The 57,671-nt window shown below is 54.6% G+C and carries 49 protein-coding genes; 36 read left to right on the forward strand and 13 right to left on the reverse strand.

Annotation, left to right across the window (positions count from 1 at the left end; all coding sequences use genetic code 11):
- Positions 1–237: 237 nt before the first annotated feature.
- The 16 genes from KJ869_02775 to KJ869_02850 all read left to right on the forward strand — a co-directional run bounded on the left by KJ869_02775 (position 238) and on the right by KJ869_02850 (position 19,286).
- On the forward strand, positions 238–1,008 hold the full coding sequence (locus KJ869_02775; protein ID MBU1576113.1) for an AAA family ATPase: 771 nt from the start codon (positions 238–240) through the stop codon (positions 1,006–1,008).
- 22 nt (positions 1,009–1,030) lie between these two features.
- Positions 1,031–1,666: a hypothetical protein gene (locus KJ869_02780; GenBank protein MBU1576114.1), complete on the forward strand. Its 636-nt coding sequence runs from the start codon at positions 1,031–1,033 to the stop codon at positions 1,664–1,666.
- 371 nt (positions 1,667–2,037) lie between these two features.
- Entirely contained in the window at positions 2,038–2,241 is a 204-nt protein-coding gene (locus KJ869_02785; GenBank protein ID MBU1576115.1) for a hypothetical protein, read from the forward strand.
- A gap of 29 nt (positions 2,242–2,270) precedes the next feature.
- On the forward strand, positions 2,271–3,155 hold the full coding sequence (locus KJ869_02790; GenBank protein MBU1576116.1) for a ParB/RepB/Spo0J family partition protein: 885 nt from the start codon (positions 2,271–2,273) through the stop codon (positions 3,153–3,155).
- 52 nt (positions 3,156–3,207) lie between these two features.
- A complete protein-coding gene (locus KJ869_02795; protein MBU1576117.1) occupies positions 3,208–5,655 on the forward strand; it encodes a DUF2339 domain-containing protein in 2,448 nt (815 codons plus the stop codon).
- Positions 5,652–7,025 (forward strand): DUF3999 family protein, encoded by a 1,374-nt coding sequence (locus KJ869_02800; GenBank protein MBU1576118.1) that lies wholly within the window; start codon positions 5,652–5,654, stop codon positions 7,023–7,025. The genes KJ869_02795 and KJ869_02800 overlap by 4 nt, the downstream gene beginning before the upstream one ends.
- A 39-nt stretch (positions 7,026–7,064) precedes the next feature.
- Positions 7,065–7,547, forward strand: a complete 483-nt coding sequence (locus KJ869_02805; GenBank protein MBU1576119.1) for an adenosine-specific kinase — start codon at positions 7,065–7,067, stop codon at positions 7,545–7,547.
- 32 nt (positions 7,548–7,579) lie between these two features.
- The gene (locus tag KJ869_02810; GenBank protein MBU1576120.1) at positions 7,580–9,340 is read left to right on the forward strand and encodes a S8 family serine peptidase; all 1,761 of its coding nucleotides are present in this window, start codon (positions 7,580–7,582) and stop codon (positions 9,338–9,340) included.
- Between the two features lie 53 nt (positions 9,341–9,393).
- Positions 9,394–11,847 carry an AMP-binding protein gene (locus KJ869_02815; GenBank protein ID MBU1576121.1) on the forward strand — a complete coding sequence of 818 codons (2,454 nt, stop codon included), beginning with the start codon at positions 9,394–9,396 and terminating at the stop codon, positions 11,845–11,847.
- A gap of 148 nt (positions 11,848–11,995) precedes the next feature.
- The gene (locus KJ869_02820) at positions 11,996–14,653 is read left to right on the forward strand and encodes a cation-translocating P-type ATPase (GenBank protein ID MBU1576122.1); all 2,658 of its coding nucleotides are present in this window, start codon (positions 11,996–11,998) and stop codon (positions 14,651–14,653) included.
- Between the two features lie 205 nt (positions 14,654–14,858).
- Positions 14,859–15,419 (forward strand): GNAT family N-acetyltransferase, encoded by a 561-nt coding sequence (locus KJ869_02825; protein ID MBU1576123.1) that lies wholly within the window; start codon positions 14,859–14,861, stop codon positions 15,417–15,419.
- Between the two features lie 156 nt (positions 15,420–15,575).
- Positions 15,576–16,412 (forward strand): EFR1 family ferrodoxin, encoded by an 837-nt coding sequence (locus KJ869_02830; GenBank protein MBU1576124.1) that lies wholly within the window; start codon positions 15,576–15,578, stop codon positions 16,410–16,412.
- Between the two features lie 25 nt (positions 16,413–16,437).
- Positions 16,438–17,565: a M42 family metallopeptidase gene (locus tag KJ869_02835; protein ID MBU1576125.1), complete on the forward strand. Its 1,128-nt coding sequence runs from the start codon at positions 16,438–16,440 to the stop codon at positions 17,563–17,565.
- 51 nt (positions 17,566–17,616) lie between these two features.
- Positions 17,617–17,760, forward strand: coding sequence for a hypothetical protein (locus tag KJ869_02840; GenBank protein MBU1576126.1), 144 nt, complete (start codon positions 17,617–17,619; stop codon positions 17,758–17,760).
- Between the two features lie 35 nt (positions 17,761–17,795).
- The gene (locus KJ869_02845; protein ID MBU1576127.1) at positions 17,796–18,128 is read left to right on the forward strand and encodes a hypothetical protein; all 333 of its coding nucleotides are present in this window, start codon (positions 17,796–17,798) and stop codon (positions 18,126–18,128) included.
- A gap of 108 nt (positions 18,129–18,236) precedes the next feature.
- The gene (locus KJ869_02850) at positions 18,237–19,286 is read left to right on the forward strand and encodes a M42 family metallopeptidase (GenBank protein MBU1576128.1); all 1,050 of its coding nucleotides are present in this window, start codon (positions 18,237–18,239) and stop codon (positions 19,284–19,286) included.
- 61 nt (positions 19,287–19,347) lie between these two features.
- On the opposite strand, the gene KJ869_02855 is transcribed toward KJ869_02850, so the two are convergent.
- A complete protein-coding gene (locus KJ869_02855; protein MBU1576129.1) occupies positions 19,348–19,704 on the reverse strand; it encodes a response regulator in 357 nt (118 codons plus the stop codon).
- A gap of 255 nt (positions 19,705–19,959) precedes the next feature.
- Between KJ869_02855 and KJ869_02860 the strand changes: the two genes are divergently transcribed.
- From KJ869_02860 to KJ869_02925, 14 genes are all read left to right on the forward strand, one after another.
- Positions 19,960–20,964: a M42 family metallopeptidase gene (locus KJ869_02860; GenBank protein ID MBU1576130.1), complete on the forward strand. Its 1,005-nt coding sequence runs from the start codon at positions 19,960–19,962 to the stop codon at positions 20,962–20,964.
- A gap of 40 nt (positions 20,965–21,004) precedes the next feature.
- Positions 21,005–21,796, forward strand: coding sequence for a M23 family metallopeptidase (locus KJ869_02865; protein ID MBU1576131.1), 792 nt, complete (start codon positions 21,005–21,007; stop codon positions 21,794–21,796).
- Positions 21,797–22,198: 402 nt separating this feature from the next.
- A complete protein-coding gene (gene dnaA, locus KJ869_02870) occupies positions 22,199–23,539 on the forward strand; it encodes a chromosomal replication initiator protein DnaA (GenBank protein ID MBU1576132.1) in 1,341 nt (446 codons plus the stop codon).
- Between the two features lie 244 nt (positions 23,540–23,783).
- Entirely contained in the window at positions 23,784–24,893 is a 1,110-nt protein-coding gene (dnaN, locus tag KJ869_02875; protein MBU1576133.1) for a DNA polymerase III subunit beta, read from the forward strand.
- Between the two features lie 104 nt (positions 24,894–24,997).
- Positions 24,998–27,256: a polysaccharide biosynthesis tyrosine autokinase gene (locus tag KJ869_02880; protein ID MBU1576134.1), complete on the forward strand. Its 2,259-nt coding sequence runs from the start codon at positions 24,998–25,000 to the stop codon at positions 27,254–27,256.
- Between the two features lie 195 nt (positions 27,257–27,451).
- Positions 27,452–28,459, forward strand: a complete 1,008-nt coding sequence (locus KJ869_02885) for a Gfo/Idh/MocA family oxidoreductase (GenBank protein ID MBU1576135.1) — start codon at positions 27,452–27,454, stop codon at positions 28,457–28,459.
- 554 nt (positions 28,460–29,013) lie between these two features.
- Entirely contained in the window at positions 29,014–30,678 is a 1,665-nt protein-coding gene (locus KJ869_02890; protein ID MBU1576136.1) for a GAF domain-containing protein, read from the forward strand.
- On the forward strand, positions 30,675–32,951 hold the full coding sequence (locus tag KJ869_02895) for a CHASE2 domain-containing protein (GenBank protein ID MBU1576137.1): 2,277 nt from the start codon (positions 30,675–30,677) through the stop codon (positions 32,949–32,951). Before KJ869_02890 ends, KJ869_02895 begins: the two co-directional genes overlap by 4 nt.
- Before the next feature lie 173 nt (positions 32,952–33,124).
- A complete protein-coding gene (locus tag KJ869_02900; GenBank protein ID MBU1576138.1) occupies positions 33,125–33,481 on the forward strand; it encodes an endonuclease domain-containing protein in 357 nt (118 codons plus the stop codon).
- A gap of 64 nt (positions 33,482–33,545) precedes the next feature.
- On the forward strand, positions 33,546–34,028 hold the full coding sequence (locus tag KJ869_02905) for a hypothetical protein (GenBank protein MBU1576139.1): 483 nt from the start codon (positions 33,546–33,548) through the stop codon (positions 34,026–34,028).
- An 87-nt stretch (positions 34,029–34,115) separates the two neighbouring features.
- A complete protein-coding gene (locus KJ869_02910) occupies positions 34,116–34,379 on the forward strand; it encodes a hypothetical protein (GenBank protein MBU1576140.1) in 264 nt (87 codons plus the stop codon).
- Positions 34,380–34,445: 66 nt separating this feature from the next.
- Entirely contained in the window at positions 34,446–35,018 is a 573-nt protein-coding gene (locus KJ869_02915) for a carboxypeptidase-like regulatory domain-containing protein (protein MBU1576141.1), read from the forward strand.
- A 191-nt stretch (positions 35,019–35,209) separates the two neighbouring features.
- Entirely contained in the window at positions 35,210–35,962 is a 753-nt protein-coding gene (locus KJ869_02920) for a segregation/condensation protein A (GenBank protein ID MBU1576142.1), read from the forward strand.
- Between the two features lie 8 nt (positions 35,963–35,970).
- Positions 35,971–37,143 (forward strand): peptidoglycan DD-metalloendopeptidase family protein, encoded by a 1,173-nt coding sequence (locus tag KJ869_02925; protein ID MBU1576143.1) that lies wholly within the window; start codon positions 35,971–35,973, stop codon positions 37,141–37,143.
- A gap of 100 nt (positions 37,144–37,243) precedes the next feature.
- On the opposite strand, the gene leuD is transcribed toward KJ869_02925, so the two are convergent.
- The 11 genes from leuD to KJ869_02980 all read right to left on the reverse strand — a co-directional run bounded on the left by leuD (position 37,244) and on the right by KJ869_02980 (position 49,561).
- The gene (gene leuD, locus KJ869_02930; GenBank protein MBU1576144.1) at positions 37,244–37,738 is read right to left on the reverse strand and encodes a 3-isopropylmalate dehydratase small subunit; all 495 of its coding nucleotides are present in this window, start codon (positions 37,736–37,738) and stop codon (positions 37,244–37,246) included.
- Positions 37,739–37,740: 2 nt separating this feature from the next.
- Positions 37,741–39,180, reverse strand: a complete 1,440-nt coding sequence (locus KJ869_02935) for a 3-isopropylmalate dehydratase large subunit (protein ID MBU1576145.1) — start codon at positions 39,178–39,180, stop codon at positions 37,741–37,743.
- Between the two features lie 48 nt (positions 39,181–39,228).
- Positions 39,229–39,918 carry a hypothetical protein gene (locus KJ869_02940; protein MBU1576146.1) on the reverse strand — a complete coding sequence of 230 codons (690 nt, stop codon included), beginning with the start codon at positions 39,916–39,918 and terminating at the stop codon, positions 39,229–39,231.
- A gap of 56 nt (positions 39,919–39,974) precedes the next feature.
- Complete coding sequence (locus KJ869_02945; GenBank protein ID MBU1576147.1) at positions 39,975–42,080, reverse strand: hydroxymethylglutaryl-CoA lyase; 2,106 nt, start codon at positions 42,078–42,080, stop codon at positions 39,975–39,977.
- Positions 42,081–42,235: 155 nt separating this feature from the next.
- Entirely contained in the window at positions 42,236–43,354 is a 1,119-nt protein-coding gene (locus KJ869_02950; protein MBU1576148.1) for an isocitrate/isopropylmalate dehydrogenase family protein, read from the reverse strand.
- Positions 43,355–43,619: 265 nt separating this feature from the next.
- Positions 43,620–44,822 carry a 3-oxoadipyl-CoA thiolase gene (gene pcaF / locus KJ869_02955; protein MBU1576149.1) on the reverse strand — a complete coding sequence of 401 codons (1,203 nt, stop codon included), beginning with the start codon at positions 44,820–44,822 and terminating at the stop codon, positions 43,620–43,622.
- Positions 44,823–44,828: 6 nt separating this feature from the next.
- Positions 44,829–46,169, reverse strand: a complete 1,341-nt coding sequence (locus tag KJ869_02960; protein ID MBU1576150.1) for an aspartate aminotransferase family protein — start codon at positions 46,167–46,169, stop codon at positions 44,829–44,831.
- A gap of 19 nt (positions 46,170–46,188) precedes the next feature.
- Positions 46,189–46,842 (reverse strand): 3-oxoacid CoA-transferase subunit B, encoded by a 654-nt coding sequence (locus tag KJ869_02965; GenBank protein ID MBU1576151.1) that lies wholly within the window; start codon positions 46,840–46,842, stop codon positions 46,189–46,191.
- The gene (locus tag KJ869_02970) at positions 46,839–47,549 is read right to left on the reverse strand and encodes a 3-oxoacid CoA-transferase subunit A (GenBank protein ID MBU1576152.1); all 711 of its coding nucleotides are present in this window, start codon (positions 47,547–47,549) and stop codon (positions 46,839–46,841) included. Before KJ869_02970 ends, KJ869_02965 begins: the two co-directional genes overlap by 4 nt.
- Complete coding sequence (locus tag KJ869_02975; GenBank protein MBU1576153.1) at positions 47,539–49,101, reverse strand: hypothetical protein; 1,563 nt, start codon at positions 49,099–49,101, stop codon at positions 47,539–47,541. Before KJ869_02975 ends, KJ869_02970 begins: the two co-directional genes overlap by 11 nt.
- A gap of 94 nt (positions 49,102–49,195) precedes the next feature.
- Positions 49,196–49,561 (reverse strand): metalloregulator ArsR/SmtB family transcription factor, encoded by a 366-nt coding sequence (locus KJ869_02980; protein ID MBU1576154.1) that lies wholly within the window; start codon positions 49,559–49,561, stop codon positions 49,196–49,198.
- A 433-nt stretch (positions 49,562–49,994) separates the two neighbouring features.
- On the opposite strand from KJ869_02980, the gene KJ869_02985 reads away from it, so the two are divergent.
- The 6 genes from KJ869_02985 to KJ869_03010 all read left to right on the forward strand — a co-directional run bounded on the left by KJ869_02985 (position 49,995) and on the right by KJ869_03010 (position 56,579).
- Entirely contained in the window at positions 49,995–50,732 is a 738-nt protein-coding gene (locus KJ869_02985; protein MBU1576155.1) for a gamma-glutamyl-gamma-aminobutyrate hydrolase family protein, read from the forward strand.
- Between the two features lie 29 nt (positions 50,733–50,761).
- Positions 50,762–51,829, forward strand: a complete 1,068-nt coding sequence (locus tag KJ869_02990; GenBank protein MBU1576156.1) for a hypothetical protein — start codon at positions 50,762–50,764, stop codon at positions 51,827–51,829.
- Between the two features lie 82 nt (positions 51,830–51,911).
- The gene (lepA, locus tag KJ869_02995) at positions 51,912–53,711 is read left to right on the forward strand and encodes a translation elongation factor 4 (GenBank protein MBU1576157.1); all 1,800 of its coding nucleotides are present in this window, start codon (positions 51,912–51,914) and stop codon (positions 53,709–53,711) included.
- A 128-nt stretch (positions 53,712–53,839) separates the two neighbouring features.
- Positions 53,840–54,544, forward strand: coding sequence for a signal peptidase I (gene lepB, locus KJ869_03000; protein MBU1576158.1), 705 nt, complete (start codon positions 53,840–53,842; stop codon positions 54,542–54,544).
- A 34-nt stretch (positions 54,545–54,578) separates the two neighbouring features.
- A complete protein-coding gene (gene lepB, locus KJ869_03005; GenBank protein MBU1576159.1) occupies positions 54,579–55,298 on the forward strand; it encodes a signal peptidase I in 720 nt (239 codons plus the stop codon).
- Between the two features lie 159 nt (positions 55,299–55,457).
- On the forward strand, positions 55,458–56,579 hold the full coding sequence (locus KJ869_03010) for an N-acetyltransferase (protein ID MBU1576160.1): 1,122 nt from the start codon (positions 55,458–55,460) through the stop codon (positions 56,577–56,579).
- Positions 56,580–56,681: 102 nt separating this feature from the next.
- Here KJ869_03010 and KJ869_03015 read toward each other — a convergent pair whose 3' ends face one another.
- Positions 56,682–57,572 carry a phosphatase PAP2 family protein gene (locus KJ869_03015; GenBank protein MBU1576161.1) on the reverse strand — a complete coding sequence of 297 codons (891 nt, stop codon included), beginning with the start codon at positions 57,570–57,572 and terminating at the stop codon, positions 56,682–56,684.
- Positions 57,573–57,671 lie beyond the last annotated feature (99 nt).

Raw genomic sequence — 57,671 nt, forward strand, 5'->3', positions numbered from 1 at the left:
AATCAGCTTTGTCTTTTTCATTGTTATTCCTTTCCTTTTATTTACTTTGGGCTTATTATTGTATATATGCTATAATAACTGTGATCATAAGTCAATACTTTATTTGAAGTTTAACGATTTTATCAAACCTTGCGGCTTTTCGGTTTTCCTTGACAAAGGCCGGCAGGCTATATTATCATATCAGTTTGCCAACCAACTTATCGGCACCCCCAATCAGGCTATTTTAGGAGCGTTTCAATGTCGCGCATCATCGCTTTGGTTAATCAGAAAGGCGGCGTGGGAAAGACCACCTCGTCCATCAACCTGGCGGCTTCGCTGGCCGTGCTGGAGAAGCCCACTTTATTGGTGGACATCGACCCCCAGGCCAACGCCACCAGCGGACTGGGCATAGACAAAAGTTCGGTGGAGACCGGCATCTACGATGTGTTGTTGAACGAAGTGCCTATCAACGACATAATAATCCAGACCCAGTTGGACAAACTGCATCTGGCGCCCTCCCAGATAGACCTGGCCGGGGCCGAGGTGGAGATGGTGGGAATAGAGGGCCGGGAGAATCTCTTGAAGCCCCATCTGGAGAGCCTGCGCGACAGGTATAAATATATCCTGATAGACTGCCCGCCGTCGCTGGGGCTGCTGACCGTCAACGCTTTGACCGCGGCCGACTCGGTGCTGATACCCATCCAGGCCGAATACTATGCCCTGGAAGGCCTGGGCCAGCTGCTTAACACCATAGACCTGGTGAAGAACGGCCTCAATCCGGAGCTGGACATTGAGGGCATCCTGCTGACCATGTACGACTCCCGCCTTAACCTGGCCCAGCAGGTGGCCGGGGAGATAAAAAAGCATTTCCCTGAAAAGGTTTATGAGAACTTCATCGCCCGCAGCGTCCGGATAGCCGAGGCCCCGTCCCACGGCAAGCCGATCATATTATATGACGTCAATTCCAGCGGCGCCCAGAGCTACCTGGCCCTGGCTAAAGAGGTGGCGGCCCGGAGAGGCGCGAAATAATCATTTTACAGAGGAAGCCCCGATGAATAAAAGACCCTTTTCCATCCTGCGGGTAGTGGCCGCCCTTACCGCCCTGGTCGTCGTCATCCCGGGCTGCGCCACATTGACCGAGATGGCCGGAGCGCTGTCCAACCTGCAGCGCTTAAAGTTCAAAGTGGCCGGGGTGGCCGGTTTTACCGTGGCAAACATCAGCCTCTCCGGAAAACAGCAGATAACCGACTTTGGCCTGATGGACGGAATAAATCTGCTGGCCAGCTATAACCGCAAAAAACTTCCGGCCGGGTTCACCCTCAACATCGAGGCGCTTAATCCCAACGACGGCACCGGCGGCTCGCCCCAGACCAGCTCCACCCTGACCAGCTTTGAGTGGCGGCTGTTGATAGACGACAAGCCCACCGTCTCCGGCAATATCCTGGAGCCGATAGAAATCCCCGGCACCGGCCAGTCGGCCGTCATTCCGCTGCAAATAAGCCTGGACCTGGTGGAATTCTTCGGAGAGAAGGGCTATAACGACCTGATGAACCTGGCTCTGGCGTTGGGCGGGGCCCAAAGCGACATCAGCCGGCTGGCCATAGATGCCCAGCCACGGGTCAGCACCCCGCTGGGGGAGATCACCTATCCCGGCCGGATCATCATAGTATCCAAAGAGTACCGATAAAGGAGCACCAGTGAACGTAAAGGGAACCGCCCTGGCGGTGCTGCCGATATTCATCGAAAGCAAATTCGGTCAGGAGGGGCTGAATAAGTGGCTGGAATCGCTGAACTCCGAGGCGGTAGCGCTGTACAAGGATTCCAATACCATCAAGGTAAACCAGTGGTATCCCTTAAAGGAAAGCTACTTGGAGCCGACCGCCGCCCTGTGCGAGCTTTTTTATAACAACGATCCCAAAGGAGCGTGGGAGGTCGGGCGGTTCAGTGCTGACTATGCCTTAAAGGGGGTTTACAAGGCCTTCGTTAAGATGACCTCTGTCAGTTTCTTCATCAAGCGGGCCAGCCTGCTGATGACCACCTCTCTACCAGCCCAGCAAAATGGAGCTCAAATCGTCCACCTACAGCCAGGCAGTCCTCCACATGACCGAATTCCCCGAGGCCCACCGCCTGATAGAATCGCGCATCGGCGGCTGGATCCAGCGCTCATTGGAGATCCACGGTTGCAAAGAGGTGGCGGTGGAGACCACCAAGTCCCTGGCCAACGGCGATCCCCTCACCGAGCTTATCTTGAAGTGGAAATAATTACGACACATTAGAATATTGGAGACCCCATGACCGCACAGAAAAGAGGCCTGGGAAAGGGCCTGTCGGCCCTGATCCCGGCCAAAAAGACCGCCGCTGTAACGATCACCCCGCACCCTGAGGGCATTGAGCGCTTCCTGAAGCTGTCCGAGATAAAGCCCAACCGCTTTCAACCCCGCCGATCTTTCCGGGAAGCCGAGCTGGCCGAACTGATGGATTCCATCAAAGAGAAGGGGGTTATCGAGCCGGTGATCGTCCGTCGCAGCGGGTCCGGATATGAATTGGTAGCCGGGGAGCGACGCTTGCGGGCCTGCCAGAAGCTGGGCCAGGAAAAGATCCCGGCCATCATCCGCCAGGCCACCGACCAGGAGGCCCTGGAGATCGCTTTGATTGAGAACATCCAGCGGGAGAACCTCAACCCCATCGAGGAATCGCGGGGCTACGAACGGCTGGTCAGGGAATTCAGCCTGACCCAGGAGGCATTGGCCAAAAAGGTGGGTAAGGAGCGCTCAACCGTGGCCAACAGCCTGCGGTTGCTGGCCCTGCCGGAAGAGATACAAAAAATGCTGGAGGATGATAAGCTGACCGCCGGGCACGCCCGGGCCCTGTTGACTGTAAGCGACAAGAGGAAACAGCTATCGCTGGCTCATTCCATATTATCAAAGGGCCTGTCGGTAAGGGAGGCCGAAGCCCTAGCCAAGGGGGAGCCGGCAAAGACTTCCGCCCCAGCTTCGGCAAAAACGCCCAGACAATTGGACCAGCACTTGACAAATATCCAGAACGAGATCCAGCGGGCCCTGGGCACCAAGGTCCGGATAGTATCCCAGGGGAAGAACAAGGGTAAGATCGAGGTGGAATATTATTCGGCCAATGATTTTGAGAGAATACTGCAGAAGCTCAATATCAAGTTATAAAATTTTTGGCACGGCAAAGAACCGTGCCATATTTTTATCCAAAGGAGAGTATATGGAGGGATTGATCGTATTGTTAGCTTTGGCAATAATCGCCCTTCCGGTAGTAGCGATAATCGTTAATTTCAAGACCCACAAGAGCATCAGGCAGCACCTATTCGATATGCGGTCAGATCTCGCCAGAATCAGCTCCGCCATAGAAGACCTAAAAAAGACACTCCGTTCACAGGGCGTCACAGATCAACCCGCCACAGTTCCACTGGAATCATTAGCGCCAACGGATGCTACTGTTGAAACCAACGCGCCCTCGTCGGCTCCAGCCTTCTCGGAAAAAGAAATCCCACCTGCCGGAGTTTCGGCTGCAATAATAAAAACCGGGGCTGCGGTTTCGCCACTCCCTTCTTCGCCAGCCGCGCCAAAATCGCACGCCATAGAGAACGTCGAGGGCGCCTTGGCCAAAATCTGGAACTGGCTGATAGTGGGAGAGGAGTACCGCAATCCCAATGTTTCGATGGAATTCGCCGTGGCCAGCACCTGGTTGCTGAGGGTGGGGATCGTGGCCCTGGTGGTCTGCGTGGGGTATTTCCTCCGCTGGTCCATCGACAAGGGCCTGCTGGGCCCGGCCGGGAGGGTAGCCCTGTCGGTCCTGGCCGGGCTGGTGATGTTGGTGGCCGGAGTCCGTAATGTCGGCAAAAAGTACCATTTGCTGGGCCAGGGTTTTCTAGGCGGCGGGATAGCCTGCCTCTATTTTGCCATGTATGCGGCCGGACCGATGTACGCGCTGGTGCCGACCCCGGCGGCCTTCGGGTTGATGTGCCTGGTGACGTTGACGGCAGGCGGCCTGGCAGTCATGACCCGGTCGCAACTGGTGGCCATTTTGGGCATCGTCGGCGGTTACGTCACACCGGTGATGCTGCGGACAAACCAGCCCAACCTGCCGGTGCTGTACCTGTATCTGCTGCTGCTGGGCCTGGGGGTGCTGGGGATAGCTCACCGCCAGCAGTGGCGACCGCTCAACTATCTGGCCTTTCTGTTCAGCTGGGGAATATTTTTGGGCAGCCTAGGCAACTACCGGCCAGAGGATCATTTTACCTTAGCCATTGTGTTCCTCTCCCTGCTGTTCGTGCTGCAGTCAGTCATCGTATATTTCTATAATCTGGTCCGCAGAAGGCCGTCGACAGCACTGGAAGTCATTCACCTGCTGCTGAACGGGCTGCTGTTCGCCTCCATTTCATACCACTTGATCCTGGAGGCCCTGGGCCGGCCCTGGCCGGCCGTTATGTGTGTGGCCCTGGCTGCGTTCTATGCGGCCCACATCGCCGTCTTTCTGAGGAACCGGATCAATGACCGGCCGCTGTTGATAGCCCTGCTGGGACTGGCGGGTTTTTTCACGGCCCTGGCCATACCGATCATAACCGAACGGGAGTCGATGACCATCTGCTGGTCGCTGCTGGCGTTTTTCTTTTTATGGGCCGGCCAGAAACTGCAGAGCAACGTCCTTAAGGCTATGTCTTCGATCCTGTATCTGCTGGTAATCGGACGGCTATATTTTCTTGATATCCCCCGAATTTTCTCACATCTCGATTGGATAACCCGGCCGTCGGCTATCTATTGGAAAAGCTTTTTTGGTAGGTTCTGGACATTCGGCATCACTATCGTTTCATTCTTCGCTTCAGCCATACTGTACCGACGCAAGCCAGAGGGAACATATCCTGCCGGTCCCGGAATCGATATCAAGCCGGTGGGACAGGACGGCGCCATGGGCCATGCGGCCTTCTGGATCGGGGTGGCGGCCATTTTCACTGTTGCCTCTCTGGAGCTGGCGCAGATGTTCAGTTATCTGCCGCCTTTCCGGACGCCGGTCCTCACCTGCCTGTGGGCGCTGCTGGGCCTATATCTTTTACGATATTTTCTGGCGGAACATAAATCGGTTTACCGGACCGTTGCCATTTGCATTCTAATAGTAACGGTCGTTAAACTTTTGTTTATCGATGTCCCCGGATGGCACTATGGGTCGATTGCGATGGCATCCGGCGGCCAACTGACCGGCATGCTGGTCAGGGCGCTCGACTGGGGGGCGGTGCTGGTCATGGTCTATCTGTTTGCCCGTTCCGTCCGCGGGAGCGAGGGACCAGCAAACCTTTATTCCATATTCAAGGTGGCCGGCACGGCCCTGCTGTTCCTGTACGCCAGTTTCGAGACCGACGTCTTTTTCCACTGGCAAGTGCCGGACTTCCGCACCGGCTCGATATCGGTGCTGTGGGCGCTTTTCGCCATCAGCTTCATCGCCATCGGCATCCGGAACGCCGGAAAGGGGTGGCGCTATGCCGGGTTGATCCTTTTCGTGGTGGTGGTGGGGAAGGTGTTCTTTTCGGACCTGGCCGGCATGGAGACCATCTACCGCGTTTTAGCCTTCATGCTGGTGGGACTGCTCCTCATCGCCGGGGCCTTCGCCTACATCAAGGCCAGCAAGAATTTCACCGCCAAAGAGGCCAAACAATGAAAATATTAACAGCAACACTCCTGCTCTGCGCCTGCGCAGTATGTCAGGGCTCTGTAAATCCAAATGACTTCAGATACCGCAAGGAGCTTGCCGTCCTGGACAGCCTGCAATCGGATGTCGGCGTCTTTAGGCTCGACGGCGACATCTACCGCGGCACCAAAGTTGACCTTACGGACATCCGCTTGGCTGGGCACGACTACCGCGAGGTGCCCTATCTCATCCGGTTGGCCACCCGCACCGATACGGTGACGGTCCGTTATCCGATCGGTCTGGGAACCATTGAGTTCAAGGAACAACCGGATAACAGCATCACCATCATCCTGAACCGGAAAGAGACCGATTCGATCCCGGACGAGCTGGAGATCAGGACGCCGGCTGTCAATTTCGAAAAAAGCATCTCGGTATACGGCAGCGACGACAGGGCGGCCTGGCAGGCCCTGGCCGTCAGCCAGCCGATATTCGACTATTCGCGGCACATCGACGTCCGCAACACCAGTGTTACCCTTAAAGGTCCGGCCTTCTCTTATTACAAGGTGGTGATTGGAAACGCGATCGAGGTCAAACGATCGCCCTTTAGCCAGATCGTTACCGAGGCCGGGACTCGGCCGGGGGTGCGTTACGAATCTTTTATACAGAACACCGAACCGTTCCGCATTGAGCGGGCCGCGTTCTTCGGAGTCAAATCCGAGGTCCGGGCCGCCAATCCACTGCAGGTTGCCTATCCCCTTCCGGTGACGTTCTCGGCTTCCGACACCGTGAAAAAGGCGACGCTGATCTATTGCCGGTCCGACCGGCAGCCCGTTAATGAGATCCGCCTGGCAACCGCCAGCCGGATATTCAGGAGGCAGGTTTTGGTGGAGGGAACAAACGATACATCCAAAACCGCAGATTGGACTACCTTGGCTACAGGCATCGTGCAACGGCTGACGATGGGAGCCTTTCACCGGGAGAACCTGAGCATCCTGCTGGGAGGATGGCAACGGTATCCGCGATACCGTCTGAGGATCGCTAATGAGGACAATCCTCCCATCGAGGTGACCGAAGTCACGGCAATGGGCGGAATCCACCAGATATATTTTTTCCATAATCAGGCTGAAACGCTGACGGTGTATTATGGCGGGGAGGATGTCAAACCGCCGCGGTATGACGTGGCGGCCATGCTGGCCGACATTCCCCGGGTTGAAGGCGCTCAGTGGCGTCTGGGGGCGCAGCTGACGGCAGACAAAAAGGGGCCGGGCCGTTACCGGGTGTGGCTCAGTCCCAAAAACATCCTGATATTCTCGCTGGTGGTTATGGTTGGTGTGCTGGCCGTGGTGCTGTTTCTGATAGTTAAAAAAGTTGAGCAGGGCACTGACCAGAAAAATGAATAATGGTTCCCATGATTTGGTAATTTGAATTAGGAGTGTGTTATGGACATTAAGACGGTTTCCATACAGAAACCAGAGGACATCAACTTCATCCTGGGGCAGTCCCATTTTATCAAAACAGTAGAGGATCTCTACGAGATATTGGTCTCCTCTGTCCCCGGGATAAAATTCGGGCTGGCCTTCTGCGAGGCCTCGGGTGTCTGTCTGATCAGAGCCGAGGGAACGGATAAAGAGATGATCGCGTTGGCAGTTGAGAACGCCGGGAACATCGGGGCCGGGCACAGCTTCATAATATTTTTAAGGGACGCCTATCCCATCAACGTCCTCAACGCTGTAAAGAACTGCCCAGAAGTATGCCGCATTTTCTGCGCCACCGCCAATCCCTGTCAGGTGATAGTGGCTGAAAGCGAACAGGGGCGGGGCATACTGGGGGTGATAGACGGCTTCGCCCCCAAGGGCGTGGAGGATGAGGAAGGCGTTAAGTGGCGAAAAGAGCTTCTGCGCAAGATCGGATATAAACAATAGTTAAAAAATTTGAACTTCATGGGATTAAAAAGATGAATGCTTTTTTTAAAATTGTTTTTTGGGCTGGCGCGACGTTTTGGCTTTTTCTTTCATCCGTCACCGCCCAGCCGCCGATAACCGGCCGCCTGGCGTCAGCATTAGAAAAAACCAAGGCCGATACGACGATAGTGGTGTTGGTATTCTTTTACGACAAGGGATTTTCCACCAAGGACGAATTAAGAAGCGCTTTGGATCGGCGCGGCCTGCAGTTGTCTCCGCGGGCTCTCAAGCGCAGGGCCAAGATGGGCCGCCAGGAGATGACTTTTGAGGACCTTCCGGTAAATACCGATTACGTCCATCGGATCGAGTCCCTGGGCGCAAAACACCGACAGTCATTAACCTGGTTCAACGCCGCCAGCTTCGAGATGACCGGATCGCAGGTTAAGACCTGCCAAAACCTAAGCTTTGTAAAAACCATCGATCTGCTTCCGGCCCGCAGAAAAAGGATCATGCCGGAATTAGAAACCATCAGCCCTAAGATGCCGGATACCGAAAGCCCCAAGGCCCATCTGCTGAACTATGGCCCGTCATTTACCCAGGACAGCCTGATCAACGCCGTGATCTGCCACGACTCCGGCTATTCCGGGGCCGGGGTGCTGGTGGCCATGCTCGACAACGGCTTCCGCAAGGGCCATCAGGCTTTCGATTCGATCCGTAGTTCCGGGCGGCTGGTGGACGAATGGGACTTCTGCAGCAGCGCCGATACTGTCGATTGGGACGCGCACGGTACAGCCATCTGGTCGGCGGCCGGCGGCTACGTGCCAGGACAGCTGATCGGCCCGGCCTATAAATCCCTGTGGGCCATCTATCACACCGAGGACATGAGCCAGGAGATGCCGGTGGAGGAGGACCACTGGGTGGCCGCCCTGCAACGGGCCGACTCGGTCGGCGCGGAGGTGGTCTCCAGTTCGCTGGCCTACCGCGATTTCGACTTGCCCCAATATTCGTATTCCTACGAAGACCTGGACGGCAACACCGCCATTTCATCCCTGGCCGCCCGCCATGCCGCATCGCTGGGCATCATCGTCTGCAACGCCATGGCCAACTCCGGCCCGTCGCTGGGAACCCTGGCCGCCCCGGCCGACGCCGATTCCATCATCTCGGTGGGCGCCACCGATTCCTTCGGGATCATCGCCAGCTACAGCTCCCGCGGCCCGACCTACGACGGAAGGCCGAAGCCGGAGGTCTGCGCCCAGGGAACCCAGGTCTATCTGGCCTCCTGGACCACCACCACCAGCTACGGCCGGGGATCCGGCACCTCCTGCTCCACCCCCTTGGTGGCCGGGGCCTGCGCCCTGATCCTGGAGGCCCACCCCGACTGGACGCCGATGCAGGTGCGGGAGGCCTTGATGATGACCGCCAGCCGAAGCACCAGTCCTGATAGCAATACCTACGGCTGGGGAATTATCGATACCTGGGCGGCCATACATTATTCAGCCAGCGGCGCAACCGGGGAAAACCCGCAGCCAAGGGTCGGGCCGGGGCTGGCGCTTTCCTGCCGGCCGAATCCGATGCGGTCAGAAGCTGTCATAAGTTTTACCATGCCCAGACCGGGCAGCGCTAAGCTGTCGGTCTATGACATAACTGGCCGGCTGGTATATCAATCACCGACCATCAATGCCGCCCCGGGAAACAACCAATTCTCCTGGTACGGTCGTGATTATTCTGGCCGATTGTTGGGTAACGGGGTTTATTTCTGCCGGGTAAACGGCGGAGGCCAGGCCGGAATAATAAAGATCACCATTATCCGCTGAACCTGTTTTTTCCCCAGTAAAACTTTACCGATAATTTACTAAGAGGATCGATTTTGCTGATCAAAGATTTTAAAAAGGCCGCCCTGATCTACCGGGGCCGGGAGATATCCTACGCCGAGACCATCTCCCTGGTGAACCGCTTCGCCTCCTGCTATCAATTAAAGAAAGGAGACCGGGCAGCTGTCTTTGCCGAGAACCGCCCAGAGTGGATCCATGCATATTTTTCTATATGGAAGAACGCCGGCATCTCGGTGCCCATCGATTACCTGGCCCCGGCCGATGAGGTGGCCTACATATTAAATGATTGCCGACCAACGGCTGTCTTCTGTTCGCACAAGACCAAAGAGGTTTTGGCCGAAGCAGTCAATTTGCTGGAAGGGGCCTACCGCCCGGAGATCCTGACCTTCGAGGAGTTTTCTCTGCCGGAAAATGCGCCGGACAAGATAGCGGACGAGCCGGACAAGCATGAGACCGCCACCATCATCTACACATCCGGCACCACCGGCAGTCCCAAGGGGGTGATGCTGACCCACGACAATATTATGGCCAATATCGAGGACGTGGTGGACAACACCAAAATATACACCGCCGATGACCGGCTGCTGGCCATCCTCCCGTTCCACCACATCTTCCCGCTGATGGGGACCATCATGGCCACCCTGTATTGCGGCGCCACCCTGGTGATCCTGGAGAAGATCTCCTCCGAGGAGATACTGAACGCCCTGAAGCAATACCGGATCACCATCATCATCGGGGTTCCCCGGCTGTACCGGCTGTTCCACAAGGGGATGATCGACGAGGTCAATGCCAGCCCGGCCGCCAGAATGCTGCTGAAGCTTACCCGTGGGTTAAAGCAGCCGGCTTTTGGTCGATTGATCTTTAAAAAGGCCCAGGAGGCCTTCGGGGGGCATATCAAATACTTCATCTCCGGCGGGGCCAAGCTGGACGAAAGGGTGGGCGGCGACCTTTACGCCATGGGCTTCGAGGTGCTGGAGGGCTTCGGCATGACCGAGGCCGCCCCGATGATAACCTTCACCAAGCCCGGCCAGGTAAGGATCGGCTCCCCCGGCACCCCCACCAGCCAGACCGAGGTCAGGATACTTGACGGCGAGGTGCTGGCCCGGGGCCGCAATATAATGAAGGGCTATTACAACAAGCCGGAGGACACCGCCGCCATTTTAAGGGACGGCTGGCTGCACACCGGCGACCAGGGCTATCTGGACAACAAGAACCGCCTATTCATCACCGGGCGCAAGAAGGAGATCATCGTCCTGTCCAGCGGCAAGAACATCAATCCCGAGGAGATCGAGAACCGCATCCTGTCTCTCTCCCCGCTGATCAAGGAGATAGGGGTCTACCCCCGGGATGAGAAGCTGGGGGCGGTTATCCACCCCGATTTCCTGGCGGTCAAGAAACAGCAGGTGGTCAACCTGCGGGAGACCATCAAGTGGCTGGTGCTGGACAAGTTCAACCTGACGGTGCCCAGCCACAAGAAGATCCACCACTTCACTCTGGTCAATGACGAACTGCCCAAGACCCGGCTGGGCAAACTGAAAAGATTCCTTCTGCCGCAGATGGACGCCAAAACCGCCGAGACCCACCGCTTGAGGCCCGATCCCGACACCGAAGAATACCGGGCGCTTAAAACCTACCTGGAAAAGGCCCTGGATCAGTTGGTCTATCCCGACCAGCATCTGGAGTATGACCTGGGGCTGGATTCCCTGGGAAAGATAGAGCTGGACCTGTTCCTGGAAAAAAACTACGGGATTAAACTGGAGGACCAGGAATCGGTGGCCCACCATACGGTGGAGGCCCTGAGCCAGCTGATCGCCGAACAGAAAAAGACTGTCAGCACAGAGCCGTCGGACTGGCACAGCACCCTGCAGGAGAAGACCGACTTTCCGCTGCCTCAAAGCCGGTTCATGCAATGCCTGATGAAATTGACCACCGCGCCCCTGTTCCGTCTATACTTCCACCTGCGGGGACAGGGACAGCAGAATCTGCCGCCTGGCCCGTTCATCCTGGCCCCCAACCATCAGAGCTTTCTTGACGGGATATTCCTGGCCATCCTGCTGCCCAATAAAATACTCAAAAATACTTTTTTCCTGACCGCCGGAAAACATATTAAAACACCCATCAACCGTTTCTACGCCAACCACAGCAACCTGCTGGTGATGGACATCAACCGGGACTTAAAGAGCACCTTGCAGCAGGCGGCGGCGGCCATCCGGCAGGGCAAAAACCTGGCCATCTTCCCCGAGGGGGCCCGTAGCCGGGACGGCAATCTGTTGGAGTTTAAGAAGACCTTCGCCATATTGAGCAAAGAACTGCAGGTGCCGGTGGTGCCGGTGACCATCTCCGGGGCCTATGCCTCGTTCCCCATTGGCCGCAAGCTACCCAAGGCCGACAAGGTGTCGCTAAAATTCCTCCCAGCCATTTACCCGGGACAGATGGACTACGACCAGATCACCAGTCAGACCAAGCAAGCTATTGCGGAGAATATTTAAGACAATATTTTTCACCCAACTCATCCCCGCCTGTCGGACAAACATGGGCAGTGCCCCCTTCTCTTTGCTTCGATAGACTCAGCACAAGTCCCAGAGAAGGGCAGGGGTGAGTTCAGATTTTTTAATCTTTTATTTTTAAAATTAAATTATGCCACTCTATAACCAAACCATAGAACAATCACTGACCGAGCTGGGTTCCGACCATTACTCCGGCCTTTCGGACAATCAGGTTATTGAGCGCCTGGCCCAATACGGCCCCAACAAACTGGCCGAGGGCAAGCGGGTCGGGCCGCTGAAGATATTCTTCGACCAGTTCAAGAATATCATGGTGGTGATCCTGCTGATCGCGGCGGTGATCTCCGGGCTGACCCACGACCTGACCGATTCCTTCGTCATTTTGGCCATCGCCCTGATCAACGCCGTCATCGGCTTCCTGCAGGAATACCGGGCCGACCAGGCCATGGCCGCCCTGAAAAAACTTTCCCAGCCGCTGGCCAAGGTGGTCCGCAGCGGCAAGGTGCTGGAGATCCCCTCGGAGGATCTGGTGCCGGGAGATATCATCTTGATCGAGGCCGGCTCCCGCATCCCGGCCGACGCCCGGATACTGGAGGCCGCCTCGCTTAAGATAGAGGAATCCTCTCTGACCGGGGAGTCCCTGCCGGTGGAAAAAACTTCTCACCCCATTGAAAACGAGGTTCCCCTGGCCGACCGGAACAACATGGCCTTTTTGGGCACCATCTGCGTCTACGGCCGGGGAAGGGCAGTGGTGGCCGCCACCGGAATGAGCACCGAGCTGGGCAAGATAGCAAAGTCCATCCAATCCCTCCGGCAGGGCCAGACCCCGCTGCAGAAAAGGCTGGCCGGGCTGGCCCGGATCCTGGCCCTGGCCACGGTGATCCTGTGCGCCGTGATCTTTCTGGCCGGGTGGCTGCACGGCATCCCGATATCCATCATGCTGCTGACCGCCATCTCCCTGGCAGTGGCGGCCATCCCAGAGAGCCTGCCAGCGGTGATTACCATCGTCCTGTCCTTCGGTGTGCAGAAGATGGTCAAGAAGAACGCCCTGGTAAAAAAACTGCCGGCGGTGGAGACCCTGGGCTCGGTCTCGGTGATCTGCTCGGACAAGACCGGCACCCTGACCCAGAACCAGATGACGGTCAAAAAGGTCTTCTGTGGAGGTATTCTTTACGATGTCGAAGGGGGCGGCTACCAGCCCCAGGGAAATATCCTGTCCCCCGGCGGGAATATCGCACCTGACGATCAATTCCTACAGTTACTGAAGGCCTCCTGCCTGTGCAACGACGCCACCCTGTTCCAGGAGAAGGCCGCCGGCTCCGATGCCTGGAGGATAACCGGCGATCCCACCGAGGGGGCCTTGTTGACCCTGGCCGCCAAGGCCGGGCTGTGGCGCGATTCTTTGGAGAAGGACCTGCCCCGGGCGGGCGAACTGCCCTTCGACTCCGAACGCAAGATGATGACCACCATCCACCGGATGGACGATGGACGGTATATCTGTTATGTCAAGGGCGCCCTGGATAATCTGGAGCGGATATGTCTGGACTTTCCCGCTAAGGCTAACGAGGTCAACAAGTCCCTGGCTGATGGCGGACAGCGGGTGCTGGCCCTGGCCTGTAAGATCATCGACGATCTGCCGGAGAAGCTGGAAATAAATGAGATCGAGAGAGGCCTGACATTCCTGGGGCTGGCTGCCATGATTGACCCGCCCCGGGAGGAGGTCCGGGCCGCAGTGGAGCAGTGCCGCAGTGCCGGCATCCGTCCGGTGATGATCACCGGAGACCACCCGGCCACCGCCCTGGCCATCGCCCGGGAGCTGGGGATATTTTCGCCCGGCGATCTGCATCTGACCGGAATGGAGCTGAAAGCCCTGAGCGTGGAGGAGCTGGCGGAAAAGATAGAGCATATCTCCCTCTTCGCCCGGGTCTCGCCGGAGGACAAGATCAAGATAGTCCAGGCCCTGCAGAGCAAGGGGCGGATCGTGGCCATGACCGGCGACGGCGTCAATGATGCCCCGGCTTTAAGGGGAGCCGATATCGGCATCGCCATGGGCATAACCGGGTCCGACGTCTCCAAGGAAGCCTCGGACGTGGTGCTACTGGACGATAACTTCGCCACCATCGTGGCGGCGGTGGCCGAAGGGCGGCGGATCTACGACAACATCCGCAAATTCGTCCGCTACATGCTCTCCACCAACTCCGGTGAGATTTTGACCATGTTCGCGGCCATTATGATGAATATGCCTCTGCCACTGATACCAATACAGATACTGTGGATCAACCTGGTGACCGATTCCCTGCCGGCGCTGTCCTTAGGGCTGGAGCCGCCCGAAAAGAATATCCTGGACCGTCCGCCGCGCCGCCCCGAAGAGAGCCTTTTCTCCCACGGCCTTTGGCAACACATCGTTTGGGTGGGCCTGCTGATGGCCGCCGGCACACTGGTGCTGTTCCGCTACGGACTGAGCCTGGGCTACGGCGAGGGATATGCCCGCACCATGGCCTTCACCTGCATGTCGGTTTACCAGTTGTGCCATTCCCTGGCCATACGTTCGGAACGATTTTCTGCCTTTACCACCGGCTTCTTTACCAATAAACACCTTTTGGGTTCGGTGTTGTTGGTTCTGGGGCTGCAAATACTTTTATTGTATTGCCCCCCCCTGAGCGGTATTTTTAAACTGGTGCCTTTAGCGGCCAAGGATCTGGCATTGAGCCTGGCTGTAGCAACCTCGGTTTTTTGGGCGGTGGAGCTGGAGAAACAGCTGATTAAAAAATATTTTCCAAAAACATATTGACAAAAGCCTTTTCCGGGCGTAGAATGAATCCATAAGGAGGACAGTCTATGCCCAGCTGTATCTTTATGCACACCTGCATGTTTCCGGGATACGGACCGGACCATGACCCCCGCTGTAATATGGCCCCGGGGATTATAGTAGATAAAGCCGCCTGCCAACAGGCGGCTTTATGCGTTCATCCCAAAAGGCCACGGAGTGTCCCGGTATGATACCCGTACCAAAAAAAGCCAAAGAAGATAAGAGCCGCCTCGGGCTGGCCGAGCCCTCCATGGAGCAGGAGGAGGCTTTCCGGAAATTGGCGGCCGATTACCGGGCGGCCGGGGAGCAACGCTATACCAATCTATACGACGTCCACGGCATGGCCTTTGACCGTTACATCAAGGACCTGCAGCGGGAATATCTGGAGCGGGACCTGTCGGACGGGCGGGTGCCCTGCAACACCTTTTGGATGCTGTCGGACCAAGAGACCATCTGCGGAATCAGCCGACTGCGGCATTACCTGACTCCGGAGATAGAGATGGAGGGGGGCCACATCCTACTGGAGGTGCCGCCCTCCCTGCGCCGCCGGGGGTACGGTTCGATCCTTTTGGAAATGACCCTGGAACGGGCGGTGGAGCTGAAGATAACCAAGGCTCTGCTTACCTGCGACTGGGACAACTTCGGGGGCATCCGGGTCATCAAGAACAACGGCGGAATGCTGGAGAACACCATATTATCAACCATTACCGGTAAAAAAGTGATGCGCTTCTGGATCGATCTGACATAATCCTCTCTATAAACACACCCGTTGTCTCCCCGGCAGCCAAAAGGCTTTCGGGTTTTTTATTTTAAATATGTTTTTTATCATTGTATTCAACCTGAAAATGATATAAAATAAATATTTAACGGTCGGGTCTTTCATCTCTTTTTTGGGGAGGGACCGATGCGGGCCTGCATCGTCTATTTTTCACAGACCGGGAACACCCAAAAGATAGCCGAGGCCATCCAGGAACAGATGGCCAAAGCGGCCGGAGATTGCGCCCTGCTGCGCCTGGAGGAGGCCGACCCGGCCATCTTCTCCAATTACGATCTGGTCGGGTTAGGGTTGCCGGCTTTCTATTTCAGGGAGCCCATTAATGTCAATCATTTCTTTAATGATCTGCCCGATCAAGGCAACACCGGCCGGCCAAAACCATTCTTCTTTTTTGTCACCCACGGCGGCACCCCCGGCGATGTGTATTCCCGGATCGACCGGCTGGCCGCCTCCCGGGGCCTGGAGACCATGGGGTTTTTCCAATGTTTGGGGGTCGATACCTATCCTCCGTTTGCGGACAGAAAACCCTTGACCGCCTACGGACATCCCGACCAAAATGACCTGTTGCAGGCCAAGGCCTTTGCCAAAGACGTCATTCATAAGGCCGGAGCGTATCTTAGCCGGGGCGAATTTAAAAAGCCCAAGATCCCCGGGAATTGTATCACCCGGACCGTGGCCGGTTTTTTCAGCGAACGAAAAATACGCATGCGGATGAGGCAGCATCTGCTTCCGGCAAAAAAGATCCGGGAAAGTGCCTGCACCAAATGCGGCCTTTGTGTGGAAAGCTGCCCCCAGGGCATCATCAGCCTGAATCCCTATCCGTCCATCGACGAATCAAACTGCATCGCCTGCTATCACTGCCAACGGATCTGCCCTACCGGCGCCATAGACTGCGACTGGCGGGTCTTCAAATTCATCAGCGGCGAATATCTTCGATCCCAAAAGCCAATACCTCCCATTGATTGAATACATTACATTTTAGGAGCATATAATGTCCCGCAAAAAAACATCCCTTGAGAAAAACATCCCGGACCAGGCCGGAGAGAATCCTACCCTGAAGCTGATCGAACGCCTGACCGCGGCTCCCGGGCCGTCCGGCTACGAGACCCGGGCCGCCTTCGCCGCCGGGGAGGAGCTGGCCCCCTTCGCCACCAAGGTCAAGGTGGACAAGATGGGCAGCGTGGTGGCCTTTAAGAAGGGGCTGTCCCGGGACGGCAAAAAGATCCTGCTGGCCGCCCATCTGGACGAGATCGGCCTGCTGATAACCGGCATCGAGCCGGGGGGGTTCCTGCGCTTCACCCAGGTGGGAGGATTCGACGCCCGGGTGCTGCTGGGCCAGGAGGTGATGCTGCACCCGGTCGGCCGGTACGGGCCGGACACCCGGATCGCCCTGCCGGGGATCATCGGAGCCAAGCCCCCGCATTTCCAGACCCCGGAGGAATCGAGCCAGGTGATTCCCATGGAGGATCTGTATATCGACTTGGGATTGGATGAGGCGGCGGCCAAAGCCAAAATCAGCATCGGAGACCTGGCCACCCTAAGGATGCCACTTACCAATCTCAAGAACGACCGGGCGGCCGGAAAGGCTATGGACAACCGAGCCTGCATCGCCATCATGGTCCAGGCCCTGGAGATACTCAGCAAATGCCATCACAGCTGGGATGTTTATGCGGTGGCCACCGTCCAGGAGGAGGTGTCCGGCCTGGGGGCGCTGACCTCCGCTTTTGACATCCATCCCGACATAGGTATAGCCATAGACGTCACCCACGGCGATATGCCGGGAGTGCCCGACAACGACACTTTTGCCATCGGCAAGGGACCCACCATCACCGTCGGGCCCAACATCCACCCGGCCATCGCCGACAAATTGAAGAAGGTGGCCAAGCGCGAGGAGATCCCCTTTCAGATAGAACCCTGCGCCGGCATCACCGGGACCGATGCGGTGGATATTCAGATATCCCAAGAGGGCATTCCCACCGGCCTGCTGGGCCTGCCCCTGCGTTACATGCATACCCCCGTGGAGACCCTGGCGGCGGTGGACGTGGAGCGCTCGGCTAGACTGTTGGCCCGTTTCATCCAGGATCTGGACGACATAAACTTGGAATGGAAGGACGACTGAAAAGACCTTCCGGGCAACACTGGCTATGCAATTGATCAAAACATATAATACATGTTAAAACCAGTGGACAAAGAAAAGGCAAAACAGGCCGTGAGCCAGTACTTTGAAAAGAAAAAGAAGACAGAACAAGAAGGCCAACAATCGGCTCCAGTGGATGGCGATCCTGCGAGCGGCCCCGCCACCACTGAGCCGTGACGTTAGGCAACATTTCATCAACTAAGGGAGTTAAAATGGCAGTTCCGGTTTTAGCAATCATCAAAGCCTTTGGGCCTTACATTGCTCAAATAGCGTCCGCTGCAATACCTGCCTTTACATCCAAATCTGAAGCCGTTAAAGCCGATCCTGTTTTAACAAAACAGATCGAAGAACTCCAATCCGCAGCAACACAGAATGCTCAATCTATTCACGTTTTAGCTAAAAAAATGCAACAGGCGGTACAAGGCATTGAGACTGCTGCTCAGGAGGTAAAGAAACAGGTTGATACTTACAAGATAATGCTTTTGCTCTCTTTGGGTTTATCTCTTGTATCTCTTGCAACATGTATTTACCTTCTTGCCAAATAAATGCCTACAACAAAGTTATGCGTGACGCTGTTCTAAAGCGCCGCGCCCCTTACTTTCGACATTAGAACCCACGAATTAGTTATAATAATTTTATTGACGGGATATAAAATGTTAGATCTGAAATTGATAGCAGAGATCACCAACGCATTCGGGGTCAGCGGCTGCGAGGGCGAGATCCGCAACATCGTCCGCAAACACATCACCAAGAACGTCGACCAGATCCGGGTGGACGCCTTGGGCAACCTGATAGCTTATAAAAAAGCTTCTCCTTCGCAAAAGCTACGGCGAACAGGCCGGGCTTTAAAAGTGATGCTGGCTGCCCACATGGACGAGGTGGGATTGATGGTCACCTCCATCGATAAATCGGGATTTCTGCAGTTCGACAAGGTGGGCGGGGTAGACAACCGGGTACTGCTGGCCAAGAAAGTGCTGGTGGGAAAGGACAAGATCCCCGGGGTGATCGGCTCCAAGGCTATTCACCTTATTGCCCGTAAAGGAGAACATAAAAAAGTTTCTCCTCACAGTGATCTATCGATCGATATCGGAGCCAGCAGCCTGGAGGATGCCCAGAAGTTCGTCTCCCCGGGCGATTATGTGATGTTCGACACCAAGTTCGAGGACTGGGGGAAAATCCTCAAGGCCAAGGCCTTTGACGACCGGATCGGCTGTTATCTGATGATCGAACTGCTTAAGGGAAAATACCCCTTTGACATCTACGCCGCCTTCACCACCCAAGAGGAGGTCGGTTTGCGGGGCGGCCGGGTGGCGGCCTATAGGGATGAGCCGGATATGGCCTTCATCCTAGAAGGCACCGGGGCTGGTGACATGCCCCAGCCCAAAGAACGTGACGAAAGCCTGGTGCCGGGCCTGGGACTGGGGCCGGTAATCACCATCATGGACCGCTCGGTGTTCTGCGACCAGGGCCTGGTGAAACTGTTGACCGACACCGCCCGGGCCAACCGCATCCCCCATCAGATCAAACGGCCGGGAATAGGCGGCACCGACGCCGGACGGATCCACCTAAGCAAAGGCGGCGTCCCCACGGTAGTGCTGGCCATCCCCTCGCGCTACATCCATTCGCCGGTGTGTCTGTCCAGCAAAAAGGATATCGAGAACGGCCTGAAGCTGATGCGGCTGGCACTGAAGAAGGTCAAATAAAAAAAGAGAGCCCGGAGGCTCCCTTTAAAGATCGTTGTATTAATAGAATATCAGCGGCGGATCATACCGCCACGGCTATCTGCTCCAGAAGCTTCTGAGTATCGAACGGCTTGGAAACCACATCGACCACTTTGAACTTATTTGCCCGGGCCTTAAGTTCGGGACTGCCGAAGGCGGTGATCATGATCACCGGAAGCTCCGGCCAGCGATGCCGGACCTCGCACAGCACCTCGATGCCGTCCATACCGGGCAGCATGTAGTCCAGCAACAACAGGTCGGCAGGGGTTTTCCCCATCTGTTCCAGCCCGTCCTGGCCGTCGTAGGCCACCATGGCCTCGTACCCCTCAGACTCCAGCAGGGTGGTCATCATCTCGCCAACTGCCGGCTCGTCGTCGATGATCATTATTTTCTTGCTCATCAGCTCTCCATGATTGATATATGGAACTATCTGCCGCCCCTTAAGCAGGACATCAGTATATAACAATAATTTTTATAAAGTCAAGCTTTTTTTAATACGATCAATATCCGCCCGGAACGTCTGCTGTATGAAGTTGTTTCCGAAGCCATGGCTTTTACCATTGACAGAGGGGATAAAAAGCAATAATATTAACCATTACGCCCTAGGTTAATAAATATTTATAAAAAAAGATAACCCTTTACAAGGAATTATTTAATGAAAGACATCATCAAAAGACTCACCGAGACCTACGGCCCGTCCGGCAGCGAGGGCAAGATCAGGGAGCAGATCAAAAAGGAGATCCGGGGGCTGGCCGACCAGGTCAGCACCGATGTGCTGGGCAACCTGATCGCAATCAAGAAGGGTAAGGGCTCCCGGGTGATGGTGGCGGCCCACATGGACGAGATCGGATTCATCATTACCCATATAGATAAGAACGGCTTCCTGCGCTTCTCCAATATCGGCGGGATATATCCCTACAATATCATCGCCCAGCGGGTGGTCTTCGAAAACGGCATCATCGGCACAATCAACGAGGAGCGCTCGGAGAAGCCGACCGACCCCAGGCGGCTGGACCGGATGTATATCGACATTGGTGTCAAGGATCATAAAGAAGCCTCGGCCAAGGTGTCGGTGGGCGACGTGGCCGGGTTTCACCGGGCCTGCGAATTCTTGGGAAACAGGGCTATAGCCAAATCCATGGATGACCGGATCGGCTGCGCCATCATGATCGAGGTCATGAAACAGCTCAAGAAAAGCCCCAACCAGATATATTTCGTCTTCACCACCCAGGAGGAGGTGGGGCTGCGGGGGGCCACCACCGCCGCTTTCGGGGTAGCCCCGGACCTGGGGATAGCGGTGGACATCACCGGGGCCTTCGACACCCCCGAGGAGAAGCCCAAGCTGCCGTCGGTGCTGGGCAAGGGGACCGCCATTAAGATCAAGGACGCCGGGATGCTGGCCCACCCGGCAGTGAAAAAACTGCTGGTGGATACCGCCAAGGCCGGCAGGATCCCCTACCAGTTTGACATTCTGGAGGGCGGCACCACCGACGGGTCGGTAATCAACAAGACCCGGTCCGGCATACCCACCGGGGTGCTGTCGGTGCCCACCAGGTATGCCCACTCGGCCTCGGAGATGGTGGATATGGTCGACGTTAAAGCCACGGTGGACCTGTTGGTCAAACTGCTCTCATCTAACCTCAAAGCCAAGGGGTTCTAAGCCAAGATTTGTTAACTCTATATTTGTTATTATCTAAAAAATGAAAAAACGGGAACGCTATATATCATTCATAATCGCGCCGCATCACAAGGCCCCGCCATGGCAGATGGATATCTCCTATACCAACCTGAAGCGCATCGCCATTCTGCTGGCCGGATTTCTGCTGCTAGCGATATTTTTCATGGTCAATTACGGCCATATTTTCTGGCGGGCCAGCCAGTATGAGATAATGAAAAATAGAACCCGGGAGGTTGAAGAGAAATTCAGCGAGCTGCGAGAGCTGAAACAGGAGCTCTCCGACCTAAAAAGAACCGAGGTAAAATTACAACACATGCTGGGCATCTCCCAGCAGCCGGTCCTGCTTTCCTTGAACGACATTACCCGGAACACCTCGTTAAATGCCTCGATTGCCGGAGAACCGGCTCCCTTGAGCAGCCCCAAAGATACGGTATCCTTGAGCATCGAGCGCTCGACCCCCAGCATCATGCCGGTCAAGGGATGGATCTCGGCAAAAATAGGAGCCAATCATAATGGCATTGATATCGCCGCCCGGGAGGGCGACCCGGTGGTGGCGGCGGCCGACGGCATAGTCATCTTTGCCGGATGGGATAATTATTTCGGCAACAAGGTGGAGATAGCCCACGGCCAGAAATTCAGCACCATGTATGGCCACAACGCCAAACTATTTGTCAAAGAAAAACAGATCGTCAAACAGGGGCAGGTGATCGCGCTGGTGGGCTCCACCGGGCAAAGCTCCGGCCCCCACCTGCATTACGAGGTCCGGATCAACGGCAAACCGGTCGATCCATCCTATCACTGGATAAATCATTGACAGCGCCTTAAAATTTCTCTTGACAATCTCGGATTAACCTGATATATTTACTGGGCTGACAAATAAATACGTATCCCCTTTATGAAATCGCGGACTTTATTTCCGTGATTTCTTTTTCTTTTTATAGCCATCCTGTGGAAAAGTGTGTGGATAACTCCATCCCGGCGGTGTTTCGTATTAAGTCCTTGTTAAATCAAAAATTAGCCCCAACTATGGCCATGTGGATAAATAATAAATCAACTGTTGAATATTTGTGTTACTTGTTTTAATGCAACACCTTGTGCTGATCGACCACCTGTGGATAAATCTGTTAAGAACTTAAAAACTGCATCACCATTAATGTAATAAGCCACAACCCTCAACAACCCTTAAAAACACTGCCTTTCTGATTGTGGATATCCTATGAACCAACAAATACAAGCGCTGTGGGCCCAGTCCCAGGACAGGATCAAGGAACGGATAGGTTCCCAGAGTTTTGACACCTGGATAAAGCCTCTGACCGCCCTGACGGTTGGCGAGGACAGCCTGACCCTCAAGGTTCCCAACCACTTTTTTGTGGAATGGCTGGGGCAGCATTACCTTAATATGATGAAAGAGGTGGTCTCGGATATTTTTCATAAGCCCCTTTCCATAGTCCTGGTCCCTCCGGTGGGAGAAACCCAGGCCGCCGCCCGTCAAAAACCGGAGAGAACCGAATTCGTCCCGGCCCAGCCGACCAGCGAGAGCGGCCTCCGGGAGAGATATATCTTCGATACCTTCGTCATAGGAAAAAGCAACGAGTTCGCCTACGCCACCGCTTTCGCCACCGCCCAGGATCCCGGCAAACTGTACAACCCTCTGTTCATCTACGGGGGGGTGGGGCTGGGAAAGACTCATCTGATGCAGGCCATTGGCCATTTCACCAAGCGCAAGAGGCCAAAGGCCCGGGTGCTGTATATTCCGGCCGAGAATCTGATGAACGACTTGGTCTATGCCATTCAGAACCGCAAGATGCTGGAGTTCAAGAACCGTTATCGTTCGCTGGATATTCTGCTGCTGGACGACGTCCAATTCCTGTCCGAAAAATCCGGCCTGCAGGAGGAGATATTTCATACTTTCAACTCGCTGTATGACGCCCGCAAACAAATCGTCCTGACCTCCGACCGGCCGCCCAAGGATATCTCTCATCTGGAGGAGCGCTTGGTATCCCGCTTTCAAAGCGGCCTGGTGGCCGACATCCAGGCTCCGGATCTAGAGACCCGGGCGGCTATTCTCAAAAAGAAGGCCGAGCTGGACGGCCTCTCCATCCCCAACGATGTCATCTATTTCATCGCCGCTTCGGTGAAATCCAACATCCGTGAGCTTGAAGGGGCATTGATAAGAGTGGTGGCTTTCTCCTCGGTGTCGGACCAGGAGCTGACGGTTGATTTTGCCCGGGAGGTCCTCAAGAACATTATCTCCCAAAAATCCCGCCTGATATCCATCGAGCTTATACAGAAAATAGTGGCCAACTACTATTCCATCCCCGAAGAGGCTCTCAAGTCAAAAAGGCGGATCAAAAAGCTGGTGCTGCCCAGGCAGCTGGCCATGTACCTAAGCCGGGAGCTAACCGCGGCCTCACTCAACGATATCGGCAACCGCTTCGGCGGAAAGGACCATACCACGGTGCTGCATGCCATATCCAAGATAAAGAAAATGATAGCCTCAGACGATGAGATAACCTCCCAGGCCGAGAGGATAACTGAGTTGATCAACGGTGGATAGAATATTAATTTCTTTATTTTAACCCACCTGCCTGTTGACCACTGTTGACAACACCTCCAGATATCAACAGCTGATCAAAAACATATCCCCAGGATATACATTCTTTAATTTTTTCAACAGCATCGCTTTATATCAAACCGTCAACAATATCAAGATTTACTATTGACTTTTATTATAATTTAGATATATCATATATTAGTTCTTAAGTATAAATTTAAAACCAGAAATTTGGAGCCGGTATCAAATGAAATTTTCCGTTAACCAGGAGAAACTTTTCACCTGCCTACAGAGCCTGATTGGGGTGGTGCCGACTAAGAGCACTTTTCCGGTTCTGAACAATATCCTGATAGAGGCTAACAACAATAAACTGAAATTATCGGCCACCGATCTGGAGATAGCGGCTGTGACCCAGATAGAGGCCCAAACCGCCAGCAACGGTTCCATCACCGTGCCGGCCAAGCAATTCTTCGAGATAATCAAACAGCTGCCGCCATTAAATGTGGATTTTGAGGTCACCGGCAATAAAGTAACCATCAAATGCGACCGCAGCCGCTTCAATATCATCGGCCTGCCCAAGGAGGACTTTCCTAAGATACCGGAGATCAGTAAGGAAAAGAGCGTCAAACTTGGCAGCGGAATACTGCAGAACATCATCAAGAAGACCCTATTCGCGGTGTCCACCGACAGCTCCCGTCCCGACCTGTGCGGGGTATTCCTGCAGATGAGCGGCGACAAACTTAAAGTTGTCACCACCGACGCCCACCGGCTGGCCATGCTGGAGACCATGATCCCGCCTATCTCCCAGAACAGCGAGCTGCTGTTGTCTCCTAAGGGCCTGAACATCGTCAATCGGATGCTGCCCGGCTCGGATACCGAGATCACCCTGCGGTTTGATGACAGCTATTCTCAGTTCAGTTTTGAGGACACCCAAGTCTATGCCCGGCATATCGAGGGCCCCTACCGGGATTACGAGAAGGCCATCCCTAAGACCAACAAAAAGACCCTGACCGTCAACGTGGACCTGCTGACCGCGGCGGTGCGCCGGGTGGCTATATTGTCCGATACCTTTACCCATCAAATCAGGCTTTCCTTAAAGGCCGACAGCATAGAGCTCTCCAGCCAGACGGTGGATATCGGCGAGGCCAGAGAGACCATCGCCGCAGTGTTCAAGGGCGAGGATATGGAGATAGGATACAATGCCAGCTACCTGCTGGACATCATCAAGAACGTGGATTCCGAGGAGATGATCTGCTCCCTGAACACCTCATTGTCGGCCGCCCTGATCAATCCGGCCAAGCAGGCTGAGGACTATAGCCTGATGTACCTGCTGATGCCCATCAGGCTTCCGGAATAGAGAGAAAAATAATTACCCAAAAAAGGAAGTAAGCCTTTTGGCCGGGCGCCGGATTTATTACTTCCTTTTTTTTAATCCGAAATCAAATCAATTACAGGTGAATATTGGCCGCTGAGCAGAATATAAAACCCCAGGAGACCAGCCTCTACGAGGTGATAGATCTGTTATGGAGAAGGAAGACCCTGATCCTGGTCTGCCTGGCCGGGATATTGCTGCCTATCATCATCGCCAACTTCACCCTGCCGCCGGTCTACGAGAGCCAGACCACCATCATCTTCGAGCAGAGCCGGGAGCCTATTGCTGCTTTCGATGTTTCCGATGCCTTCAGCCGCAAGAGCTACATCGTCAACCAGATTGAGGAGATCAAGGCCCGGACCCTGGCCGAGGAGGTGGCCCAGAAGCTGGACCCCGAGACCGCCGCCGAGATACTTAAGGACCAGGACCGGGGGTTATCAGAGGAGGGCCGGTATCAAATTTTATCCCAGCGGATAAAGAAGGGCATCTCGGCCGAGCCCATCCGGGACTCCGACGTGATCCTGATAAAATTCCAGGGGCCCACCCCGGCCAGCGCGGCCCGGGCGGTCAACCTGGTGGCCGAGACGGTCAAGGAACGCAGTTCCAAGGTCAAGAGGGAGCAGGCCTCATCCACCAGAAAATTCATCGAGGTCCAGCTGCCGGCGGTGGAGGCCGGGCTGGCCAAGGCCGAGGATGCCATCAAGGGATTCAAGTCCCGCAATCAGGTGGTATCGCTGTCCGACGAGGCCCGGGAGGTGCTGTCCCGGATGACGGAGATAGACAAGATGTACGCCGTTACCGTTACCCAAAAGATGGCCCTGGAGAAAAAGTTGGAAGCCATCTACTCCAAATTAGATTATAAAGCAGATTTCTCCGATGGCGGCAGTAAAATGACCTCCGGTGCGGTGGCCGACTCTCTAAGGAAAAGCCTGCTGGACCTGCAGATCGAGGCCACCCAGCTTTCCATCAAGGGCTACCTGCCGGAACACCCCCAGATACACAAGCTGAACAAACAGATCGAGGCCACCAAGAATAAGCTGGTGGAGGAGCTGGCCAACATCAATAAAGGGGGCCTGGCCAAGCCTATGCCGGAGATGTCCGACTTGCTGGCCCAGATACCGCCCCTGCAGATAGAGCTGATCTCCCTGGAGGCCCGGGAGCTGGCCATCAGGGATTTCAGCACCGGCTACGAGAGCGACCTCTCCAAGCTGCCCTACAAGGAGCTGGAGCTGACCCGGCTGCTGCGGGCCAAGGATGTCAACGAGAACATCTATAAGATGCTGCTGGAGAAATACGAGGAGGCCAAGATCACTGAGGCCGGCAAGATCGGCAATGTCCGGGTGATCGACCCGGCCAAGGAACCCCTGAGTCCAATAAAACCCCGCAAGGCGTTGAATATCTTGATCGGCCTGGTGGTGGGGCTGGTGCTGGGGGTGGGCCTGTCATTCTTCCTGGACTCCATGGACAATTCGGTCAAGACCGCCGAGGAGATAGAGACCAATTTCGGGATACCGGTGCTGGGCCTAATTCCCAGCATTCAGTCAGAAGGCTCACGCCGGAAAAAGAAAAACGGCCAGGACGAGATAACAAAGATTGCCTCCACATTGGTGACCAAATACACCCCCCGCTCGCCCATCTCCGAGGCCTACCGGGCCATCCGGACCAACATCCAGTTCTCCAAGATCGATGCCCCACTGCGCTCCATCGTGGTGACCTCGGCCGCGCCATCGGAGGGCAAGTCCACCACCGTGGCCAACCTGGCCTTCACCACCGCCCTGGCCGGGGCCAAGACCCTGCTGATAGACGCCGACCTGCGGCGCCCGGTGGTCCATTCGCTATTCGGGCTGGAGCGGGAGCCGGGGATGACCAACATTCTGGCCGAGCGGCTGGCCCCGGAAAAGGTGATCAAGCCCTCCGGGGTGGAGAACCTGGACATCCTGACCTGCGGGGCCATCCCGCCAAACCCCTCGGAGCTTTTAGGCTCCCAGAGGATGAAAGAGCTGGTCAATCAGCTTAAAGGGAAATACGATCTGATATTGTTCGACAGTCCGCCGGTGATCACCGTTACCGACACCGCGGTGCTGTCCAACCAGGTGGAGGGGGTGGTGCTGGTGGTGCTCTCCCACGGCACCGACCGCCGGGCTTTGGCCCGGGCAAAATCGCTTCTTACCAATGTCAACGCCAATATTCTGGGTTCGATCCTCAATAAAATAGACCTGACCGGGATCGGCTCAAGCTATGATTATTACTATCACTATCATTATTACTACTACAGCGACGACGGCCAAAAGGTCAAACGCAAAGGGCGGTTCTGGGATATCCTGCGTCCGGGGGGAAAGCGGGGGTAGCCAGTGGCCGAGTTGCCGGTGTTTCGATACATTCCTTCGGAACACTCAACGGCCGGCAGTATCGAGGCTACTGGCTAGGATCCGGACCCCACCCCACCCTCCCCTAAAGCATTAGAAGAGGGAATAATTTACCTCAGCGTCTCTGCGGTGAAAAAACTTCGCAACAATCATACAATAACTTTTATATAACAAGAAATGTCTGACATCAAAGTAGCGGTAGTAGGCTGCGGCCAGTGGGGAACGAACCAGGTCCGGACCTATGCCAGCTTACCAGGGGCTTCTTTAGCCTGGCTGGTGGACGCCAGCCCCAAGAATCTTCAGCGGGCTAAAAATTTTTCCGAGACCGCCAAAACGGCCGGGGAGCTTAAAGAGGCCCTGCAGGACAAAGATCTCCAGGCGGTGGTGATCGCCACCAATTCCGAATCGCACCATGCCCTGGCCAAAATGTCTTTAGAGGCCGGCAAGCACGTGATGGTGGAGAAACCCCTGGCCCTCAATGTCAAGGATGCCAAGGAGCTGGTGAAGATCGCCAAAGACAAGGACCTGATACTGATGACCGGCCACCTCCTGCTGTACCATCCGGCGGTCAGGTATTTGAAGGAACTGGTGAATAGCGGCGAGCTGGGCCAGATCCTCTATCTGTACTCCACCCGGGTCAACCTGGGAGCCATCCGCAAGAACGAGAATGCCCTATGGAGCCTGGCCCCCCACGACATCTCGGTGATGCTCTATTTGATGGACCAGAACCCGGACAAGGCACTGGCCAACGGAAAATGTTTTCTGCAGAAGGACATCGAGGACGTGGTGTTCTTCTCGCTGGATTTCCCCGGCGGGCAGGTGGCCCAGGCCCAGGTATCGTGGCTGGATCCCCACAAGATCCGCAAATTCACGGTGGTGGGGAGCAAGAAGATGGTGACATTCGACGACATGGAGGCCACCGAGAAGATCCGGATCTACGACAAGGGGGTCAATCAGGAGAAACGCTATGGCAGTTATGACGAAGTGCTGACCCTGAGGGACGGCGATATTCATATTCCGTATTTTAAGATGCAGGAGCCGCTGAAGATAGAAGCCGGGCATTTTATAGAGTGCATTAATGAGCATAAAAAACCGTTGAGTGACGGGCAGAACGGGCTGGACGTGGTGAAGATACTGGCGGCGGTGAGCCTTTCGCTGAAAGAGGAACGAGCGGTTAAGATATAAAAATGACAAGCATTCGGAACCGATATAACTGAATAATGTTTTTTTGCCGGTCTTACGACCGGTTTTTTTATTGCCCAGACAATTTAGGTAGATTGCTTCACTTCGGTAGCCATTCAAGGTGCCGGGCTCAGTGCAGGCTCTTGCCAGGCGTGGATGTCTTTTCGCAATGACACGGGGTTCAGCGGGGCGGTAAAGGGGGCGGGTCTGAGACCCGCCCCTACGATAATCCCGATTAGAGGCAGGACATACCTATGCTTCTGCGGCAAAAACCAGATTGCTTCACTTGTCAGCCCCCGGTGTCTTTTCGCAATGACATGATACTAAAGGACAAAAATCTTTGTGTCTTGAGAACCATTAGTAAAAAAATATACGTGAACCCCGTAAAAGCGGGGGTGCCTTGGTGGTTGAAACCCCCGTCTGTTATTGCCCAAAATTTATACATATTTAATACTTGCTTTAAACCGGTTGTTGTTATAAAATAAGATGTTAAAACATTTTTGTCAAACCACTTAGACAATATAATCAATAATAATACCTTTTCAGGGAGGGATGCCATGCCTGCGCCAAAAAAGAAAAAGACCATACACGGGGCCGTCTCCCGCCGGACCGCCCTGATGCCCACCGCCAAGAGCGAGCTCTCCAGCCTCAAGATGAAGCTGAAGGTGCTCCAGCGGGTCAACGAGATCGCCGCCAGAACCTTCGATGTCCAGCCTCTTTTAGACCGGGCCATGGACCTGGTGACAGAGATCGCGCCCTCCGAGGCCGGGTCATTACTGTTATTGTCCTCCGATCGCACAACTTTGAAATTCTCCATCGTCAAGGGACCGGCCGCCCCCAAGCTGGAGGGGCTGGAAGTTCCTGTCGGGCAGGGCATCGCCGGCTGGGTGGCCAAGACCGGCATCCCGCTGATCGTCAATGACGTGGCCTCCGAGCCCAAGTGGAAGAAGGAGATCGCCGACAATGTGGAGTTCCCCACCCGCAGTATCCTGTGCGTGCCCTTAAAATCGCGGGCCGAGGTGATCGGGGTGGTGGAGCTGATCAATAAGCTGAGGGACGAGGACTACAACGACGACGACCTGGAGATCATTGAACTGCTGGGAGCCCATCTGTCCACCCTAATAGAGAACAGCCGGCTGTATTCCGAGGCCCGGGAGAAGGTGGAGCGCATCTCCGCCATGGCCGAAACATCGGCCTTGATCTCCTCTTCATTAGACGTCAAACGGGTGCTGGAGACGGTGATGACGGTGGCCAAGGACGTCATCGATGCCGAGGCCTCATCCATATTTTTATATGACGAGGAGAAGCACGAGTTCTTCTTTGAGATCGCCACCGGCGATGCCGGCGATGCGGTCAAACAGATACGGGTGCCGTGGGGCAAGGGGATGGTGGGCTGGGCGGCCGAGCATATGCAGACCCTGCTGGTGCCGGACGTCACCAAGGATCCCCGCTTCTATTCCAAGGTGGACGAGAAATCGAAATTCATCACCCGCAACGCCATCACCGTGCCCTTAAAGCCCAAGAATAAGCTGATCGGGGTGGCCCAGGTGCTCAATAAGAAGGGCGGGCTGTTCTCTCTGGAGGACGTGGAGCTGTTCGAGACCCTGGCCCGCCAGGCGGCGGTGGCCATCGAGAACGCCAGTCTGTACACCGACCTGCAGGAATTATTCTTAAACTCGATCCGCACCGTGGTCAGCCTGATAGACGCCAAGGACGACTACACCGCCGGCCATTCCTCTCGGGTTACCCAGTACTCGCTGATGATCGCCGATCAATTGGGCTTCGGGCCTGAGGATCGCAAGCGGTTGGAGCTGGCGGCCCTGCTACACGACGTGGGCAAGATCGGGATGCCGGACGCCATCTTAAAGAAACCTTCCGGCCTGACGGCAGAGGAATTTGCCATCGTCAAGGACCACCCCAACAAGGGGGCCGAGGCCCTGGAGCCCATCAAGCAGATGAAGGCCATCATCCCCGGGGTGCGCTATCACCACGAGAAATTAGACGGCAAGGGATATCCGGCCGGCCTGTCCGGCGAACAGGTGCCGCTGGATGCCCAGATCATCTGCGTGGGGGATTCATACGACGCCATGAACTCCGACCGGCCCTACAGGAAAGGGCTGGGGATGGAGGAATCGGTCAGACGTCTGCGCCAGGACAGCGGGACCCAGTTCAATCCCAAATTAGTGGAGGCTTTCGTCAAAGCACTGGAGGAGGATAAATGAGCAATGCCCTAAGAAGCAAAAAAACCACCGGAGCTTTGGTGGGAATCGCCGTGGTGGCCGTGGTGCTGGCGGTCTCATATTTATGGCCCGGCCTGTTCCAGGGGATGGAGAATAAAACATATGATCTGCGCTACCGCTTAAGGGTGGGCCAGATGGGCGAACAGGACATCGATGATGTGGTGATCGTTGATATTGATGAGACATCACTGGCCCAGCTAGGCAGATTCTATAATTGGCCCCGGCTGTATCATGCCAAGGTGGCCGATTATCTGGCCCAGGGCGGCGCGGCGGCGGTGTCCTTCGATATCCTGTTCATGGAGTCCGACAGCCTGACCCCCAATATGATCCAGCTCTATCAAGACACCAAGACGGAGCAGATTCAGGAAAAATTATTATTATTGACGCCCAAGAAACAAAAGATCTTACCGCCGGCGGAGGTAATCCAAACGGTGCTGGAGGCCTGGGGATACGATCAGGATTTCGGCGCGGTGACCGGGCAGTCGGGAATCGCTTATTTTCCCTTCTACTTGTCCACCGGGGAGCCTAACGACAGCTCGGACCTCAGCACCCGGAGGTGGGTTTACTCCTTCCCTGCCGAAGTTACTGAAAAATATAAATATATCATGTCTTCCGGGGATCTCTATCAGGTGGCCACCCTCTCACCTCCGGTTCCGACCCTTTTGGAATCGGCCCGGGGGACCGGGTATTACAACATCGAGCCGGATGATGACGGGGTAACCCGCCGCCAGCCCCTGTTCCTGGCCCTCAATGACCGCAATTACGCCTCGATGGACTTCCAGATCGTGCTGGACATACTGGGGATCAAAAAAGAAGAGGTAACGGTAGAATTGGGTAAGTATATCCGGGCCGGGGATAAATTAAAGATTCCCATAGACCAGAACGGCAGGATGTTGATAACCTACTTCGGGCAGTACAAGAAATTCCGCTATATCTCATATTCCGATGTCCTGACAGAGAATGTACCGGCCGAATATTTCAAGGATAAGATCGTAATCATCGGGGCCACCGCTGCCGGTTTAATGGATCTGCGGGTGGTGCCCTTCTCAAATATCTTTCCTGGCCCGGAGATCCACGCCAGCATCATGGAGACCATGCTGTCGGGAAAATTCGTGCAGGTTATTCCCTGGCACATACAATTGGCCATGCTGATAGCCTTCGGCCTGCTGACGGTGTTTGTCTCCCTGCGCTTCAAGCCGGTTATCGCCGGCCTGGTTCTTTTCGCGCTTATGGCATTTTATCTAATAGCCGCCAACTGGGTGTTTGAAAGGTCGCTGCTCTGGATAGAAATGGTACGGCCCCTGGCGGTGGTGCTGTTCACCAACATGGCCATTCTGGGCTACCGCTACCTGACCGAGGAGAAGCAGAAGGTCTGGATCAAGAACATGTTCCAGGGCTACATGTCCAAGGATCTGGTGGACAAGATCATGGCCAACCCCGATCTTCTGCTGATGGGCGGCGACAAGAAGGAGATCACCGTCTTCTTCTCGGACATCAGGGGCTTCTCCTCGTTCTCGGAAAAATTAGGCACCCCGGAGCGGCTGATCGCCCTGATCAACGAATACCTGGGCAACATGTCGGACGTGGTGCTGGAGCACGGCGGATACATCAGCAAGTACGAGGGTGACGCCATCATGGCCTTCTGGGGCGCCCCCACCGATGATCCCCAGCACGCCGAGACCTGCATCAAGTGCGTCTGGGCCATGAATCAGCGGCTGAAAGTTCTCAACGCCGACCTGGCCAAACGGCAGATGCCCAATCTGTTCACCCGGTTCGGAATCAACACCGGCCAGGTGACGGTGGGCAACGTGGGTTCGGAGCGCAAGAAATCATACACCGCCATGGGCGACTCGGTTAACCTGGGTTCGCGCTTAGAGGGGGCCAACAAGGAATACGGCACCGCCATCATGATCTCGGAGTTCACCTACGCCAAGGTCACCGGGCTGTATCCGGTCCGGGAGCTGGACCTACTGAGGGTGGTGGGCAAGGAACAGCCGGTGCGGGTGTACGAACTGCTGGGCTTGTCCGAGGCCGACGTGCCGGAGAAGAAGAAGCAAGCGGTGGAGATCTATTTAAAGGGCTTGGCGGAGTACCGGGCCAAGAACTGGGATGGTGCTATCGCCCTGTTTCAGCAGGCCCTGGAGGTGGACCCCGAGGACGGGCCCAGCCAGACCTATATCGGGCGCTGCGAGGACTTCAAGGTCCTGCCCCCGCCGGAGAACTGGGACGGCGTGTTCGTGATGAAGACGAAATAGATTATGGTGAATGGATTACGGATCACAGGGGACGATGGGTTTATTAATGGTCATTGCGAGAAGACAGCAGAACCGGGCAAATGAAGCAATCTGAAAAACTACTATCCTTTTTATCCCCTCGTTGATCAAGGAGGGGACAAAGGGGTGGTCTAAAATGCTTGGAGTATTAATGCATGACGCAGAGACATAACAAACCGGAATATAAACCGGTAAGAAAATATCTGCGCAATAATTCAACCCAGGCTGAGATAATCCTCTGGCGATTTTTAAAGAAAAAACAATTGAACGGTTTGAAGTTCCGGCGCCAGCATAGCATCGGCGGGTTTATAGTTGACTTTTATTGTCCCGAAAAGAGACTGGCCATAGAGTTGGACGGTGACGTTCATGAGGTGGAGAGGCAGGCGGGTTATGATAAAGCCAGGCAGAAAGCCATAGAGGCGCTGGGGATAAAAATATTAAGATTTGCCAACGAAGAGGTCATTGAAAACATTGAGGGCGTCATAAAAGCAATAGCGGCGAAAGCTGATTGACCACTCCCTACCCCCTCCTTGAATAAGGAGGGGATGATAAAAGCGTGAATGTTGTGAGGGCAATATGAAAAAAGTAATTTTTATTACATGTCTACTTTGGCTTAATGGTGTTTTATTGTATGCTCAACAAACCGATACTACTTTGATAAAAACCGACACCTTGCCAAAGTATGGGACTTTAAAAGTGATTGTTTTGGATTCTGATACCAAAGAGTTCTTACCGGGAGCAATGGTTATACCGCAAGGATTTGGAGATACAGTATTCACGGATATTAACGGCATATGTATAATAAAAGAAGTTATTTCCGGTAACTATAGATTGTTTGTAAAAATACCGACCCACTTCATTTTGTTAACAGATCAATTTAAAGTGGAAAATAATTTATTAACAAGGATTAAAGTTAAACTAAAACATGATCCCAAGGCACCTATTAATCAGGCTGCAGACGATATGGCAGATAATGTACCAATGATACAAAGGGATAAAACGTCATCTTATCGCGTTTACACTGAAGAAGAAATAAAACGATACCCCAGCAAACCGTAATATTTACAGGAACAAACCATTACAATGATCCCCTCCTTGATCAAGGAGGGGACAAAGGGGTGGTCTAAATATCAATCTGACAAATAAATGACGACCGACAAAAGCCAGACTTACGACGTATTAAAAATACCCGATTTCCGAAAATTCCTGTTCGGTAGGTTCTTTGTCACCATCTCCATCCAGATGACCGCGGTCATCGTGGGCTGGCAGATCTACCAGATAACCAAGGACCCCATGGCCCTGGGCCTGGTGCCGTCCCTGTTGTTCAACAGCGGGATGACCCTGGCGGTGGCCGCCGCGGGGGCTAAACTGGCGCCCAAGCTGAGGGAGCATATGGAAAAGACAGAATAACTCTGCCCCGGAGGCACAGAGACACGGCGGTGTGGGTAGGTAACGCCTAAAGGGAGATTAAAGACAATGAAAAAAATATTTACCTTTTGTTTTATTGTTTCTACAATAGCGTTTTCGCCGGTTATTGCAGGTGCTGACTCAACAGGCTATTTTACTGGGTATGTAATTGATGCTAAGACAAAAGAGCCCATGGTTGGCGCTGTTGTTCAAATTATTGGCACCAAGATGGGCGCCAATACCAACATGGACGGAAGGTTTGTGATTGTGGATGTTCCGATGGGAATATATTCCCTGGAGATCAGGACGATGCTTTATTATACAAAGACAGTCAAGGATGTTAAACCGACTATGTTGGCACTAAAGGATTCTTTAATTCCAGATACATTGACAGGATGTGTTAAAAATATAAACGTGGATAAAGAGGTAATATCTCAAAGAAAGAGATACTTTGCAATTAAAGTTACCAATCAAAGCGGCAGATTAGATACTATCACGGTGTGGCCTTTTAATAAGGATGATATGGAAAAGTGGGTAAAAGCCTGGAATCATTCACCAACACCAAGAATAAAAAACCCGGATGAAACCCAAACAATACGGACATGGAATGAAAAAGAGATAAAAAGGATGCCCGGGAATTAATGGTAAGCATTACAACTAACCTTATTGTGAAGTACACTCAGCCTGACAGAAAATTGTCACACTGAGAGGACGTCTCGCCCGACAGGCTGAAGTGTGTAAATAAATATTAAAATCGGTCACCCATTCGGATTGACTAACAAGAAGTCTGCCTCAGGGTGACAGTACCAGAAATAAAGGAGCAGATACAATAAATGTCTAACCAACCATACCAGGTCAAATTGGAGATCTTCGAGGGTCCCCTGGACCTGCTGTTATACCTCATCCGGCAGGAGGAGCTGGACATCTACGACATTCCCATCGCCCGGATCACCCAGCAGTACCTGGAATACATCGAGATCATGAAGGCCCTGGACATCGACCTGGCCGGGGAGTTCCTGGTAATGGCCGCCACCCTGCTGAAGATCAAATCCAAACTCCTCCTGCCGCATCACGTGGAGATCGAGGGCGAGATGGAGGATCCCCGCAAGGACCTGGTGCGCCAGCTGCTGGAATACAAGAAATTCAAGGAGGCCGCCTCCCGCTTAGAGGACCGCGAGGAGGTGCAACGGCTGATGTTCCCCCGGCCCAAAGGGGCCATCGAGAAGCAGGAGGAGGTCCAGGCCGAACCGCCGGTGCCGGAGGTGGGGCTGTACGAGCTGTTGTCGGCCTTCCGGCAGGTGGTGGAGCGGATAGACAAAGTGAGGCTCTACGAGATTGTGGGCGAGGACATCACCATCGAGGACCGGATAGACTTCATACTGAAGCAGGTGATGGAAAACGAGCAGATGAATTTCAGCGACCTGTTCGCCGGAGAACGGAGGAAGCTGGTGATAGTAGTCACTTTCTTCGCCCTGCTGGAGCTGATCCGGCTGGGCCGGGTGAGGGTGGTGCAGGACGCCTTGTTCGGAGAGATAATAATCCGGAAGGCCGGAGGGCAGATGGCCATCAAGCCCGAAAGCCAATGAAAAGCTGAATGAAAAAAACATCCCGAGCGTTATATCTGCTTTTGGCCCTAGCGCTGTCGTCGCTCACCTTCGGCCAGGGCATAGACGACCAGGAGGACGCCCTCAAAGAGGTCAAACGCAAACTGACAGAAGCCCGGGCCCGGGCCTCGGAGCTCAAGGGGCAGGAGAAAGGCATCCTGGGCCAGTTGGAGCGAACCTCGGAGCAGGTCCGCTTGACCCGGCAGGTATTATCGGCCCTCCGGCAGAAGGAAACCCGCCTGAACAAGGACCTGAAAAGCCTGGGGGAGCAGCTGCTGACCACCGAATCACAGCTGGTCAAACAGGAGGCTCTGATGGCCGTCCGCTTAAGGGAGATGTATAAAAAAGGCGGCCTGTACCAGTGGGAGGTTCTGGTTTCGGAGCGGTCCTTTGCCGATATGGCCAAAAGGTACAAGTACATGAGCCTGATAACCGAACAAGACCGGAAGCTCTATAACAACATCGACGGCAAGAAGCGTCTGATTGTTCAGGACAAACAGGAGCGGGAGAGCAAGCTGATGACCCTGGCCCAGGTCAAAGGCGAGACCGAACGGGAGGCGTCCAACCTGAGTGCTGATGAGGCCAAGCAGAAGAAATTGTTAAGCCGAGTTCAGCGGGAGAAATCATCCAAGGAGGCGCTGGTCAAGGAGCTCCAGGAGGCCGCCAGGAAACTGCAAAAGATAATCGACCGCCTGGAGAAGGAACGTAAAGCAGAACTGGCCCGCAGCCACAACTCCCATGTACCGGCGGCTCCCAGCTATCTGGAGAGGAACCAGGGCTCGCTGAACTGGCCGGCCGATGGAAAACTGTACTCCAGCTTCGGCCTGAAGAAACACGAAAAATACAACACCTATATCCAGAATAACGGAATAGACATCCTGTCGGCCACCGGGGCTCCGGTGCGGTCGGTGGCCGCCGGCAAGGTGGTCTACGCCGAGAGATTCATTGGCTACGGCAACGTGGTGCTGATAGACCACCAGTCGGGTTTCTATACCCTTTATGGAAACCTGAGCGATATCCTGGTGGCCACCGGATCCCGGGTGGAGATCTTCCAGCAGATCGGGACGGTGGGTGGCTCGGTGGACGGCCCCATCCTGCATTTCGAGGTCCGTAAAGGCGGCAAGCCGGTGGATCCCCTGCAATGGTTGAACAAGAAACGATAATTAGTTGTTTAAAGCAGAACAGATAAAGAGGATAATAAAAAGCCCCCGCTATCGGCGGGGGCTTTCTTATTCCGAGAATGTGTTTTTGCGGAAAATGTTTCTATTTCTTTCCGGCCAGCACCATCTTCCTGGTATATGGTATCAGCCCTCCGGCGTCAATGATGGCCTGCCGGGCCTGAGGCAGGGGAACGATGGGAAATTCTTTCCCCGTTGTCACGTTCCGGACGTTCCCACCCTCAACCACCAGTTCGTCGCCCTCACTGGCCTCGATGGTCGGGCAGATCACCATGTACAGGCCCACGTTGATGGAGTTCTGCAGGAATATCCGGGAAAAATTCTTGGCGATCACCTTCAGGCCCCAGCCCACCAGGCAGGAGGCGGCCTGTTCCCGGGAGGAGCCGCAGCCGAAATTCTTGTCGGCCACGATGAAGCTGCCGGGCTCGATCTGCTTGGATTTCAGCTTCTGGTTGAACGCGGCGTCGTCCACGAAGGCGAACTGGGGGGTCTCGGTGGGGAGAACCGTGGCCATAAAGCGGCCGGGATAGATGATGTCGGTGGAGATATCGGCGCCCAGTTTCAATACTACTTTACCCATGATTATTTCCTCCCTTTCTTTTTAAGACCCCGAGCCTGTCGAGGGGCGGCTTTTTTCACGGTCTTCTTGGCCGGTCTTTTGGCCACAACTTTTTTCTTGGCCTTGGGCTTAACGGTTTTGATCTTGGGCCTTTTCACAGAGACCTTGGGGGCCGGGGCCACGGTGCGGGGATCGGTGATCTCTCCGGTGATGGCCGAGGCCGCGGCGGTGGCCGCCGAGCTCAGGTAGACCTCGGCGTTGGGATTGCCCATCCGCCCCTTGAAATTCCTGTTAGTTGTGGCCAGGGCCTTGTCGCCATCGGCCAGAGCCCCCTGGTGTATGCCCAGGCAGGGGCCGCAGCCGGAGTTCATCACCACCGCGCCGGCCTTCATGAATATTTCCACATAACCCTTCTTCAAAGCCTGCTGGTAGATACGGGTGGAGGCCGGGAACACCAGCATCCGGACGCTGCGGGCCACTTTCTTGCCTTTTAAGATTCCGGCGGCTATGGCCAGGTCATCCAGACGGCCGTTGGTGCAGGAGCCGATCACGATCTGCTGGATCTTGATTCCCTTGGCGGCGCCCACCGGCCTGACATTGTCAACGGTGTGTGGGAAGGCGATTTGGGGCTCCAGTTTTGAAACGTCGATCTCCACCACCTGCTCATAAACAGCGTCGGCATCCGGGCCGAACAGTTCGGGGATGTTCTTGACCCCGGCTTCCTTTTTCAGGTAGCGCACGGTCTCGGCATCCGGCGGGACGATGCCGCCGGTGGCTCCGGCCTCAACGGTCATATTGCACAGCACCAGCCGGCCGGAGGTGGACATCTTTCTGATGGTCTCGCCGTGAAACTCTATCACCTTGAAGTTGGCGCCCTCGGCGGTCAGTTTTCCGACTAGGTGCAGAATGATGTCCTTGGGCTCGACGTATTTGGGAAGCGTCCCGTTGACCACCACCTTGATGGTCCCCGGCACCTCCACGTTCAGTATCTTGCCCAGGGCCCAGACCGCGGCCATCTCGGTGGCCCCGATGCCGAAGGAGAAGGCTCCCAAGGCTCCGTGGCTGGTGGTGTGGCTGTCGGTGCCGACGATTACCTGGCCCGGCAGGTCGTAGCCGCTCTCGGGAAGGATCTGGTGGCAGATGCCGCCCTCGTCGCCCCGGATGTCGTGGAACTTGGTGATGCCCTGCTTGGCCACGAACTCGCGGATCTTCTTCTGGTTCCCGGCGGTCTTAGAGCTCTCGGCCGGCACCCGGTGGTCGAAGATGATGGCGATCTTAGAAGGATCCCAGACCTTGGCTTCGATCCCGGTGTCCTTGTAGATCTCGTTGAATTGGTTGATCACCAGCGCGCCGTTCTCGTGGGACATGGCCAGGCTGACCTTGGGCTCGACCACATCGTTCACTTTGACCGATGCCTGGCCGACGGCCTTGGCCAGGATCTTTTGGACCATTGTCATTCCCATTACTTAACTCCTATGTAAAATGATAGTGTATTTTGTAAATAATAAGCGCTATAAATTTGACTTAAATGAGGGATAATGCCTTCTTTGCTCAAAGAGGTTATTATCTTTCTTAGCAAGTTCAGCGACCTGCGTCCCCCGTAGTGTTAATTTACATGTTTTTAAATCGTCTTTTTTGTAAGTAATCAAACCATTTTGTTCAAGAACGTCAATATCTTCTAAAAATACCGGATCATTTCTATAAGCATCAACTAAAGTTGGCCATTCTTGTGGATTAAGGAACAATTCTGAAAGAACTCTTCGATGTCCCTCGCTGTATGCGATTCTATGTATCTCAGATGTTTGGAGGAGTTCTACCACGCGTTGTTTTTTACTACCAGCAGTTGGCCCGATTTCCCGTATGATTTCTTCTGCTAGTTTTTTATTTAGTGTCTCAATATCCGTTTTAGATGCGGAACGCTCACCGAGGGTATATTTCTGTTCAAGATACTTAGAATAATAGCTATCTTCCTGCATTTCTGGGCGAAATTTTGTTTGTAGCATAAAAATGCTTAATAGAAATAAAGGTACATTAATGATAGAGGCAATAACTAATAGACCCGAAGCCCAGCTGGGGCTATTAATCTGTATTGCAGCAAATAAATAAATCCCGTCAACAATAATTAGTCCCGAAAGCCATGCAGCTAGTAATTGTATAGGTTTAGTTACTTTTTCGGGAAGAATGCGTGTGTTGTTTTTCATAAAGTAAAGCTATTATTTTAATATTCTTCACTTTGGAGGTCATTGGTTATAATATCTCAGATCGCAGCCTTTTCCTTCATGGCCGTGATCTGTTCCGCCGTGTAGCCCAACTGGGTAAGGATCTCGTTTTGGTGCTGGCCCAAAGTCGGGGGCGGGGCGTCGATTGAAGCCGGGGTGGCCGAGAACTTGGCCGACAGGTTGAACAGCTTCAGCTCGCCCAGGTCCGGGTCCTTGATGCTTTCGATGGTCTTGCGGTATTTCACCTGCTCGGCGGCCAGGGCCTTCTCTAAGCTGAAGATGTCGCCGGTGGGGATGCCCTTGGCGTTCAGCGCCTCCACCCAATAGTCGGTGGTCTGCTGTTTAAGCTTGGCCTCCAGCAGGGGGGTCAGTTCTTTTCGGTTCTTCTTGCGGGTATCCCGCTCCTGGAACCGGGGATCGGTCAGCAGTTCCGGCACGCCCAGCACGGTGGCCAGATCCTCCCACTGTTTCTGCTGGTTGGCCGCGATGTTGACGAAGCCGTCCTTGGTCACAAACATGCCCGATGGCGCGGCGGTGAAATTGTCGTTGCCCATAGCCACCGGCTGCTGTCCGCCGATCAGCAGATTGGCCGCCACCCAGCCCATCAGGGGCATGATGGAGTCCAAAAGGGCGATGTCTATGAACTGGCCCTCGCCGGTCTTCTCCCGGTAATACAGGGCGGCCATGATGGCGAAGGCGGCATTGAGGCCCCCCACCGTATCGCACACCGGGAAGCCAGCCCTAAGTGGGTGCAGGCGCTCGTCGCCGTTGACGTCCATCACCCCGGACAGGCCCTGGATGATCTGGTCGTAGGCCGGCTTGAAGGCGTCGGGCCCGGCCTGGCCGAACCCGGAGATGGCGCAGTAGACTATTTTCGGATTTATCTTTTTGATCTCGGCATAGGAGAAGCCCAAACGGTCCATCACGCCGGGACGGAAATTCTCCACCACCACGTCGGCGGTCTTTATAAGCTTACGGAAGATCTCCTTGGCCTCTTCGGCCTTCAAATTAAGCGTAATGGATTTCTTGTTGGCGTTCTGGGCCAGGAACGAGGTTCCCATCAACTTTTGATTCAGGGCCGGAACCGCGCCCAGCTTGCGGGCCAGGTCGCCGCCCTCGGGGTTCTCGATCTTGATCACCTCGGCCCCCAACAGGGCCAGGTGCATGGTGGAGAAGGGCCCGGACAGGACGTTGGTCATGTCCAGCACCCGGATGTTATTCATCATTTTTTTCGGCCTCGGCTTTATAAGTGAGCCGGACTTGAGCACGGCGCCCGGCAATTCGCGGTTAAAGAACACGGAAACCTCCTGAGCGACATCCAGCAGGCGGAACAGGTCGATGTCGGTCCGGAGCTCGGCCCGCTGCAGGGAGTGGACGAAATCCTCGGTGCCGACGTTCCCGGCCGCCACCTTGGTGAAGGGGCATCCCCCAAGTCCGCCCACCGCCGTCTCGATGTACTTCACTCCGGCGTTGATGGCGGCATAGCAGTTGGCCATTCCCAACCCATAAGTATTGTGGAAATGGCAGGCCAGTTCCACCTTGGGATCCATCTTCCGGATGGCGGAGAACAGCCGCTCCACCTGCTGGGGATTGGCGTGCCCGGCGGTGTCGGCCAGGCTGATGTTCCTGATCCCGGCCTCCAGGTATTTTTTGACCATGGCCAGCACCTTGTCTTCAGGAATGGCCCCGTCGAAGCCGCAGCCGAAGGCCGACTGCACCGAGGCCTGGACCTTCTTGCCGGCGTCCTGGGCCTTTTTAGCCATAGACAGGATCTGGCCCATGGCCTTGGTCGGGCTCATGCCGGTGTTCTTCTGGCTGTGGGTCTCGGAGGCCGAGACGCCCATGCAGAACATCTCCACCCCGCAGGCCAGCCCCCGCTCGAAACCCTTTTCGTTGAGCACCAACCCGGATAGGACGGCCTCCGGCCTCTTTTTGCCGTTCTTGGCATAGTGCTCGAACAGGGCGTCGGTGTCGGCCATCTGGGGCACCTTCACCTGATGGACGAAGGAGCCCACCTGGATGATGTCCACCCCGGAACCCATCAGATCGTCGATCCATTTGATCTTGACGTCCGTAGGCACCGGCTGTTTTTCGATCTGCAGACCGTCCCGCAGGCCCACCTCGTGAATATAAATTTCAGACATAATTTTTAATATTATAATTTGTGGTTGGTGTACTCCGCTGCCGGTCATTCCCGCGCAGGCGGGAATCCATAGAAAGGCCTGGATTCCTGCTTCCGCAGGAATGACAACCCGTGAATTGTAGGGGCGCATCGCGATGCGCCCCTACATGGTTTGTTTTATAATTTTTTGGCGATGGCCTCGGCCATTTCCAGGGTCTTGTTGGTGCCACCCATGTCGTAGGTTTTAACCTTGCCCTCCTTGATCACCTCGGCGGTGGCCTTTTCTATCTTGTCGGCTTTCTCGGTCTCGCCCAGCCAGGTCAGCATCATTTTGGCCGCCAGAATGGTGGCGATGGGGTTGCACTTGTACATCCCGGCGTATTTGGGTGCCGAGCCGTGGGTGGGTTCGAATACCGCCAGTTTTTCGCCGATGTTGCCGGAGCAGCCGAAGCCCAGGCCGCCCACCATCTGGGCGCACAGGTCGGAGACGATGTCGCCGAACATATTGGTGGCCACCAGCACCTCGTAGTTCATGGGGTTCTTCAGCAGCCACATGCAGATGGCGTCGATGTTGGCGTCGTCGCACTGGATGCCGGGGTAATCCTTGGCCACTTCCTTGCCGATCTCCAGGAACAGCCCCTCGGTGGCCCGCACCACGTTGGCCTTGTGGATAATGGTCACCTTCTTGCGGCCGTATTTCTTGGCGTATTCGAAGGCCGCCCGGATGATCCGCTCCGAACCCTTGCGGGTGTTGATCTTGCAGGTGATGGCGTACTGGTCCAGGGCCACATCCTTGAAGGCGGCGAAGCCCTTGGCGTTCTTCAGCAGGACGTCTTTGACCTCCTGGGGCACCGGGGAAAATTCCACCCCGGCGTACAGGTCCTCGGTGTTCTCCCGGAACACCACCAGGTCGATGCCCTCCTTGTAATTGATGGGATTGCCGGGGAAAGCCCTGCAGGGGCGCAGGCAGGTGTACAGGTCGAACAGCTGGCGCATCCGGACGATGGGCGAGCGGTAGACCATGCCCTTGCCCTGCAGCTCGGGAACCAGCTCCTTCTCGGCGGCCTTGACCGGCTTGGAGGTGATGGCGCCGAACATGGCGGCGTCAACCTTGCCCAACAGGTCAATGGTCCTTTGGGGGAAGGAATCGCCCTCCTTGCACCAGAACTCCCAACCGATGTCGCCGTGGATGTACTCGGCATCCAGCTTGACCTTGTCCAGCACTATCTTGGCGGCTTCCAGGGCCTCGATCCCGATGCCGTCGCCCGGCAACCAGGCTATCTTGTACTTGGCCATTTGAATAACTCCTTATGGTAATAGTGATTTACGTTGACGTGGTGTTGGAATTGGTATTTTACCTCAAAAAAAATACTGCGTCAAGCCAAAACAGAAATTACTTTGGGATTAATTTATCAGGGTCGACCATATAACCGGTCTCGTTATCAGCAGCGTCATCCAAACATGCAGTTTCCTAGACATAAAAAAGCCCTCCAACAATAGAGCAATAAAAAGCCCCGCATAAAAAGCGGGGCTTTTAAAAGCAGATGGAATTAAACGATTTTCAGACCCTCTCGATCACCATTGCAATACCCTGTCCCACCCCAACACACATGGTGCACAGCGCCCTCTTTAGATTGCTTTTCTGCAATTGGAGGGAGGCGGAGACAAGAATTCTGGCGCCGCTCATACCCAACGGATGACCAAGGGCGATGGCCCCACCCAGGGGGTTGATCCGGGCATCGTTATCGGCCAGACCCAATTCCCGGATACAGCCCAGCGCCTGTGCGGCAAAGGCTTCGTTGATTTCCAAAATGTCCATATCATTTAGCGTCAGTTTCAGCCGATCCAACAGTTTTTTTGTCGCCGGAACCGGTCCCATTCCCATTATCCTGGGGGGGACCCCGGCCGTGCTCATTCCCAGGATCTTGGCCAGGGGGGTCAGGTGGTATTTTTTTAAGGCACTCCCGGATGCCACCAGCAATGCCGCCGCCCCGTCGTTAATCCCTGAAGAGTTGCCGGCGGTGATCGTTCCTTGTGGGCGGGTTATCGGCTTAAGCTCCCCTAATTTTCCCAAGCTGACCTTCCGGGGGTGCTCATCCCTGTCAATAATTATAGGATCGCCCTTGCGCTGCGGGATATATACAGGGATGATCTCTCTTGATAATGAGCCGTCATTCTGCGCTATCTGCGCTTTCTCCTGGCTCCAGAAGGCAAATCTATCCTGGTCCTCCCGGCTGATCCCGTATTCGGTGGCGATGTTCTCGGCCGTTTCGATCATGGATTCAGTGCCGAATCTTTTTTCAAACGACTGGTTGACGAACCTCCACCCGATGGTGGTGTCATATAGCTCGATTTTCCGGGAGAACGCTTCGGCCGCTTTCCCCATCACAAACGGAGCCCGGGACATGCTTTCCACGCCGCCGGCCACGATCAGATCCGCCTCTCCGGCCCGGATGAATCTGGCTGCAGTGCCCACGGCATCCATTCCGGATCCGCACAGACGGTTCACTGTCAGCCCCGATACGGTTTCCGGCAGGCCGGCCAGCAGCAGCGCCATCCGGGCAACGTTCCGGTTGTCCTCCCCGGCCTGGTTGGCGCAGCCCAGTATCACATCATCGAGCGACGGCCAATCGACGCCCCGGTTGGCATCGACCAGCGTTTTCAGGGGAATTGCCGCCAGATCGTCAGCCCTCACCGATGAAAGAGCCCCCCCGTACTTTCCTACCGGGGTCCTGACTGCGGCGCAGATGAAAACGTCTTGCATAGATATTTATTTCAAATATGGTTTTATGTGCCTGAACCCGCTCAGGGCCGCTTCGGACAGGAGGTCTATCTCCTTCTGGGTCACTACGGTGGAGAACACACAGGAACAGGAGTTGATGATTATCACGCCCTTTTGGTAAAGATGCTCCAGGAACAGATTGATGATCTTCTTGGCCTTTTCATCCTCGTAGCTCTCACGGTAGGTGGTTGGCGGGTTCTCCCGGAAATGGATCTTGAACATGGACCCCTCCCCGGTGATGCAGATGGGCAGGCCGGCGACCTGGGCGGCCTCGAAGATCTGTTTTCGGGCAATCTGGGCGGTAACATTCAGCTTATTCACCGCCTGGCGGTCGAACATCTCCATGGCAACCCTTCCGGCCGTCATCGACACCGGATTGGCCGAAAAGGTTCCGGACAGGGGAAATCGGAAGCTGTTGTGGCCCGGGTCAAGCACGCTCATGACGTCGTCGCGTCCGGCAAAGGCCCCGATCGGAAAGCCGCCGCCGATGATCTTCCCCAGCGAAGTGAGGTCCGGCGCCACGGTGTAATTGCCCTGAGCGCCTTGGTAGTTGACCCTGAAACAGATAACCTCGTCGAAAGCCAGCAAGGCCCCGTTCTGGCGGGTCCAGGCATGGATCGCTTCGACGAATTCCTGGCTGGCTTTTATCATCCCTATCCGGTGGGGGATGGGATCGACAATGACGCAGGCGATCTCCCCGGCATATCGGTCAAGAATTTTAATCGTTCTTTCGATGTCGTTGAATGGATAAATGACCACGTCGTCAAGGACGCCTTGGGGAGTGCCGTACACGTTCGGCACCTTGTTCGGCAGGTCCGGGTTGCCCCAGTTCGATGGGTTGGCGCTCTGGCTGGTCTCGGCACAGTCGTAACTGCCGTGGTATCCGCCCTCCGCCTTGGCGATCTTGGGCTTGCCGGTAAAGGCCCTGGCGGTCTTGATCATGGCCATGACCGCTTCGGTGCCGGAATTTACAAAACGTATCTTCTGAAAGCCGGGGACCCGATTGCACAAAAGTTCGGCCAACTGGATCTCAACCTCGGTCCCAATGGTGAAGGCGGTGCCCCTCCGTATCTGGGCGCAGACGGCCTCGACTATGGCCGGATGCGCGTGTCCATGGATGAGCGAGGCGATATTATTGGCGAAATCCACATGCTTTACTCCGTTGATGTCGGTAACATAGCATCCCGAAGCGCTGGAAACATAGAACGGATGGGGCTTGCGGTAGACCAGATTGCGGCTGACTCCGCCCGGCAGGCACTCGCAGGCCCTTTTATACAAGGCTTCCTCGGTGTTGGTTACGGCATTGCCGTCATTTAATCCGTCAGTCATCCTAAAACCCTCCGACATTTTATTTGGTATGAAGCGGAACCGCCGTTATGCTCTGGAGAAAATCGAATTCCACGCCCGGCGCCATCTCCAAAACATGCAATCCGTCACTCCTCACTTCGATAACGGCGTATTCCGTGAATATCCTGTCGACCACCCCTTTGCCGGTAAGCGGGCAGGTGCATTCTTTCACGATCTTCGCTTCCCCGGTTTTGGTGGTATGCTGGGTGATCACAAAAATGGTCTTGACGCCCTGGACCAGGTCCATGGCTCCGCCCACCGCCGGGATGGCATTGGGCTCCCCGGTAGACCAGTTGGCCAGGTCGCCGCCGCCCGAGATCTGGAAGGCCCCCAGCACGCAGATGTCAATATGCCCGCCCCGGACCATGGCAAAACTGTCGGCATGGTGAAAATAGCAGGCGCCCTTTATGGCCGTCACCGACCTCTTTCCGGCGTTGATCAGCTCATCGTCCTCTTGGCCCGGCAGGGGGGAGGGCCCCACCCCCAGCAGGCCGTTCTCGGTATGGAACAGCACCTCGCTTCCTTCCGGAATGTAATTAGCAACCAGCTCCGGCAGTCCGATGCCTAGGTTGACATAAGAGCCGTCGGGTATGTTCTGGGCGACCTTCTGGGCCATCTGCTCGCGGGTCCATCCTTTTACGGCTTCACTTTTCATGGATATCTCTTGTTCTCTTTAAGGAGTTGGTTTTCACTGGCCGGATTGGGCACCGCCACCACCTTGCGCACGAAGATCCCCGGGGTGATCACTGCCTCGGGATCGATCTCGCCCACGGCAACGATGCGACCGGCCTGGACTATGGAGGATCGAGCGGCCATGCACATGATGGGGGAGAAGTTACGGGCCGTCTTATTATAAAGCAGATTGCCGTAGCGGTCGGCGGTCTTGCATTTGATCAGGGCGAAATCGGCTGTTAGTCCGGGCTCCAGCAGGTAGGTCTTTCCGTCGAAGATCCTGGCCTCCTTGCCCTCGGCCAGCGGCGTGTTTACCGAGGTGGGGGTATAGAATGCGGGGATGCCGGCCCCTCCGGCCCTTATCCTTTCGGCCAGGGTTCCCTGGGGCACCAGCTCAAGCTCGATCTCCCCTTTGCAGTACAGCTCCGGGAAGACCACCGACTGGGCGGTTCGGGGGAAGGAGCAGATCATTTTTTTAACCTGGCGGTTCTCAATCAGGGCCGCCAGTCCAACATGACCGTTGCCGGTGTTGTTGCTGACCACTGTGAGATTTTTTGCCCCGTGGTCTATTAAGGCGTGTATCAGCTCGATGGGGCTGCCGGCCTCGCCGAAGCCGGCTATCATTACCGTGGCCCCGTCAAAGATATCGGCCACCGCCTGGGCGGTAGATGTTACTATCTTATTGATCATGGTTGTTCGCGGCCAGGACCGTTGCGGTTAGGTCCGGCTTGTCCTGATGGGGCTTGGCCACGGATTCCTCCAGCCGCTTTTCAATGTCCGCCAACTCGTCCTCGTAGAAATGCTTGTCAGCGCCGTAGGGCTTCAGATTGGCGATGGTATTTTCTTTTTCGTCGTATTTTGCCAGGTAAACCTTGTCCATCCAGGCCATATCCCGGGCCTCGTTGAACTTCAGGGCAAAAACGGTTTCGCCGTTTACCTCGACTGTCCCCAGCAGCGATATCTTACCAGCCGAGGAGGTCATGGTGATGTATCTGGAGGGTCGGTTTATGGAAGCCAGGGAACGATATACCTTGCTGAACACCTTGTTTATGTCGGCCAGCGGCGCTGTGAAGTAGTGATGCTCGCCGGTGGGCCTGGCGCAATACATGGAGTGAAACCCTACCGAAAGCATGGCCAGCACGTTGCCCAGGTCGATCCAGTTCTGGGCCGAACGATCGACGTCCACTTCGCCTTTTTCGTTGGTGAACAGACTGATGTGATTCATAATGGGACTCTGGCTCTTGACGGTCGCGCCGTGCGCCTGTAATCTCCTGATGGCTGCAATAGTGCTGGGGTTGAGGATCTCCCTGGGGGTGGAGAAATGGGACATGAACGCCAGTTGGATGCCGTGATCCTTGAGTTTCCTGAACAATCCAAGCATCTGGTCGTAATCCCGGGAAAGAATGAGCTCTGGATGGTATGTCAGAACGCGGGTGCCCAGGCGGACCGTCTTGATGTGCAGCAGTTCGGGATCCTCAATGATCGGGTTGATGTATTCCGCAAAGCGATCAGCGGTCAGATAGCCGGCGTCGCCGCCGGTGATCAGGATGTCAGTCACCTCCTGGTGCTGTCTGAGGTATTGGTGTATCTGGCTAACGTCTTTCTGACAGAACATATCCTCATCGCCCCGGACCTGGGCGTGCCGGAAGCAGTAATTGCAGAAGGCAAAGCAATGCTGGGTCTGGATGTCGAAGATAAGCTGGCACTGGGGATACTTGTGCTGGCTGCCGTCGACGATCTCGACCTCCCCATCCCTGTTCCGGAAAGCCGGTTTGTTCAGTTTTTGCTTGCCGTCGTGGGGGTTGGTCTCCCTGATGTGATCCTTCACTACTTTTTGCCGCTGAGCCTCGGTTTGGGCGTTTAAGTAAGCCTGGGTTACATCGGAGCGTATCATGCCGGGCTGGGGAAAAACCAACTGAAAGACGGAATCTTTTTCAAAATCCAGCCAGTTTATTGTGTTTAAAACGTGCCGGGTGGCCATAAAGCGGTAAACCTCGATAAATAACTCCCGCTCCCGGATATCTCTTAACTCGATGCCGTTTTTTCGCAGTATTTCCACGATCTCCCGGAAACCCTCCAAGCCCACATACTGTGCTTTATCGTTGAATAAGATTTTTGTCTTCTCTCTAAACCCGGAGTATTGAGGATAGGCCGAATGCAGCCGGTTTAGTAAACCATCGGGCAGAAGATTTTCCTGCTGGACGACATCGCTAATTTCGCTGGAGAAAAAGAAGTGATTCATGGGTTATCTCGGTTATGTTTATGATTATTGACTGTCGAAACCGTTGCCCGGGGCGGCGATTGGCCGGTTTATTCACGGGTCCCCTTGGGCAGGGTTAGGGCAATTTCTTTTTCCTCGGTATTTTCACCGGGCTTTTCCGGCATACCTTGTTCATCCTCAGGTGATCGTCGCTGACCATGCTGTCCTGGTTGGCCCATTGGGTGATATGCTTAAGAAGGATCGGGACGTATTCATTGGCGGCGGCGGCGGACAGCCGGTAGTTGACCCATAGGGTGTCCCGTTTGTCCTCAACCAGTCCCGCATCCTTGAGCTGACGCAGGTGGCGGGAAACGCTGGGCTGGGAGATGCCCAGGACCGTGGTTAACTCATTTACGCTCCGGGGATTATCCTGAAGCATTTTGAGTATTCTAATCCGGTTCTTGTCCCCCAGGGCCTTGAACACCTTGACTAAATTTTTCATAATGTATGCCTTGAAATGCTTATATAGCTATATGGCTATATAGATGATATCAAAATACCGTCCGGTTGTCAAATGTTTTTTTTATTGCTTCGGCGAATAAATGGCGCAATGTGTCATTCCCTGACCGCTCCCTCATTCCCTCTCCACATTGGAGAGGGAAGCCGGCAGGCGGGGAGAGGTCGGGAATCCAGGCCTGGATGCCATTCTTCAATGGCATGACAACAAGGATGTTCGATAAACGATAAGGATTATTGATCTATTTAATTGCAAGAGTAATAATCCAAATTAGTTCCCTCTAGGTATTCGATAGTGTGACGGCGGGGGGAAATATAAGCCGAATGTCTGCTTGCGAAAACACCATAATTTATGATATGATAAACCCTCGCAGGTTGCCCCAAGATCAACCAAACGAACAGCGGCCAGGAAAGAGCATATGAAAGATCCCATAATCGGGCTTACCGCCCTGCGCAGCCCCGACCAGACCAGCTACCACCATATCCTGACCGGGCCCTATGTCCGGGCCGTGACCGGGGCCGGAGGGTATCCCATAGTGGTGCCGTCCATCGTTGATCGCTGTGACGAGGCCCTGGATATGATGGATGGGCTGTTGCTAATCGGCGGGGGCGATATTGAAGCCAAGCACCTGGGCGCCGAGAATCATCCCAAGGCAAAATTTTTCAATCCGCTTCGGGATGAGTTCGAGCTGGCAATGATCAAGAAGGCTGCCAGCAGAAAAATGCCCATGTTCGGCATCTGCCGGGGCATGCAGATAATGAATGTCGCCCTGGGCGGCTCGCTTTACCAGGACATCAACGACGAACAGGGCACGGCCTTTGACCATATGCGGGAGCAGACCCCAGATGAGCTGGTGCACTCGGTCAGCATCGCCCCGGATTCCTGCCTGGCCTCCATCCTGGGAACCACCTCGGCCTCGGTGAACAGCGTCCATCACCAGGCGGTCAAAGATTTGGCTCCGGGTCTTAAGGCCGTAGCCTGGACCCCGGACGGTGTGATCGAGGGCCTGGAATCCTGCTCCGGTGAGGCAGGGTTCATGCTGGGAGTGCAGTGGCATCCCGAGCGGATCGCCGAGACCATGCCGGAGCAGAGAAGACTGTTCGAGAGGTTTGTCAAGGCGGCGGAGGGATTTAAGCAGGGGGGCCAAAAAGGGTAGCCTGTAACCTGTATACAGTATTCAGTACGATGAAACGAAAATTAACATATATATTAGTAATTGCCATAGCTTCCGCGGGGATAGCATCAGGGCAAGATAGCTTGGCGTCGGTTGTTTCCGGAAACACAATCACGTCCAACAAAAAAGATACAATTCTAACTACGGAATTGATGTTATGGAGTAACTTGGGGGGCCTAAACGACAGTTTATTAGATATAGCATGGTATCAAAATGTATCTGACATAATAGGTATTTATCATGAGCAAGATACGATTAATTATTTTACGGGTGGTAACTTTGATAGAAAAACCGGCCAAATAATACTGGGTAATAAATATCCCTTTTACCGCAAGGAACCAGTAAAATTAGTTTACCAATACAGGTATGATTCAACTAATGTGTTAAACTGGTATGGTGGGGTTTCCTGTAATGTTGGGTTTGGTAAATATATACGGTGTTATTTGCCAGAGGCGCACAGTGGCGAAAAAAATCTTACACCATATTTATCTTTTATAGAAGCTAATATTTGTGTTGGAAAGAAATCTTTTTCCACTTCACTTGGTATCGCATACAGCTCAAATAGTTTATTAGGGCTTACGGGGCCAGACACTATCGAAAACAGTAACGAAAAAATCGCACCCTATGTGCTTATTGATTTTACCATCCCGTTGTTGATTCATTATCGTTTACCAATTACTGAAAATCTATATTTATGTCCCGAAATCGGTTGTACCTATCTTGGGTTTAAAGATGAATACCGAGCGTATGATAAATTAACTACTATTGAAACTGTAAATATCAATGAGAACAAAAAAACGTTAAGTCCACAATTTGGATGTAACGTGAAACTATTAACGCCGATCCGTTTGTGGAATTGGAGAGGGCAAAAATCGCATCTTTTCGTTAGTGGCAAATACGATTATATAACAGCTTTCAGCGGCATTCATAATTTTGATCTCAACATTGGTCAATATACCTTAGCAAGCTTGCCGTTTTGGAGCAAGGGCGAATTTTCCTTTGTATTTCAACAAAGTCAAAGCGATTGGTTTTTATCGCGTCATTATGGTGTTGCATTAACTGTCATGACCAACAAATAAAATAACTTGGCGTTCTTCGCGTCACTTCGGTAAACTCAGCGCATCGCTTTGCGGCAAAATAATTTTTCAGGAGCACAAATAATTGTCCCAAGCTAACATTAGAAATTTCTGCATAATCGCCCATATAGACCATGGGAAATCCACCCTGGCCGACCGTCTATTGGAGACCACCGGGTCCATCATGAAGAAGGACATGCAGGAGCAGGTGCTGGACAGCATGGACCTGGAGCGGGAGCGGGGCATCACCATCAAGATGCATCCGGTCAAGATGAACTACCGCTCCCCCAGCGGACAGGATTATATCTTCAACCTGATAGACACTCCGGGCCACGTGGATTTCGGCTACGAGGTTTCCCGTTCCCTGGCGGCCTGCGAGGGCGCCATCCTGGTGGTGGATGCTACCCAGGGGGTGGAGGCCCAAACGGTAGCCAACCTCTACCAGGCGGTCAACCACAACCTGACCATCATCCCGGTCATCAATAAGATAGACCTGCCCTCGGCCGAGGTGGAGCGTAGTAAACAGCAGATCATCGAACTAATTGGATGCGACGACGAGGACATATTATTGGTCAGCGCCAAGACAGGCCTGGGCATCGACAAACTGCTGCAGGTGATCATCGAAAAGATCCCGGCGCCCTCCGGGAAAACCGAGGGGCCGCCCCGGGCCATGATCTTCGACTGCATCTTCGACGTCTACCGCGGGGCGGTGCCGTACATCCGGATGGTAGAGGGCAGTTTGAAGAAGGGCATGCAGATCAAGCTGTTCTCCAACGAAAAGATCTTCGAGGTCACCGAGGTGGGGACCCTCAAGCTGGGCATGTATCCCAAGGATATATTGCTGACCGGCGAGGTGGGCTACGTGGTGGCCGGCATCAGGACCGTCTCCGACGCCCGGGTGGGCGACACCATCACCGACGCCGAACATCCGGCCCAAGGCCCCTTGCCGGGCTACAAGCAGGTCAAGCCCATGGTCTACGCCGGGCTGTATCCCACCGAGAACCAGCAGTATCCCGAACTGCGGGAGGCCCTGGAAAAACTGGTGCTCAACGACTCGGCCCTGTCCTACATCCCCGAGACCTCGGGGGCCCTGGGCTTCGGTTTCCGCTGCGGGTTTTTGGGCATGCTGCACATGGAGATCGTCCAGGAGCGCCTGGAGCGGGAATACAATCTTTCCCTGATCAACACCGTGCCCAACGTGGAGTACAAGGTCTACAAGACCGACGGAACCGTCCTGCAGGTGGACAACCCGGCCGAGATGCCCTCCGAGGTCAGCATTGAAAAGGTGGAGGAGCCGTATGTGGCCGCCGAGATCGTGGTGCCGGCCGAGTTCATTGGCAACATCATGAAGCTGGGGCAGGACCGGCGGGGCATCTATAAAAAACTGGAATACCTGGATCCCACTAGAGGGATACTGTTCTACGAGTTTCCGCTGGCCGAGATCATCTTCGATTTTTACGATAAACTCAAAAGTCTCTCCAAGGGCTATGCCTCGTTGGACTACGAGATGCTGGAATACCGCCAGTCCGAGCTGGTCAAGCTGGATATCCTGATCAACGGGGATCCGCTGGACGCGCTGTCCTCCATCGTCCACAAGCAGCACTCCTTCGAATGGGGCAAGACCCTGGTGGGGAAGCTGCGCAAGCTGATACCGAGACAGCAGTACGAGATCGCCATCCAGGCCGCCATCGGCAGCCGGATCATCGCCCGGGAGTCGGTCAAGGCTTACCGCAAGAACGTCACCGCCAAGTGCTACGGCGGGGACATCACCCGCAAGCGGAAACTGCTGGAGAAACAGAAGGAGGGCAAGAAGCGGATGAAGCAGGTGGGCAACGTGGAGATCCCCCAGGAGGCCTTCCTGGCGGTTTTAAAAGTGGGGGACTAACGGGGAATAGATGATAGGGAATGGATTATGGGGTTAGATATTTGGTGTTATTGAGAGCGATCAATATCTTTGTGTGTTCTGTGCCTTTTGTGGCAAAATAAAAAGCAAACTATAATATTTTGAATGATATGAATAACAAATCTTTTAAAAAATTCTGGCACGACTGGCTGTGGCCGCTGCTGTTTGCGGTGATCGTGGTCAAATTCATCATCAACCCCTTTCTGCTGGAGGCCTACGAGGTGCCCACCGGCTCCATGGAGAAGACCATCCTGCCGGGCGACCGGCTGTTCGCTGAGAAATTCACCTACGGCCTCCACATCCCCTTTACCGATAAGACAGTGCTTTCGATGACCTCGCCCAGGCCGGGACAGATGGTGATCTTCCGCAGCCCCTACGACGGACTGACCCTAGTCAAGCGCTGTATCGGCCTGCCCGGCGACACTATCGAGGTGAAGAACAAGGATCTCTACCTGAACGGCAAAAAGATGGAACAAAAGTTCGTCCAGCATACCGATCCCGAGGAATATCCGTTCCCGCAGGTCTTCATCAACCCACGAACGATCCAGGGAGACTGGGAAAGCGGACGAAACTCCGACCGCTACTGGGTGCGCGACAACTTCGGGCCGATAGTCGTTCCGCCGGACTGCTACTTCATGATGGGCGACAATCGCGACGAATCATTCGATTCCCGTTACTGGGGGCCGCTGCCCAAAAAGAACATCCGGGGGAGGGTGATGTTCATCTACTGGTCGTGGGACAAGCAGTCCGACATTCCGCTAGGTAAATTCTGGCAGCGGTTCAGGCTGAACCGCATAGGCAAGATACTGAGCTAAAAAATATTTAAAAATAAAAAACCAAAAATATAACATGCTGAAAGCTCACAATAACCGCAAGAAGTCCTGGTACCGGGACTGGGCGGAGTCCATAATCTGGGCGGCGGTGATGGCTCTGATTATCCGTAGTCTATTGATCCAGGCCTTCAAGATACCATCCGGCTCCATGGAGGACACCCTGCTGGTGGGGGATTTTCTGATGGTCAACAAGTTCATCTACGGCACCAAGATCCCATTCACCGACCGGGTGATCCTGCCGGGCATCCGGCCGCCGGAGCCCGGCGATATCGTGGTGTTCAAATACCCGCTGGACGGGCGCGATTTCATCAAGCGCTGCGTGGCGGTGGAGGGCGACACCGTGGAGGTGATCGGCCAGGACCTCTATGTTAACGGCAAAAGGCCCGATGAGCTCTATGCCGTCCACAAGGCCTGGGACAGCACCCAGAACAGGGACACAGTCAAGAATATCTGGAAGCCGGATTATCAGAAGGCCTGGGAGGAAAGAAAATTCGTCCAGCTGGGCTGGATGCGCGACAACTTCGGTCCGGTGGTGATTCCGCCGGGGAACATCTTCGCCATGGGCGACAACCGGGACAACTCGCTGGATTCACGCTTCTGGGGTCCCCTGCCCAAGAATCTACTTAGGGGCCGGGCGCTGTTCATCTACTGGTCCTGGGATTCGGAGAACGGCGAGCCCTTCTGGATGTTCTGGAAGAATATCCGCTTTCCGCGGCTGGGCGATCTGATCAAGTAGGGGCTGCTAATACGCTTTTTTACCCACTAAACACACGAAAATAAAACCGGAATACTATTATTTCCATAATCAAAAAAAATAATCACAGCGATGAAAAGACAGATCTGATCTCTCGGAGGCAAATCATTATTTGTGGCAGATCTTAGAAGAAAGGTTCTCATGCCGGATGATATCATTATCAAGCAGGCGGTCAGTCGGGCGGATATTGATGATTTCATAAAGCTGCCATGGGGCATCTATCGAAACGACCCCTGCTGGGTGCCGCCGCTGATCGCCGAGCAGCGCAAGATGCTGGATACAGGGAAGAACGCCTTCTTTGAACATGCCCGGGCCGCCTACTTTCTGGCCCAGCGGAACGGCCAAAGCATCGGACGCATTTCCGCCCACATCGACGACAACAGTAATGATTTTCATAAAGAGAAATGCGGCTTCTTCGGTTTCTTTGAATGTATAGATGACCAGAATGCCGTTCAGGCCCTGTTTACTGCTACCGGGAACTGGCTGAAAGAACAGGGCATGGACACCATTCGGGGCCCGTTCAACTTCACCACCAACGACACCGCCGGCCTGCTGATAGACGCCTTCGACTCCCCGCCGGTGATAGAAATGACCTACAACCCGCCCTATTATCCAAAACTTATCGAGGGATGCGGCCTGGTAAAAGCCATAGATTTTTATGCCTATTTCTTCGACGTGGAGAAGATGGATGGCCGGCGGGTAAGACTGCTGGCTGAGAGGGTGGAGAGGAAGGGGATCACCTTCCGGAGCATCGATAAAAAAAAGTTCGCCCAGGAGGTGAAGATATTCAAGGAGGTCTACAACCAGGCCTGGAGCCATAACTGGGGATTTGTTCCCCTGACCGAACACGAGATAGATCATTACGCCGAAAATTTCAAGGATATCGTGGACCCGGATTTCGTGATTTTCGCCTTCGATGGGCAGAAGCCGGTGGGCTCGCTGTGGGCCCTGCCGGATTACAATTACGTCATCAAAAAGCTGAACGGCAGGATGGGCCCGCTGGAGATGATAAAATTCCTGTGGCATAAAAGAAAGATCACCCACGCCAGGGTGCTGACCGCCGGTGTGGTTAGCGACTACCAGCACCGGGGGATAGAGGCCGGGCTGATCAGCCGGGTCTTTGAAAACGCCGTCAGAAAGGGCTTCAAGACAGGGGAGCTTTCCTGGGTGCTGGAGAATAACGTCATGATGAACCGGTTGGCCGAGGCGGTGGGGTCGAAGATCTACAAAACCTACCGGGTATATGAGAAAAAGATAACCTGACTTGTAAAACCCCTTCCCCGTCGGGGAAGGGCCTGCACTGAGGAGAATTTTATTTTACCTTGCGAAGTGGGCAGGGGTTAGGTAATAATAAAAGAGGCCGCCCTAATTCTGGGCGGCCTCTTTTTCTTTGTCTTTCACCGGCAGGAAATGCGGGTTCCATAGCTCGGTGATGATGATAGCCAGCGCGGCCAGCACGAACCCGGCGATGACGTCTATCACATAATGCAGCCTTAAGAAAACCGTGGCCATGATCAGCAATATCCCCACCGGCAGCATGAAGGCGAACAGTTTTTTGTGATGGGCGTGGGCGTAGTACAGCACTATCAGGGTTATGCCGGTATGGCCGGAGGGGAAGCAATCCCTTTTATTGAATTCGTTGGCGGTCAGGAAATCCAGGATCTGGTTGCCCCAGAAAAGGCCCTTGACCGGGGCGGCTTGTTGGCCGGTCAGGGTAAAGCGCGGCCCGACGGCCGGCACCAGCAGGTATCCCACATAGGAGATGAAAAACCCGATAGTTACCGCCAGAAAAAGATGCTCCAACTCGTGGTGCTTTTGGTCGAAATGTAAAAAGACGGCCAGAACCACCGGCAGAAAATAATAACTGGAATAAGCCAGGGCCAGCAAATCCACCATCCAGGGAAAGGTCATTCGCTCCAGCCAGACGGTGGGATGAACCCCGAACATGGCGAAATCAATCTTTATTAGATAGCTGTCCAGGTCGGGCCGGATATACTGGGTAATATAGCCCAGGCTCTGGAAGACTGGCAGTATCCCGGCGTAGGGCGCTAAATGGCGGAGGGTCTTGGTGAATTTATTGGGCCAGCGAGTATTCAGAAATATCACCAGAGCATAGGCCGCCAGGGTTAGTCCGTAGATGTAGAATATCTGCGGCCAACCTTTCAATTTTGGCAGGAAGATCAGGGTCAGCAAAGAAAGGCCCAGAATGAACCACAGATAGAGCCATTCTACTTTTTTTAGCTTGATGTCTTTCATGAATGTAATTTTACCATAGATGTAATTATACGTCAATTGATTGACCCCACCCCTGCCCCTCCCCTAACGCATTAGGAGAGGGATAAAGGGTGGGGTCTT

The sequence above is a fragment of the Candidatus Edwardsbacteria bacterium genome (assembly GCA_018821925.1).
GTDB lineage: Bacteria > Edwardsbacteria > AC1 > AC1 > EtOH8 > UBA2226.

Coding starts and splice junctions, on each gene's coding strand:
- KJ869_02775 (MBU1576113.1), top strand. CDS start 238: ATGTCGCGCATCATCGCTTTGGTTAATCAGAAAGGCGGCGTGGGAAAG.
- KJ869_02780 (MBU1576114.1), top strand. CDS start 1,031: ATGAATAAAAGACCCTTTTCCATCCTGCGGGTAGTGGCCGCCCTTACC.
- KJ869_02785 (MBU1576115.1), top strand. CDS start 2,038: ATGGAGCTCAAATCGTCCACCTACAGCCAGGCAGTCCTCCACATGACC.
- KJ869_02790 (MBU1576116.1), top strand. CDS start 2,271: ATGACCGCACAGAAAAGAGGCCTGGGAAAGGGCCTGTCGGCCCTGATC.
- KJ869_02795 (MBU1576117.1), top strand. CDS start 3,208: ATGGAGGGATTGATCGTATTGTTAGCTTTGGCAATAATCGCCCTTCCG.
- KJ869_02800 (MBU1576118.1), top strand. CDS start 5,652: ATGAAAATATTAACAGCAACACTCCTGCTCTGCGCCTGCGCAGTATGT.
- KJ869_02805 (MBU1576119.1), top strand. CDS start 7,065: ATGGACATTAAGACGGTTTCCATACAGAAACCAGAGGACATCAACTTC.
- KJ869_02810 (MBU1576120.1), top strand. CDS start 7,580: ATGAATGCTTTTTTTAAAATTGTTTTTTGGGCTGGCGCGACGTTTTGG.
- KJ869_02820 (MBU1576122.1), top strand. CDS start 11,996: ATGCCACTCTATAACCAAACCATAGAACAATCACTGACCGAGCTGGGT.
- KJ869_02825 (MBU1576123.1), top strand. CDS start 14,859: ATGATACCCGTACCAAAAAAAGCCAAAGAAGATAAGAGCCGCCTCGGG.
- KJ869_02830 (MBU1576124.1), top strand. CDS start 15,576: ATGCGGGCCTGCATCGTCTATTTTTCACAGACCGGGAACACCCAAAAG.
- KJ869_02835 (MBU1576125.1), top strand. CDS start 16,438: ATGTCCCGCAAAAAAACATCCCTTGAGAAAAACATCCCGGACCAGGCC.
- KJ869_02840 (MBU1576126.1), top strand. CDS start 17,617: ATGTTAAAACCAGTGGACAAAGAAAAGGCAAAACAGGCCGTGAGCCAG.
- KJ869_02845 (MBU1576127.1), top strand. CDS start 17,796: ATGGCAGTTCCGGTTTTAGCAATCATCAAAGCCTTTGGGCCTTACATT.
- KJ869_02850 (MBU1576128.1), top strand. CDS start 18,237: ATGTTAGATCTGAAATTGATAGCAGAGATCACCAACGCATTCGGGGTC.
- KJ869_02855 (MBU1576129.1), bottom strand. CDS start 19,704: ATGAGCAAGAAAATAATGATCATCGACGACGAGCCGGCAGTTGGCGAG.
- KJ869_02860 (MBU1576130.1), top strand. CDS start 19,960: ATGAAAGACATCATCAAAAGACTCACCGAGACCTACGGCCCGTCCGGC.
- KJ869_02865 (MBU1576131.1), top strand. CDS start 21,005: ATGAAAAAACGGGAACGCTATATATCATTCATAATCGCGCCGCATCAC.
- dnaA (MBU1576132.1), top strand. CDS start 22,199: ATGAACCAACAAATACAAGCGCTGTGGGCCCAGTCCCAGGACAGGATC.
- dnaN (MBU1576133.1), top strand. CDS start 23,784: ATGAAATTTTCCGTTAACCAGGAGAAACTTTTCACCTGCCTACAGAGC.
- KJ869_02885 (MBU1576135.1), top strand. CDS start 27,452: ATGTCTGACATCAAAGTAGCGGTAGTAGGCTGCGGCCAGTGGGGAACG.
- KJ869_02890 (MBU1576136.1), top strand. CDS start 29,014: ATGCCTGCGCCAAAAAAGAAAAAGACCATACACGGGGCCGTCTCCCGC.
- KJ869_02895 (MBU1576137.1), top strand. CDS start 30,675: ATGAGCAATGCCCTAAGAAGCAAAAAAACCACCGGAGCTTTGGTGGGA.
- KJ869_02900 (MBU1576138.1), top strand. CDS start 33,125: ATGACGCAGAGACATAACAAACCGGAATATAAACCGGTAAGAAAATAT.
- KJ869_02905 (MBU1576139.1), top strand. CDS start 33,546: ATGAAAAAAGTAATTTTTATTACATGTCTACTTTGGCTTAATGGTGTT.
- KJ869_02910 (MBU1576140.1), top strand. CDS start 34,116: ATGACGACCGACAAAAGCCAGACTTACGACGTATTAAAAATACCCGAT.
- KJ869_02915 (MBU1576141.1), top strand. CDS start 34,446: ATGAAAAAAATATTTACCTTTTGTTTTATTGTTTCTACAATAGCGTTT.
- KJ869_02920 (MBU1576142.1), top strand. CDS start 35,210: ATGTCTAACCAACCATACCAGGTCAAATTGGAGATCTTCGAGGGTCCC.
- KJ869_02925 (MBU1576143.1), top strand. CDS start 35,971: ATGAAAAAAACATCCCGAGCGTTATATCTGCTTTTGGCCCTAGCGCTG.
- leuD (MBU1576144.1), bottom strand. CDS start 37,738: ATGGGTAAAGTAGTATTGAAACTGGGCGCCGATATCTCCACCGACATC.
- KJ869_02935 (MBU1576145.1), bottom strand. CDS start 39,180: ATGGGAATGACAATGGTCCAAAAGATCCTGGCCAAGGCCGTCGGCCAG.
- KJ869_02940 (MBU1576146.1), bottom strand. CDS start 39,918: ATGAAAAACAACACACGCATTCTTCCCGAAAAAGTAACTAAACCTATA.
- KJ869_02945 (MBU1576147.1), bottom strand. CDS start 42,080: ATGTCTGAAATTTATATTCACGAGGTGGGCCTGCGGGACGGTCTGCAG.
- KJ869_02950 (MBU1576148.1), bottom strand. CDS start 43,354: ATGGCCAAGTACAAGATAGCCTGGTTGCCGGGCGACGGCATCGGGATC.
- pcaF (MBU1576149.1), bottom strand. CDS start 44,822: ATGCAAGACGTTTTCATCTGCGCCGCAGTCAGGACCCCGGTAGGAAAG.
- KJ869_02960 (MBU1576150.1), bottom strand. CDS start 46,169: ATGACTGACGGATTAAATGACGGCAATGCCGTAACCAACACCGAGGAA.
- KJ869_02965 (MBU1576151.1), bottom strand. CDS start 46,842: ATGAAAAGTGAAGCCGTAAAAGGATGGACCCGCGAGCAGATGGCCCAG.
- KJ869_02970 (MBU1576152.1), bottom strand. CDS start 47,549: ATGATCAATAAGATAGTAACATCTACCGCCCAGGCGGTGGCCGATATC.
- KJ869_02975 (MBU1576153.1), bottom strand. CDS start 49,101: ATGAATCACTTCTTTTTCTCCAGCGAAATTAGCGATGTCGTCCAGCAG.
- KJ869_02980 (MBU1576154.1), bottom strand. CDS start 49,561: ATGAAAAATTTAGTCAAGGTGTTCAAGGCCCTGGGGGACAAGAACCGG.
- KJ869_02985 (MBU1576155.1), top strand. CDS start 49,995: ATGAAAGATCCCATAATCGGGCTTACCGCCCTGCGCAGCCCCGACCAG.
- KJ869_02990 (MBU1576156.1), top strand. CDS start 50,762: ATGAAACGAAAATTAACATATATATTAGTAATTGCCATAGCTTCCGCG.
- lepB (MBU1576158.1), top strand. CDS start 53,840: ATGAATAACAAATCTTTTAAAAAATTCTGGCACGACTGGCTGTGGCCG.
- lepB (MBU1576159.1), top strand. CDS start 54,579: ATGCTGAAAGCTCACAATAACCGCAAGAAGTCCTGGTACCGGGACTGG.
- KJ869_03010 (MBU1576160.1), top strand. CDS start 55,458: ATGCCGGATGATATCATTATCAAGCAGGCGGTCAGTCGGGCGGATATT.
- KJ869_03015 (MBU1576161.1), bottom strand. CDS start 57,572: ATGAAAGACATCAAGCTAAAAAAAGTAGAATGGCTCTATCTGTGGTTC.